Source organism: Pseudoalteromonas sp. SCSIO 43101, assembly GCF_023650775.1.
Lineage (GTDB): Bacteria > Pseudomonadota > Gammaproteobacteria > Enterobacterales > Alteromonadaceae > Pseudoalteromonas > Pseudoalteromonas apostichopi.
In genome coordinates, this window is the sequence record NZ_CP072673.1 from 945,346 (window position 1) to 1,003,016 (window position 57,671).

At 41.6% G+C, this 57,671-nt stretch carries 58 protein-coding genes (2 of these 58 only partly in view); 36 read left to right on the forward strand and 22 right to left on the reverse strand.

Annotated features, from left to right (window positions below; genetic code table 11):
- Together J8Z25_RS04455 and J8Z25_RS04460 are read right to left on the reverse strand one after the other, a co-directional pair.
- A protein-coding gene (locus J8Z25_RS04455; protein WP_250661730.1) for a YajG family lipoprotein crosses the window boundary here: on the reverse strand, positions 1–385 show its 5' portion. 167 nt of this gene lie to the left of the window's left edge; only the first 385 of its 552 coding nucleotides appear in the window; it begins with the start codon at positions 383–385; its stop codon lies off the left edge, out of view.
- A gap of 13 nt (positions 386–398) precedes the next feature.
- The gene (locus J8Z25_RS04460; protein WP_250662013.1) at positions 399–1,532 is read right to left on the reverse strand and encodes a methyltransferase; all 1,134 of its coding nucleotides are present in this window, start codon (positions 1,530–1,532) and stop codon (positions 399–401) included.
- 41 nt (positions 1,533–1,573) lie between these two features.
- On the opposite strand from J8Z25_RS04460, the gene J8Z25_RS04465 reads away from it, so the two are divergent.
- The 12 genes from J8Z25_RS04465 to J8Z25_RS04520 all read left to right on the forward strand — a co-directional run bounded on the left by J8Z25_RS04465 (position 1,574) and on the right by J8Z25_RS04520 (position 12,887).
- Entirely contained in the window at positions 1,574–2,161 is a 588-nt protein-coding gene (locus J8Z25_RS04465) for an alpha-ketoglutarate-dependent dioxygenase AlkB family protein (RefSeq protein ID WP_250661731.1), read from the forward strand.
- A gap of 73 nt (positions 2,162–2,234) precedes the next feature.
- Positions 2,235–2,546, forward strand: a complete 312-nt coding sequence (locus tag J8Z25_RS04470) for a BolA family protein (protein ID WP_130052187.1) — start codon at positions 2,235–2,237, stop codon at positions 2,544–2,546.
- 179 nt (positions 2,547–2,725) lie between these two features.
- Positions 2,726–3,919 (forward strand): enoyl-ACP reductase FabV, encoded by a 1,194-nt coding sequence (gene fabV, locus J8Z25_RS04475; RefSeq protein ID WP_130052186.1) that lies wholly within the window; start codon positions 2,726–2,728, stop codon positions 3,917–3,919.
- Between the two features lie 347 nt (positions 3,920–4,266).
- The gene (locus J8Z25_RS04480; RefSeq protein WP_130052185.1) at positions 4,267–5,610 is read left to right on the forward strand and encodes a Na(+)-translocating NADH-quinone reductase subunit A; all 1,344 of its coding nucleotides are present in this window, start codon (positions 4,267–4,269) and stop codon (positions 5,608–5,610) included.
- Positions 5,611–5,614: 4 nt separating this feature from the next.
- Positions 5,615–6,817, forward strand: coding sequence for an NADH:ubiquinone reductase (Na(+)-transporting) subunit B (locus J8Z25_RS04485; protein WP_130052184.1), 1,203 nt, complete (start codon positions 5,615–5,617; stop codon positions 6,815–6,817).
- Entirely contained in the window at positions 6,810–7,562 is a 753-nt protein-coding gene (locus J8Z25_RS04490; protein ID WP_054562304.1) for a Na(+)-translocating NADH-quinone reductase subunit C, read from the forward strand. The genes J8Z25_RS04485 and J8Z25_RS04490 overlap by 8 nt, the downstream gene beginning before the upstream one ends.
- Positions 7,562–8,194, forward strand: a complete 633-nt coding sequence (locus J8Z25_RS04495) for an NADH:ubiquinone reductase (Na(+)-transporting) subunit D (RefSeq protein WP_054554281.1) — start codon at positions 7,562–7,564, stop codon at positions 8,192–8,194. Before J8Z25_RS04490 ends, J8Z25_RS04495 begins: the two co-directional genes overlap by 1 nt.
- Before the next feature lie 10 nt (positions 8,195–8,204).
- Positions 8,205–8,813, forward strand: coding sequence for an NADH:ubiquinone reductase (Na(+)-transporting) subunit E (gene nqrE, locus J8Z25_RS04500; protein WP_016708692.1), 609 nt, complete (start codon positions 8,205–8,207; stop codon positions 8,811–8,813).
- A gap of 19 nt (positions 8,814–8,832) precedes the next feature.
- Positions 8,833–10,059 (forward strand): NADH:ubiquinone reductase (Na(+)-transporting) subunit F, encoded by a 1,227-nt coding sequence (nqrF, locus tag J8Z25_RS04505; protein WP_130052183.1) that lies wholly within the window; start codon positions 8,833–8,835, stop codon positions 10,057–10,059.
- 112 nt (positions 10,060–10,171) lie between these two features.
- Positions 10,172–11,203, forward strand: coding sequence for an FAD:protein FMN transferase (locus J8Z25_RS04510; RefSeq protein WP_167659144.1), 1,032 nt, complete (start codon positions 10,172–10,174; stop codon positions 11,201–11,203).
- 341 nt (positions 11,204–11,544) lie between these two features.
- On the forward strand, positions 11,545–11,757 hold the full coding sequence (gene nqrM, locus J8Z25_RS04515) for a (Na+)-NQR maturation NqrM (protein ID WP_036966498.1): 213 nt from the start codon (positions 11,545–11,547) through the stop codon (positions 11,755–11,757).
- A 152-nt stretch (positions 11,758–11,909) separates the two neighbouring features.
- The gene (locus tag J8Z25_RS04520) at positions 11,910–12,887 is read left to right on the forward strand and encodes a transposase (protein WP_250661732.1); all 978 of its coding nucleotides are present in this window, start codon (positions 11,910–11,912) and stop codon (positions 12,885–12,887) included.
- A gap of 242 nt (positions 12,888–13,129) precedes the next feature.
- Here J8Z25_RS04520 and J8Z25_RS04525 read toward each other — a convergent pair whose 3' ends face one another.
- On the reverse strand, positions 13,130–14,488 hold the full coding sequence (locus tag J8Z25_RS04525; protein ID WP_250661733.1) for a M14 family zinc carboxypeptidase: 1,359 nt from the start codon (positions 14,486–14,488) through the stop codon (positions 13,130–13,132).
- 433 nt (positions 14,489–14,921) lie between these two features.
- Here J8Z25_RS04525 and J8Z25_RS04530 point away from each other — a divergent pair, with 433 nt between their 5' ends.
- From J8Z25_RS04530 to cyoE, 6 genes are all read left to right on the forward strand, one after another.
- The gene (locus J8Z25_RS04530; protein WP_130052179.1) at positions 14,922–15,341 is read left to right on the forward strand and encodes a hypothetical protein; all 420 of its coding nucleotides are present in this window, start codon (positions 14,922–14,924) and stop codon (positions 15,339–15,341) included.
- A 237-nt stretch (positions 15,342–15,578) separates the two neighbouring features.
- Complete coding sequence (cyoA, locus tag J8Z25_RS04535; RefSeq protein ID WP_130052178.1) at positions 15,579–16,493, forward strand: ubiquinol oxidase subunit II; 915 nt, start codon at positions 15,579–15,581, stop codon at positions 16,491–16,493.
- Between the two features lie 2 nt (positions 16,494–16,495).
- Entirely contained in the window at positions 16,496–18,484 is a 1,989-nt protein-coding gene (gene cyoB, locus J8Z25_RS04540; protein WP_250661734.1) for a cytochrome o ubiquinol oxidase subunit I, read from the forward strand.
- Positions 18,481–19,116 (forward strand): cytochrome o ubiquinol oxidase subunit III, encoded by a 636-nt coding sequence (cyoC, locus tag J8Z25_RS04545; RefSeq protein WP_167657873.1) that lies wholly within the window; start codon positions 18,481–18,483, stop codon positions 19,114–19,116. Before cyoB ends, cyoC begins: the two co-directional genes overlap by 4 nt.
- The gene (gene cyoD, locus J8Z25_RS04550) at positions 19,116–19,475 is read left to right on the forward strand and encodes a cytochrome o ubiquinol oxidase subunit IV (RefSeq protein WP_130052176.1); all 360 of its coding nucleotides are present in this window, start codon (positions 19,116–19,118) and stop codon (positions 19,473–19,475) included. Before cyoC ends, cyoD begins: the two co-directional genes overlap by 1 nt.
- Before the next feature lie 142 nt (positions 19,476–19,617).
- Positions 19,618–20,502 (forward strand): heme o synthase, encoded by an 885-nt coding sequence (gene cyoE / locus J8Z25_RS04555; RefSeq protein WP_054554292.1) that lies wholly within the window; start codon positions 19,618–19,620, stop codon positions 20,500–20,502.
- 82 nt (positions 20,503–20,584) lie between these two features.
- Here cyoE and J8Z25_RS04560 read toward each other — a convergent pair whose 3' ends face one another.
- From J8Z25_RS04560 to ettA, 3 genes are all read right to left on the reverse strand, one after another.
- Positions 20,585–21,493, reverse strand: coding sequence for a histone deacetylase family protein (locus J8Z25_RS04560; RefSeq protein WP_250661735.1), 909 nt, complete (start codon positions 21,491–21,493; stop codon positions 20,585–20,587).
- 53 nt (positions 21,494–21,546) lie between these two features.
- A complete protein-coding gene (locus tag J8Z25_RS04565; protein ID WP_130052174.1) occupies positions 21,547–21,912 on the reverse strand; it encodes a PilZ domain-containing protein in 366 nt (121 codons plus the stop codon).
- Positions 21,913–22,027: 115 nt separating this feature from the next.
- A complete protein-coding gene (gene ettA / locus J8Z25_RS04570) occupies positions 22,028–23,701 on the reverse strand; it encodes an energy-dependent translational throttle protein EttA (protein ID WP_130052173.1) in 1,674 nt (557 codons plus the stop codon).
- Positions 23,702–23,947: 246 nt separating this feature from the next.
- Between ettA and J8Z25_RS04575 the strand changes: the two genes are divergently transcribed.
- From J8Z25_RS04575 to J8Z25_RS04590, 4 genes are all read left to right on the forward strand, one after another.
- Positions 23,948–24,895 carry a homoserine O-succinyltransferase gene (locus tag J8Z25_RS04575; RefSeq protein ID WP_130052172.1) on the forward strand — a complete coding sequence of 316 codons (948 nt, stop codon included), beginning with the start codon at positions 23,948–23,950 and terminating at the stop codon, positions 24,893–24,895.
- Positions 24,885–25,952 (forward strand): homocysteine S-methyltransferase family protein, encoded by a 1,068-nt coding sequence (locus J8Z25_RS04580; protein WP_250661736.1) that lies wholly within the window; start codon positions 24,885–24,887, stop codon positions 25,950–25,952. Before J8Z25_RS04575 ends, J8Z25_RS04580 begins: the two co-directional genes overlap by 11 nt.
- Positions 25,953–25,961: 9 nt before the next feature.
- The gene (metH, locus tag J8Z25_RS04585; RefSeq protein ID WP_167657876.1) at positions 25,962–28,592 is read left to right on the forward strand and encodes a methionine synthase; all 2,631 of its coding nucleotides are present in this window, start codon (positions 25,962–25,964) and stop codon (positions 28,590–28,592) included.
- Between the two features lie 209 nt (positions 28,593–28,801).
- A complete protein-coding gene (locus tag J8Z25_RS04590; protein WP_239977537.1) occupies positions 28,802–29,842 on the forward strand; it encodes a GGDEF domain-containing protein in 1,041 nt (346 codons plus the stop codon).
- Between the two features lie 40 nt (positions 29,843–29,882).
- Here the strand turns inward: J8Z25_RS04590 and J8Z25_RS04595 are convergent, their stop codons facing one another.
- Positions 29,883–30,080: a CsbD family protein gene (locus J8Z25_RS04595; RefSeq protein WP_130052324.1), complete on the reverse strand. Its 198-nt coding sequence runs from the start codon at positions 30,078–30,080 to the stop codon at positions 29,883–29,885.
- 197 nt (positions 30,081–30,277) lie between these two features.
- The gene (locus tag J8Z25_RS04600; RefSeq protein WP_250661737.1) at positions 30,278–31,045 is read right to left on the reverse strand and encodes a substrate-binding periplasmic protein; all 768 of its coding nucleotides are present in this window, start codon (positions 31,043–31,045) and stop codon (positions 30,278–30,280) included.
- Positions 31,046–31,214: 169 nt separating this feature from the next.
- Between J8Z25_RS04600 and hrpB the strand changes: the two genes are divergently transcribed.
- Together hrpB and J8Z25_RS04610 are read left to right on the forward strand one after the other, a co-directional pair.
- The gene (hrpB, locus tag J8Z25_RS04605; RefSeq protein ID WP_250661738.1) at positions 31,215–33,635 is read left to right on the forward strand and encodes an ATP-dependent helicase HrpB; all 2,421 of its coding nucleotides are present in this window, start codon (positions 31,215–31,217) and stop codon (positions 33,633–33,635) included.
- A gap of 150 nt (positions 33,636–33,785) precedes the next feature.
- A complete protein-coding gene (locus J8Z25_RS04610) occupies positions 33,786–34,223 on the forward strand; it encodes a membrane-bound O-acyltransferase family protein (protein ID WP_250661739.1) in 438 nt (145 codons plus the stop codon).
- Positions 34,224–34,230: 7 nt separating this feature from the next.
- Here the strand turns inward: J8Z25_RS04610 and J8Z25_RS04615 are convergent, their stop codons facing one another.
- Together J8Z25_RS04615 and J8Z25_RS04620 are read right to left on the reverse strand one after the other, a co-directional pair.
- Positions 34,231–35,319, reverse strand: a complete 1,089-nt coding sequence (locus J8Z25_RS04615) for an alkene reductase (protein ID WP_250661740.1) — start codon at positions 35,317–35,319, stop codon at positions 34,231–34,233.
- 98 nt (positions 35,320–35,417) lie between these two features.
- Positions 35,418–36,305, reverse strand: coding sequence for a LysR substrate-binding domain-containing protein (locus tag J8Z25_RS04620; protein ID WP_130052165.1), 888 nt, complete (start codon positions 36,303–36,305; stop codon positions 35,418–35,420).
- Positions 36,306–36,415: 110 nt separating this feature from the next.
- Between J8Z25_RS04620 and J8Z25_RS04625 the strand changes: the two genes are divergently transcribed.
- The 3 genes from J8Z25_RS04625 to J8Z25_RS04635 all read left to right on the forward strand — a co-directional run bounded on the left by J8Z25_RS04625 (position 36,416) and on the right by J8Z25_RS04635 (position 39,087).
- Positions 36,416–37,597: an MFS transporter gene (locus J8Z25_RS04625; RefSeq protein ID WP_250661741.1), complete on the forward strand. Its 1,182-nt coding sequence runs from the start codon at positions 36,416–36,418 to the stop codon at positions 37,595–37,597.
- Positions 37,598–37,686: 89 nt separating this feature from the next.
- Positions 37,687–38,154 (forward strand): nuclear transport factor 2 family protein, encoded by a 468-nt coding sequence (locus J8Z25_RS04630; protein ID WP_130052163.1) that lies wholly within the window; start codon positions 37,687–37,689, stop codon positions 38,152–38,154.
- 225 nt (positions 38,155–38,379) lie between these two features.
- Positions 38,380–39,087 (forward strand): TorF family putative porin, encoded by a 708-nt coding sequence (locus J8Z25_RS04635; RefSeq protein WP_250661742.1) that lies wholly within the window; start codon positions 38,380–38,382, stop codon positions 39,085–39,087.
- A 75-nt stretch (positions 39,088–39,162) separates the two neighbouring features.
- On the opposite strand, the gene J8Z25_RS04640 is transcribed toward J8Z25_RS04635, so the two are convergent.
- The 3 genes from J8Z25_RS04640 to J8Z25_RS04650 are packed head-to-tail and all read right to left on the reverse strand — an operon-like array spanning position 39,163 to position 41,517.
- On the reverse strand, positions 39,163–39,378 hold the full coding sequence (locus J8Z25_RS04640; RefSeq protein ID WP_130052161.1) for a hypothetical protein: 216 nt from the start codon (positions 39,376–39,378) through the stop codon (positions 39,163–39,165).
- A 48-nt stretch (positions 39,379–39,426) separates the two neighbouring features.
- Positions 39,427–40,317: a dienelactone hydrolase family protein gene (locus J8Z25_RS04645; protein ID WP_250661743.1), complete on the reverse strand. Its 891-nt coding sequence runs from the start codon at positions 40,315–40,317 to the stop codon at positions 39,427–39,429.
- Between the two features lie 48 nt (positions 40,318–40,365).
- Positions 40,366–41,517 carry a hypothetical protein gene (locus J8Z25_RS04650; protein WP_167657883.1) on the reverse strand — a complete coding sequence of 384 codons (1,152 nt, stop codon included), beginning with the start codon at positions 41,515–41,517 and terminating at the stop codon, positions 40,366–40,368.
- Positions 41,518–41,645: 128 nt separating this feature from the next.
- Here J8Z25_RS04650 and J8Z25_RS04655 point away from each other — a divergent pair, with 128 nt between their 5' ends.
- Positions 41,646–42,110 (forward strand): MarR family winged helix-turn-helix transcriptional regulator, encoded by a 465-nt coding sequence (locus tag J8Z25_RS04655; RefSeq protein ID WP_130052158.1) that lies wholly within the window; start codon positions 41,646–41,648, stop codon positions 42,108–42,110.
- An 86-nt stretch (positions 42,111–42,196) separates the two neighbouring features.
- Entirely contained in the window at positions 42,197–42,946 is a 750-nt protein-coding gene (locus J8Z25_RS04660; protein ID WP_250661744.1) for an RIO1 family regulatory kinase/ATPase domain-containing protein, read from the forward strand.
- Positions 42,947–42,978: 32 nt separating this feature from the next.
- On the opposite strand, the gene J8Z25_RS04665 is transcribed toward J8Z25_RS04660, so the two are convergent.
- The 7 genes from J8Z25_RS04665 to J8Z25_RS04695 form a co-directional block, all read right to left on the reverse strand.
- Positions 42,979–44,391, reverse strand: coding sequence for a family 43 glycosylhydrolase (locus tag J8Z25_RS04665; RefSeq protein WP_250661745.1), 1,413 nt, complete (start codon positions 44,389–44,391; stop codon positions 42,979–42,981).
- A gap of 249 nt (positions 44,392–44,640) precedes the next feature.
- Positions 44,641–45,111, reverse strand: coding sequence for a PA2404 family protein (locus tag J8Z25_RS04670; protein WP_130052155.1), 471 nt, complete (start codon positions 45,109–45,111; stop codon positions 44,641–44,643).
- Complete coding sequence (locus J8Z25_RS04675; RefSeq protein WP_250662014.1) at positions 45,111–46,262, reverse strand: PepSY-associated TM helix domain-containing protein; 1,152 nt, start codon at positions 46,260–46,262, stop codon at positions 45,111–45,113. The genes J8Z25_RS04670 and J8Z25_RS04675 overlap by 1 nt, the downstream gene beginning before the upstream one ends.
- 99 nt (positions 46,263–46,361) lie before the next feature.
- A complete protein-coding gene (locus tag J8Z25_RS04680; protein ID WP_130052153.1) occupies positions 46,362–47,201 on the reverse strand; it encodes a mechanosensitive ion channel family protein in 840 nt (279 codons plus the stop codon).
- Between the two features lie 33 nt (positions 47,202–47,234).
- A complete protein-coding gene (locus J8Z25_RS04685) occupies positions 47,235–47,945 on the reverse strand; it encodes an LrgB family protein (RefSeq protein WP_167657887.1) in 711 nt (236 codons plus the stop codon).
- Positions 47,935–48,288: a CidA/LrgA family protein gene (locus tag J8Z25_RS04690; protein ID WP_130052151.1), complete on the reverse strand. Its 354-nt coding sequence runs from the start codon at positions 48,286–48,288 to the stop codon at positions 47,935–47,937. The genes J8Z25_RS04685 and J8Z25_RS04690 overlap by 11 nt, the downstream gene beginning before the upstream one ends.
- A gap of 69 nt (positions 48,289–48,357) precedes the next feature.
- Positions 48,358–49,149, reverse strand: coding sequence for a crotonase/enoyl-CoA hydratase family protein (locus J8Z25_RS04695; RefSeq protein ID WP_130052150.1), 792 nt, complete (start codon positions 49,147–49,149; stop codon positions 48,358–48,360).
- A gap of 258 nt (positions 49,150–49,407) precedes the next feature.
- Here J8Z25_RS04695 and J8Z25_RS04700 point away from each other — a divergent pair, with 258 nt between their 5' ends.
- The 5 genes from J8Z25_RS04700 (at position 49,408) to J8Z25_RS04720 (ending at position 55,510) form a co-directional block, all read left to right on the forward strand.
- Positions 49,408–50,610 carry an efflux RND transporter periplasmic adaptor subunit gene (locus J8Z25_RS04700; RefSeq protein WP_239977317.1) on the forward strand — a complete coding sequence of 401 codons (1,203 nt, stop codon included), beginning with the start codon at positions 49,408–49,410 and terminating at the stop codon, positions 50,608–50,610.
- Between the two features lie 9 nt (positions 50,611–50,619).
- Entirely contained in the window at positions 50,620–53,733 is a 3,114-nt protein-coding gene (locus J8Z25_RS04705; protein WP_130052149.1) for an efflux RND transporter permease subunit, read from the forward strand.
- 117 nt (positions 53,734–53,850) lie between these two features.
- Positions 53,851–54,171, forward strand: coding sequence for an HI1450 family dsDNA-mimic protein (locus tag J8Z25_RS04710; RefSeq protein ID WP_130052148.1), 321 nt, complete (start codon positions 53,851–53,853; stop codon positions 54,169–54,171).
- Between the two features lie 59 nt (positions 54,172–54,230).
- Positions 54,231–55,025, forward strand: coding sequence for a DUF481 domain-containing protein (locus J8Z25_RS04715; protein WP_372799659.1), 795 nt, complete (start codon positions 54,231–54,233; stop codon positions 55,023–55,025).
- Between the two features lie 14 nt (positions 55,026–55,039).
- Positions 55,040–55,510: a hypothetical protein gene (locus tag J8Z25_RS04720; RefSeq protein ID WP_250661746.1), complete on the forward strand. Its 471-nt coding sequence runs from the start codon at positions 55,040–55,042 to the stop codon at positions 55,508–55,510.
- A 71-nt stretch (positions 55,511–55,581) separates the two neighbouring features.
- Here the strand turns inward: J8Z25_RS04720 and J8Z25_RS04725 are convergent, their stop codons facing one another.
- Positions 55,582–56,067, reverse strand: coding sequence for an FKBP-type peptidyl-prolyl cis-trans isomerase (locus J8Z25_RS04725; protein WP_130052146.1), 486 nt, complete (start codon positions 56,065–56,067; stop codon positions 55,582–55,584).
- Positions 56,068–56,079: 12 nt separating this feature from the next.
- Positions 56,080–56,991 carry a tRNA-modifying protein YgfZ gene (ygfZ, locus tag J8Z25_RS04730; RefSeq protein ID WP_250661747.1) on the reverse strand — a complete coding sequence of 304 codons (912 nt, stop codon included), beginning with the start codon at positions 56,989–56,991 and terminating at the stop codon, positions 56,080–56,082.
- Positions 56,992–57,111: 120 nt separating this feature from the next.
- On the opposite strand from ygfZ, the gene J8Z25_RS04735 reads away from it, so the two are divergent.
- Together J8Z25_RS04735 and J8Z25_RS20875 are read left to right on the forward strand one after the other, a co-directional pair.
- Entirely contained in the window at positions 57,112–57,363 is a 252-nt protein-coding gene (locus J8Z25_RS04735) for an FAD assembly factor SdhE (RefSeq protein WP_054562257.1), read from the forward strand.
- 247 nt (positions 57,364–57,610) lie between these two features.
- On the forward strand, positions 57,611–57,671 hold the beginning of the coding sequence (locus J8Z25_RS20875; RefSeq protein ID WP_250661748.1) for a hypothetical protein. The gene runs 92 nt beyond the window's last position; 61 of the gene's 153 nt are visible here — the first part of the coding sequence; the start codon lies at positions 57,611–57,613; the stop codon falls past the right edge of the window.

Here is a 57,671-nt window from a genome sequence, read left to right on the forward strand (position 1 = left end):
CCACTCGTACCCCAAATTCTATTGTTGCATTGCTGCTATGGGACATCATTTTTTCTGTAACAACCGCTTGTAGCTTGTGAATATCTAATTCAAAACGCGTTGTTGATAAGTTTGAAATGTTTGCACCATTTCGGCTTAAAGCACTGTCTAAGGTGCTTTTTACAGAATCAGTAATTCCTGGGCTTGCAAGAGTTTTAATCTTGTCAGATTCAATTATTTTTAGGGTTACGTTGTCGCCACGTAAGTCAATCACGCTAGTACTAACATTGGCACTAATATTTGAAATTTTCCCGCCTTGATATACTGGGTTAAAAATTAATTGATTAGGCTGGTTGCTACACGCAGTAAGTGCGGCTAACAAATATAAAGGAAGTAATCTTTTCATGAAGTAAGCTCCATTAATTATTTTTTGTAGCACTCAGTACTACAAACTTCTTGTTTGACCCAAGTAACTTACAATTGCCGAACATGCGTTTTAATTTTTCATGGTAGTCAAGGTGACGATTACCAATTATTCTTAATTCACCGCCTTGTTTTAATGTTTGTTTTGCCTGTTTAAACATTTGCCAAGCAATGTGATCCGTGACGGCTTGTGCTTGGTGGAATGGTGGGTTACATAATACAATGTCAGCACTATTCGGCTTAAAATCGGTTAAACAGTCGTTTTGGGCAAATTCACACTGCGCTAATTGCTCTGGTAAATTGTGAGTGACGTTTAATTTAGCTGATTCAACGGCCATATACGACTCATCTACGAACGTTATATAGGCGTTAGGGCAACGATTTAAGGTCATCAAGCCAACAACACCGTTACCACAGCCTAAATCAATGATACTGCGTGATTTGCTTGTTTGCGGTAAATAGTTAAAGAAAAAACGCGCGCCAATATCTAATGAATCTCGTGAAAAAACATTTGCATGGTTTTGTATTTCAAATTCACTACCTTCTAGAGGCCAGTTAACAGGGTAGGGAGCTACTTTATTAAGACCACTGGTTTTACTGATGACTAAACGAGATTTTTTTACCGCTAAACTCGTCGATGTTTCACCAATATACTGGCTAAAGGCTTTGATGGTTGAATTATGGATATCTTTCGTTTTACCAGCAGCAATAACATCGATGTCACTAGGCAAAGCAGCACTAATTGCAGCAAGTTGATGCTGAAGATAGCCTAAATTGCGTGGCACTTTTAAAATCACTAAATCAACCTGATTAGGTAACGCTGCTAATGAGTCCAATTGTGTTAAAGATTCTGTTGATAGCTCATTGGCTTGTAAATTATAACGAGTAGCTTGGTGGGCAATATACGAGTCGTTAACTGAATGAACTGTTAATGTATTTAAAGCACAGGCTAACGCGCCAAAGCTGTCATTGAGTATTAGGATTGAATTTGCATGCGGATAGTGCTCTTGTACATAATTGACAAGGTACTCATCGCCTGAGTCCCAGGCTTGAAGACTGCGATTTTTTTGATCTAACGGAAAGCGTTCTAGGGTATAGGTGTTATCACCGAGCTGTGCTTGGGTGGTCATCATGATTTTACGAATGTATTAATGTATAGGTAAATTCTAACATGCAACAGCCAAACGCCAACCCTAATCATTTGCCTGAGGGGTTTTATTATCAAGCTAATTCATTAAGTGCACAAAAAAGCCTCGAGTTATTTTACTATCTACAGCAGCACCTAAATTGGCAGCAACCAACGATAAAGGTATATGGAAAAAGCCATGTGATCCCGCGTTTGCAATGCTTTATTGCTGATCCGAATGTTAACTATGGCTATTCAGGGTCACAGCTAATTGTTGAACCGTGGCCAGAGGTGCTTGATGCTATGCGTGCGCGTTTATCTAAAGCAATGCATATTCCATTTAATGCATTATTGGTAAATTTATACCGTGATGGGCAAGATTGTATGGGCTGGCATAGTGATGATGAGAAAGAACTTGGTGAGCAACCAACAATCGCTTCTGTATCACTAGGGGCCGAACGGATATTTAAAATAAAACATAAACACAATAATGAACAACATAGTGTTGTGCTGCAAAGTGGTAGTTGTTTAATTATGAATGGATTTAGCCAGCGAGATTACCAACATAGTTTACCAAAGCAGCAAAAACTTAAACACCCTCGAATTAACCTTACCTTTCGTTCAATCGTATAAAATCATTGGCAAAATGAGTCATGCCCTTGATATAGTAGCTAACAATTATTTTGCTATTAAAGGTCTATGACACATGTCAATGCAACAACAAATTGAGGAAAAGCTCGCGGCAGGTATCGAATGTAAACACCTAAATGTTGTCAACGAAAGTCATATGCATAGCCGTGGAACCGAATCGCACTTTAAAGTGGTTGTTGTGAGTGAAGAGTTTGCTGGTAAACGTTTGCTTGCCCGTCATCGTCAAATAAATGAGCTATTAAAAGATGAATTAGCAAACCATATTCATGCATTAGCAATTCACACTTTTACTCCAGAAGAGTTCAGTGAACAACATGGACAGGCACCTGAGTCACCGAAATGCTTAGGTGGCTCAAAGTTCGATTAAATTAGCAGGACAGTCACCTAAAATTAGATGGACAGTCACTGTAACTAGCTTGTTACTTGGGTATTTTAAGCTCGAAAGATTTAAGTGGGTCTGAAAAGTTTTTACTGATCAGACCTGTATTTTAACTATTAGCCTTTAAACTAGCGCTAATTTTTATTGTGATAGATATAGGATGATCAATGGTCATTAAGCCGAAAATTCGTGGATTTATCTGCACTAACGCGCATCCAGTAGGGTGTGCTGAGCACGTACAAGAACAAATTAATTATGTGAAAGCGCAAGGACCACTAAGCAATGCACCTAAAAATGTATTAGTGATTGGTGCGTCTACAGGTTACGGCCTAGCATCACGTATCACAGCTGCATTTGGTGGCGGTGCTAAAACGCTAGGTATTTTCTTTGAAAAAGAAGGTAGCGAACGCAAAACAGGTTCTGCAGGTTGGTACAACACTGCGGCATTCCAAGCAGCTGCTGAAGAAGCCGGTTTATGGTCTAAGAATATCAATGGTGATGCGTTTTCTAACGAAATTAAGCAAAAAGCAATTGATACAATCAAAGCTGATTTAGGTAAAATTGATTTAGTTATCTACAGCCTTGCGTCACCTCGTCGTACTGATCCAAATACAGGTGAAACTTACTCATCAACACTTAAGCCAATCGGCTCTGATATCACAACGAAGAACTTAAATACTTCAAAGCGCGTGATTGATGAAGTAACCGTTGAAGCGGCAAGCCAAGAAGACATCGACAATACAATTAAAGTAATGGGCGGTGAAGATTGGGAAATGTGGATTGACGCGCTTAAAGAAGCAGATGTTCTTGCTGATAATTTTAAAACAACAGCTTACACTTATATCGGTAAAGAGTTAACATGGCCAATTTACGGTCATGCGACAATTGGTAAAGCGAAAGAAGATCTTGACCGTGCAACACAAGCAATCAAAGAGTCTACAAAAGACTTAAATGGCGAAGCGTATGTTTCTTCATTAAATGCGGTTGTGACACAAGCAAGCTCAGCAATTCCAATTATGCCTTTATATATCTCTGCTTTATTCAAAGTAATGAAAGCAGACGGCACATACGAAGGTACCATTGAGCAAATTCATTCGCTATTTACTGAGAACCTTTACGGTGAAACGCCACGTTTTGACGAAGGTGGTCATTTATTCCAAAACTACAAAGAGTTAGAAGATGATGTTCAAGCTCGTGTACAACATGTTTGGGATACAGTAGATACAGATACAATCGACGAATTAACGGATTACGTGGGTTACCACAATGAGTTTTTACGTTTATTCGGTTTTGGTATCGACAGTGTAGATTACGAGCAAGATGTGAATCCTGATGTTGCGATTTCACAACTAATCGATTAATTGCTAAACAAACTGATTTTGAAAAGTCGCTTTTTTAAGCGACTTTTTTGTTTCTGGGTGAAAATAAAACACCATCAATAGCACTTTGGTCTATATTGAATTTTATTCAAATGGTTTTTGTAGTCTAAATAACCGTATCTGTCGTATAAATTTCATATTTGCTCTCGCATAGTCACCCTGATTGATGTTAAAATTCGGGCAATATATGTGAGGAGTTTACTGCGTTGCTTGTTTGGGGTGTTAAACAGGCTATTCTTTGATATTTAGAGTTTAACTTGAGCATATCAAATGGCGACGTGGTTGGTACGATTTTTCAGTTTCTTTCCGTTAATGTAATGCAAGTGCGTATGATCAACATAAAAAAAGGTCTGGATTTACCGATAGAGGGCGCACCTCAGCAAGTTATTCATGATGGTTCTGCCGTCAAACGTGTAGCTGTGCTAGGTGAAGAATATATTGGTATGCGTCCAACCATGCATGTTCGCGTGGATGACCAAGTCAAAAAAGGCCAGGTACTTTTTGAAGACAAAAAGAACCCAGGCGTCTTATTTACTGCACCAGCTTCTGGGGTAGTAAAAGAAATTAATCGTGGTGCTAAACGTGTGCTGCAATCTGTTGTTATTGAAGTTAATGGCAGTGAGCAAATCACCTTTGACTCTTTCAAGGCCGACGAGCTTTCGAGCTTAGACCGTGAAAAAGTTAAAGAAGTACTAGTTCAGTCAGGTCAATGGACAGCACTTCGTGCTCGCCCATTTAGCAGAGTAGCTGCTTTGGATGCAAATCCTAGCTCTATCTTTGTTACGGCTATCGACACTAACCCGCTAGCTGCAGATCCTGCAGTAATCATTGCTGAGAATACTCAAGCATTTGAAGCTGGTTTAGCTGTGGTATCTCGTTTAACTGACGGTAAAGTATTTGTTTGTAAACAAGCTGGTAGCCAAGTGCCTAGTTCATCAATCCCTCAAGTAGAAGTACATGAGTTTGGTGGCAAGCATCCGGCTGGTCTTGTTGGTACACACATTCATAACTTAGACCCAGTTTCTGCAAGCAAGCAGGTTTGGCACTTAGGTTACCAAGACGTAATTGCGTTTGGTAATTTATTCCTAACAGGTGAAATTTTCACAGACCGTGTAGTTTCTCTTGCAGGTCCTCGTGTTAAAAACCCACGCTTAGTGAAAACTCAGTTAGGTGCATCTTTAGATGATTTAGTTGCTGGCGAATTAGAAGACGGTGATAACCGTGTAATTTCTGGTTCTGTATTATCTGGCGCTATTTCTCAAGGTCCACACGCGTTCTTAGGTCGTTACCATGTTCAAGTATCTGTATTACTTGAAGGTCGCGAAAAAGAGCTGTTCGGTTGGATTGCACCAGGTGCTAACAAGTTCTCAGTAACACGTACCTTCTTATCTCACCTTGCTCCTAGCCGTCTATTTAACATGACGACTTCAACAGGTGGTTCGAAGCGTGCCATGGTTCCAATTGGTAGCTATGAGCGTGTTATGCCTTTAGACATCCTACCTACACTATTATTACGTGATCTAATCGCACGTGATCTTGATGGTGCAATTTCGTTAGGTGCGCTAGAGCTTGATGAAGAAGATTTAGCATTATGTACCTTCGTTTGTCCAGGTAAATACGAGTACGGTTCAATCCTACGCGATTGCTTGACTACGATCGAGAAGGAAGGCTAGAGAGATGGGTTTAAAGAAATTTCTAGAAGATATTGAGCCGCATTTTGAACCGGGTGGTAAACACGAAAAATGGTATGCGCTTTACGAAGCAGCTGCGACTATTTTCTACACGCCAGGTTACGTAAATAAAGGCAAAACACACGTTCGTGATAACATCGACCTAAAACGTATGATGATTTTAGTGTGGATGGCGACGTTCCCTGCAATGTTTTTTGGTATGTTCAACATCGGCCATCAGGCTGCAGGTGCTTTAGCGCAAGGTTTTGAACTAGCAAACACATGGCAAGTTGGTCTGTTCCAATTATTCGGTGGTGAATTAACTGCTGACTCTGGTTGGGGCGCGAAAATGTTTTACGGTGCCTGCTTCTTCCTACCTATCTACGCAGTAACGTTTGCTGTAGGTGGTTTCTGGGAAGTACTATTTGCTTCAGTGCGTAAGCACGAAGTAAATGAAGGTTTCTTCGTAACATCTGTACTGTTCGCACTAATCCTGCCTGCAACGATTCCTTTATGGCAAGTTGCACTAGGTATTACGTTTGGTGTTGTAATCGCTAAAGAAATCTTTGGTGGTACAGGTCGTAACTTCCTTAACCCTGCTCTTGCCGGTCGTGCGTTCTTATTCTTCGCATACCCAGCGCAAATTTCAGGTGACACAGTATGGACAGCCGTAGATTCATTCTCTGGTGCGACTATGCTAGGTCAAGCAGTGGTTGGTTCACTTGATTACAGCAACATGGAACTATGGTGGAATGCGTTCTACGGTTTCATTCAAGGTTCTGTAGGTGAAACGTCAACACTAGCACTATTAATCGGTGGTTTATTCCTAATTTATGTGCGTATCGCTTCTTGGCGTATCGTTCTAGGTGTATTCCTAGGTATGGTTGCAACGGCATTCTTACTAAATACAGTTGGTTCTGAAACTAACGCAGTATTTGCTATGCCTTGGCACTGGCACTTAGTTCTTGGTGGTTTTGCATTTGGTATGTTCTTCATGGCAACAGACCCAGTATCTGCATCATTCACAGACAAAGGTAAGTTCGCTTACGGTGCGTTAATCGGCTTTATGGTTGTAATGATCCGTGTTGTTAACCCGGCATTCCCTGAAGGTATGATGCTAGCAATCTTATTTGCTAACTTATTTGCACCATTATTCGATCACTTTGTAGTGCAAGCTAATATCAAGCGGAGGTTGGCACGTAATGTCTAGTAATAACGAATCAATCGGCAAAACGCTAACCGTTGTTGTTGCACTATGTTTAGTGTGTGCAATCATCGTATCGTTTGCTTCAGTTCAGCTTCGTCCTTTACAGCAAGCTAACAAAACACAAGATATTCAACGTAATATCTTAGCGGCTGCAGGCATTGAAGTATCAGGTACTGTGTCAGATACCTTTAACTCAAAAATTGAAGCTCGTGTTGTAGACATGAACACAGGTGAGTTTGTTGAAGGTGCTGATCCTAACTCATTTGACTTCGAGAAAACAAAATTCGACCAAGCTCGTAGCTTTGCGTTGAAAGCAGAAGGAATTAAAGACATCGCTGGTATTCAGCGTATGACAAAAAATTCACCTGTTTATATTTCGAAGAAACCTGATGGTTCTACAGATGCAATCATTCTACCAATCCAAGGTTATGGCCTTTGGGGTGTAATGTACGGCTTCTTAGCGCTTGAAAGCGATGGTGAAACAGTTAAAAACATCAACTTCTTCAAGCACAACGAAACGCCAGGTCTAGGTGGTGAAATCCAAAATCCACAATGGACTGCTAAATGGCAAGGTAAAGAGTTACCAATCAATATCATGAAGAGCGGTGCAAAGAATGAACATCAAATCGATGGTCTTTCTGGTGCAACATTAACTTCAAACGGTGTTGATCATACAGTTGACTTCTGGACTGGCGAGCATGGCTTTGGTCCATTCCTTGCGAAAGTACGTGAAGGAGCGTTGAAATAATGGCTGATACTAAAGAAATGAAGTCGGTCCTATTTGGCCCGGTATTCGCAAATAACCCGATCGCATTACAAGTACTAGGTATTTGTTCTGCGCTAGCGGTAACATCAAGCTTAAAAAATGCACTAATCATGTCAATCGCATTGACACTAGTAACAGCGTTTTCTAGCTTGTTTATTTCGTCAATTCGTAATCACATCCCATCATCTGTACGTATCATCGTGCAAATGACGATCATCGCATCACTTGTAATCGTTGTTGACCAAGTACTGCAAGCGTTCTCTTATGCAACAGCTAAAGAGCTTTCAGTATTCGTTGGTCTAATCATTACAAACTGTATCGTAATGGGTCGTGCTGAAGCATACGCAATGAAGTCACCACCGTTAATGTCTTTCCTAGACGGTATCGGTAACGGTTTAGGCTACTCAGTAGTACTATTAACTGTTGGTTTCATCCGTGAGTTATTCGGTAAAGGTTCACTATTCGGTGTTGATATTATTCCACTTGTACAAAATGGTGGCTGGTATCAACCAATGGGTCTATTGATTTTACCACCGAGTGCATTCTTCATTATTGGTTTATTCATCTGGGTACTTCGTACCTTTAAGAAAGACCAAGTAGAAGCAAAAGCGTAAGGGGCGAGCAGTGGAACATTATATTAGTTTATTTGTAAAAGCGGTTTTCATTGAAAACTTAGCTTTAGCCTTCTTCCTAGGTATGTGTACTTTCCTTGCAGTATCGAAGAAAGTAACAACATCAATCGGCCTAGGTGTGGCAGTTATCGTGGTACTAGGTATCTCAGTACCTGTAAATAACTTGGTTTATCATGCTGTTCTTGCACCAGGTGCATTAGAGTGGCTTGGCTACCCAGAGGCAGACCTTAGCTTCTTACGTTTCTTGACTTTCATCGGTGTTATTGCAGCACTTGTACAAATTCTTGAAATGGCATTAGATAAGTTCTTCCCTGCACTTTATAACGCGTTAGGTATCTTCCTACCATTGATCACAGTTAACTGTGCGATCTTCGGTGCGGTATCTTTCATGGTTGAGCGTAACTATAACTTCGGCGAGTCTGTTGTTTATGGTATCGGTTCAGGTGTGGGCTGGGCACTAGCAATTACTTTACTTGCTGGTATCCGTGAAAAAATGAAGTACTCAGACGTTCCTGATGGCTTACGTGGTTTAGGTATTACTTTCATCACAGTTGGTCTGATGGGTCTTGGCTTTATGTCATTCTCTGGTATTTCACTTTAATAGGTAGCGAGGATAAATCATGAATGAGATTTTCTTAGGCGTTGGTGTTTTCATCGCTATCGTTGTTATTTTAGTTTTAGTTATCATTGGTGCTAAATCTAAATTAGTAGCAAGCGGCGATATCATCATCGGAATTAATGGCGACCCAGAAAAAGCTATTAAAACATCTGCAGGTAGCAAGCTATTAGGTGCGCTAGCTGATTCAGGTATCTTCGTTTCATCTGCATGTGGTGGCGGTGGCTCTTGTGGTCAGTGTCGTGTTCACATCAAAGAAGGTGGCGGCGATATCCTACCAACAGAACTTGATCACATCTCTAAAGGTGAAGCTCGTGAAGGCTGCCGTTTAGCGTGTCAGGTAAATGTTAAGAACGACATGGAAATTGAGCTTGAAGAGTCAATTTTCGGTGTTAAAAAGTGGGACTGTACGGTTATCTCTAACGATAACAAAGCAACTTTCATCAAGGAGCTTAAGTTACAAATTCCTGATGGCGAGTCAGTACCGTTCCGTGCCGGTGGTTATATTCAAATTGAAGCGCCAGCACACCACGTTAAATACGCTGACTTCGATATTCCAGAAGAGTATCGTGGCGACTGGAACCACTTCGGTTTCTTCGATCTGGAGTCTAAAGTAGACGACGAAACAATTCGTGCATACTCAATGGCTAACTACCCAGAAGAAGAAGGCATCATCATGCTTAACGTGCGTATCGCTACGCCGCCGCCAAGAGACCTAAGCCTTCCATGTGGTAAAATGTCTTCGTACATTTGGTCACTAAAAGAAGGTGATAAAGTGACTATTTCTGGCCCATTCGGTGAGTTCTTCGCGAAAGACACTGATGCAGAAATGGTATTCGTAGGTGGTGGTGCAGGTATGGCACCAATGCGTTCACATATCTTTGACCAACTTAAGCGTTTACAATCTAAGCGTAAGATGAGCTTCTGGTATGGTGCGCGTTCTAAGCGTGAAATGTTCTACGTAGAAGATTTCGACGGCTTAGCTGCAGAAAACGATAACTTTGTATGGCACACAGCACTGTCTGATCCACAACCAGAAGATAACTGGGAAGGTTATACAGGCTTCATCCATAACGTACTTTATGAAAACTACTTGAAAGATCATGAAGCGCCGGAAGATTGTGAGTTCTACATGTGTGGTCCTCCAATGATGAACGCGGCTGTTATCAACATGCTTAAAGATCTTGGTGTAGAAGACGAAAACATCTTATTAGATGACTTCGGTGGCTAACACCATACACAAAACAATAAGTTTTGGTTAGAATACAGGCCTCGTAGCACATAGTGTTACGAGGCTTTTTTATTTCTATACCTAACCCTGTGGTATCTAAAAGGTGAATGCTATGAATAGAGTGTTTTATCGCCAAGGCTTGATGGCCTTTTTTCTATTAACTATGACTTTACTCATGGCTGGCTGCAGCCAAGCAGATAAGGCAGAAGAGCTTTATTTTGAAGGTAAGACAATGGGCACCACATATCACATTAAGGTGTTTGCAGAGTCTTCAAAGGTTGCAGGTGTTGATTTACATCCTGAAATTAAGCAAGTGCTTAAAGACGTAAATCAGTCAATGTCGACATACATTCCAGATTCAGAAATTAATCAGTTTAACAATTTACCTGCGGGGCAGGTGATGCCAATTAGCGCTGATTTCAGAAACGTAGTAGCTGAATCAATCCGCCTTGGTGAATCAACGAAAACCTTAGATGTCACTATGGGACCACTTATTGATTTATGGGGCTTTGGCCCAGATAAAAAGCCGACTAAACGCCCAAGCGATGAAGCTTTGGCAGCAATGGTTGCAAAGATAGGAGTTGATAAGCTTAAACTTACTGATGCGGGTTTAATGAAAACAATTGATGGTTTAGAACTCTCGTTTTCTGCAACCGCAAAAGGCTATGGTATCGATAGAGTCGCACAAGTGATAGAAAGTCATGGCTTGAAAAATTATATGGTAGAAATTGGTGGCGAGTTGCGTGTATCGGGTATTAAGCCAGACAACATCACTTGGAAAATCGCTATTGAGCAGCCTGATGCTGAGCCTGGCGTTCGTAAAGTGCATAAAGTGATTGAGCCTGGTACCAATGGTATTGCAACATCAGGTGATTACCGCATTTTTTACGAAATGGATGGTGTTACGTATAGTCATCTAATTGACCCAGAAACAGGTATGCCTAGTCGCCATGATTTGGTATCTGTTACAGTTTTGCACCCATCAGCGATGACTGCTGATGGCTTAGCGACAGCGCTTACTGTGATGGGCATGGAACGTGCGCAGCAATACGCTGAGCAGCATGATCTTCCAGTTTATTTAATTGGTAAGTCAGACAATGGCTTAGTAACTTATTCAAGCCCTGCTTTCAAACCTTATTTGTAGCAGGGCAAGAAGCAGTGCATACCCAAGCCACCTCAATATGCAGAATTCAGCGTTTCACAGGTGCTTAATATCAAGGCGTTACTTTGCAACAATGGCAGTCCCTTTTAAGAAGTAACAACGATGAGAGTAAGCGCCTGTGAAGCGCCCAAAGGGTTGGTTTAAAAGCGATTTATACTGCGTTATTGATTTTAACAATAGAACCACTATTGCTTGCAATCAATGCCTTGCCTAAATCGCTTTTAATTCCAACTGAAACTCGCACCTTGAGGTGGTTTGGGTATATAATACACGCAGCCTAATAAATTAGGCTCGATTTAATTGCTGACGATAGGGGCAAAGCAATGTCACTTTTTCTTCTTACATTTGGTCTACTTATTTTAATTGTGGCAGCGATGGCTGTCGGCATGATTGTGCAAAAGAAATCAATGGCCAGTAGTTGCGGTGGCTTAGGCGCTGTTGGTATAGACAAAGCCTGCGACTGTGACGACCCATGTGACAAGCGTAAAAAGCGCATGGCAAAAGAACAAGCCTGGAAAGAGAATCAAATTCTCTAATCAGAAAAAAGCGCCCAAAGGCGCTTTTTTAATACCTACCTTTATGTAGACAGTCACTGTAATTTCTTATCACAATCTTGCGGCAGAATATATCTTGTCTAAACTTTAGTTACAGCCCATGCATTTTAAATTATCAGTTCAAGGAGTGGACGATGGCTTTAGCAAGGAAGCGGCAAATCTGTTTGTCGAATACTAAATACTATCACTGTGTATCCCGATGCGTTAGACGCGCCTACCTTTGCGGAGAAGATACTCTCACAGGTAAATCATATGAACACCGCCGAGGGTGGGTTGAAGATCGTCTGCTTGTTCTTGCGAAGGTATTTTGTATTGATGTGTGTGCTTATGCCGTGATGAGTAATCATACTCATATTGTGCTTTATGTAGATGATAAAAAAGCAAATAGGTTAAGCGACAAGGCCGTTCTTCTACGCTGGAAGAAGCTCAGTAAAATGACGCCTTTAGGTCAAAACTTCCTCCGTGGTGAGCACTTGAGTGACGTTCAACAGGCCTTTTTAAATAAAGAGGTTGTAGAATACAGAGCGCGCCTTTCTAGTATTAGTTGGTTCATGCGAATGCTTAATGAGTATATTGCCAGGCGTGCAAATAAAGAAGACGAATGTACCGGGCATTTTTGGGAAGGGCGCTTCAAGAGCCAAGCACTACTTGATGAATCTGCTCTTTTAGCGTGCATGGCCTATGTTGATTTAAACCCTGTTCGTGCAGAGGTTGCGAGGACCCCAGAGCAATCTAACTATACAAGTTTTAAAAAGCGAAGCCAAAGTGCGAAGAATTCAAAACAACCTAAGCTACTAGCTCGTTTTGTTGGTGGTATGAACAAGAATAAATCAAAGGGGATACCTTTTGAGTTAAAGTCATACCTGTCACTTGTAGAGCAAACAGGCCGCTGTATTAGCACGGATAAACGCGGATATATAGATCATCATTTACCTCCTATCCTTGAGAGGCTTAATCTCGAGCCAGCAAATTGGCTAACATTAACAACACAGTTTGAACATTTATTTCACGGTGCTGTAGGACGAATACAAGCTATTGAAAACTACTGTAGTAAAACTGCTCGAAAGCGGCGAAGGAATATAACAAGTTGTAAGTTATTACTTGCTAGCTAATCTTAAATTTCTCTCAACTTTTATTTTTTGCAAAACATTGCAGCTAACTCGTACTTTCAATTCTCAGAAAGCTAAATCTTTTATCTTGGTTTTTACTAGTGGATTAAGCTAATAGGGTAGGTTGCCTACAAAACGAGTATTTTAGGTTAAAAAATCTAAAGTATTTGAAGATTTAGTAGGCACTTTTAAGAGTGCCTGTCTTTCAAAGCGTGTTTTTAATTATGGGTGACTGTCTTTTGTTATTAACTTTCTAGATTAATTAACTCAGTCCCCAAAATAGCATACTTATTTATGCCGTCGGCTTGTAAGAAAAAAGCAGCAGGGGCGTGAAGAGATGGTATTGATGTAAATATACTTTTGCACGCGTAAACTGGCCATTTTGAGGTGTTTTTTAATTTGTTCATATCACCCGAAAAACAGCTATAGCCTTGTTTTAAAATATTTTTATAGCTACTTTCTGTAAGCGTTAACGATTTATTTAAAACAAAGCTGTTACCTGCCTTAAAGCTTAGGCTGCTTGCATCTAAACTCGTATAACCTTGGCGGATACTACTTATATCACCTAGCTCTTTAATTACAGGTGACTGTCCTTTATTGTTAATTGCAATATCTATCTGGTAATCACCTAGCTCACTATTTACGATTATGTCGTCTATTAGTAAGTCGACCCAATTGTCTTTAGCGTTAAATGGAATAGCGTGATATTGCGATATCCTCGCGTCTTTCCACTCCCCCGAAGTTAACGAATCAATCGTCTTTTTGTATAAAACACGGTTAACCTTGCGTGCTATTTGTCGGTTTGGATCATTAGGGTACGCTCCTGATTCAATTAATATTGTTCTAATACCCTTTTCCGAAAAAGTATCCCCAAAGCTACGGTATGAGTAACTGTCGTTGTACTTTCCTAAGTGGCCTGGGATTATTGTTTCAACCGTTTTAGCTAAGTGGGCTATAAACTGCATAGCCTCGCCGCGACTTTTATTTACTTCTCTCGCTTCGTTATAGGCTGGCGCTAGCACTGAAATGGTGGCTTGTTTACCTTTTTTTCCTGCTCCGTAATATGCGTTCTGATCATGTAAATTAAAGCCAAAGTCAGGTTTAAACTGATTTGCGGCAGCCATTAGTATTTGCCCTTCTTTTGTGCGAAGAGCTTTAGCATCGCGATTTAAATCAATTCCTTGAGCATTATAACGGGTTTGTACGGCCGCGCCGTCAGGGTTCACCATAGGGATTATGAGAAGGGATATTTTCTGTCGCCAGCTTTTTAGCCATTGTGCGTTTTCATCAGCTGTTATGAAGCTTAAAAAGTCCATAAGTGCGGCAGTTGCAGTGTTTTCGTCGCCGTGCATTTGGCTCCACATCATCACTTTGATTGGGCCTGTGCCAATTTTAAGAGAATTGAGTGCCTGTCCTTGAAATGAGGTACCAATTTGTTCTAGTTTGACGCTAGGATGCTTTGCTACGGTTTTTAAGTGTGGCTCGATATCGGTGTAATAAATCGCGGGTTTATTTAAGCCATTCACTACGGTGTCTTCAATCGTATTTGCGAGTGCGCTGTTACTTAATGCTAAAATGGCAGCAGCGAGTGCATATTGACGCATAACTATCTCTTTTATTCTTTATTTTTGGTTTTGTTAGAATATTATATTTTAATGGGTTTGGCTAATCCTTGCTCAGTATTTAATCTTCAGTTAGTACTGACTTAGTATGCTTAAAACGGTATTTATGCTTTAAAACGTTATTAATATGCTATTTTCATTTTCTTCATTGCTTTTAGCTATATAAAATAAAGTATTAATTTTAAATACTTAGCTTTAATTAAATCGGTTTTTTACACATTGATAGCGTGTGGTTAAACAATACTTAACTTTGTGCTGCCAAATTCTACTTGTACCGTCTGTTGACTTTGTTATACTCCACACCGAAATTTCAGTAATTACTGAAACTTTATTGATGAAGATCATATTACCGCATTTGAAAATAGGGTAAGCCACTTACCTAAAATGCAGTAAAAGCAATAAAAAGGCGTGGGTTTTGCGAGCAATTAATCAGTCACAAGGTGCCAAACAGTCTAGCTTAGCTAGGTTGCAACTGGCTGCGCGTGCATTTTTTGCTGGTAAAGAACTAATGTCAGTTTTAGCCTTGTTGCTGATTAACTCAGCCATGCTAATCAACGGTACATTAGAAGATGCTCAAGGGCTAAGAAGCTTATTAAGTGAAGGTGCTTTATACGAAATCCCACTACTTAATGTGTTGAGTTTTTTAGCTTACCCTGTGGTGTCTTGCCAATTACTTATTGGTTTATGCTGGTTGGTCTTCCATTTCTTTCCTGCGCGTCGTGCAGGTGTCATTTTACGTAAAGCGGCCTTCGCTGCGCGTGAAACGATAAAGTCTTTAGTAGTACACAGTGCTCATGGCTGTCGTGCTCCTCCTCGTGTAAGTGGTTGTCTGTAAATAAGCTTTGTTGCTTAAGTTCAGCCATTTTAGTCGTTTTCTAAGTTGTCTTTACTAAAGCACCTAGTGGGTTTTTTACGCCCAAATTTCAGTCAGCCAACCTAAATTCCCTTACTTTTTAGCGTGTCGATTTGTCGTGCTCGTTATTCAGCCGAGGGATATCTGTAGCATCTGTTGCAGAAAAGCGTCGTGTACTTATTTCGACAAGTGTTAACTTTTAGGTTGTAGGATATTCCTTTGTCAATTCGAAACCTTTGTAATATTGCTCTAGCGTCTTTAGTGCTGGCTTTGTCTGGCTGTAAAGGCGGGGTACTCGATCCAAAAGGTCAAATTGGTGTCGACGAGAAGTATTTAATTATCGTAGCTACGGTATTAATGCTGATTGTTGTAATTCCAGTTATTGCCATGACAATTTATTTTGCATGGAAATACCGTGATGGACGAGATCAAGAAATTTACGCTCCAAAATGGGCGCACTCAAACAAGATTGAAGCTGTAGTTTGGACCATTCCTATCATTATCGTTGCGATTTTAGGTGTGATCACATGGCAGTCAACGCAACAACTTGACCCATATAAACCACTTGAAGGTAAAGGTGAGCACCTTACTGTTGAAGTTGTTTCTTTGAACTGGAAATGGTTATTCATTTATCCAGAGCAAGGCATCGCTACAGTGAATGAGCTTGTTTTTCCTGCCAATGTGCCTGTGCAGTACAAGATCACCTCAGAAAGCACCATGAATTCGTTTTTCATTCCACAGCTTGGTAGCCAAATTTATTCAATGGCAGGTATGGAAACAAAGCTTCACTTAATAGCTGATGAACCGGGTACTTTTAAAGGCTTCTCTGCTAACTACAGTGGTGCAGGTTTCACCGGTATGAAGTTCGATGCCATTGCAACAGCCACTGAAGCTGATTTCGATGAATGGGTAAACAAAGTAAAAAATACCGGTTCTGCACTGACTAAGCAAAGCTATGTTGAACTAGCAAAACCAAGTGAATACGACCCAGTTAAATACTATGCCAGCGTAGATAAAGATATGTTCCATTCAATCGTAATGAAATATATGCAAGCGCATGGCTCTCACGGTGCAATGCAACACGCTATGCCAGAGCACTCAGCTCATAAGAAGCACAGCGAGGACGAGGAATAATCATGTCGTTGTTAGGTAAATTAACATTAGACGCAATCCCGTTTCATGAACCAATTATCATGGTTACCATGACGGTTGTTGCTGTCTTAGGTCTGTTAGTGGCAGGCTTAGTAACAAAATATAAAAAGTGGGGCGTGATTTGGCACGACTGGATCACCTCAATTGACCATAAGCGTTTAGGTGTTATGTACATCATTCTTGCGCTTATCATGCTTTTCCGTGGTTTCGCGGATGCCATTATGATGCGACTGCAATTAGCAATGGCTACCGGCGGTGCAAGTGGTTACTTACCACCAGAGCACTATGACCAAATCTTTACGGCGCACGGGGTGATCATGATCATCTTTATGGCGATGCCGTTTATGATTGGTTTAATGAACATCATTTTACCTTTGCAAATTGGTGCCCGTGATGTTGCATTCCCATTCTTAAATAACCTTAGCTTTTGGTTAACTGCTGGCGGTGCAATCCTGATTAATATCTCACTATTCTTTGGTGAGTTTGCGAAAACAGGTTGGGTTGCATATCCACCGCTGTCTGAGCTGTCATTTAGTCCAGGTGTCGGGGTCGACTATTATATATGGGCCTTGCAGATATCCGGCTTGGGTACCTTATTAACATCGGTAAACTTCTTAGCGACTGTATTTAAAATGCGTGCACCAGGCATGACATTAATGAAAATGCCTATTTTTACTTGGGCATGTACGTGGGCGAATATCTTAATTGCCGCATCGTTCCCAATTTTAACTGCGGTACTGGCAATGCTAACGCTTGACCGTTATCTCGATTTCCACTTTTTCACCAATGAATTAGGTGGTAACGCGATGATGTACATCAACTTATTTTGGGCATGGGGTCACCCTGAAGTTTACATTCTGATCTTACCTGCGTTTGGTATTTTCTCAGAAGTTATCTCAACTTTTGCTGGTAAACGCCTGTTTGGTTATAAGTCGATGGTTTATGCAAGCGGTGCGATTTCTATTTTAGGTTTTATCGTTTGGCTTCATCATTTCTTTACTATGGGCTCAAGCGCTAACGTTAATGCCTTCTTTGGTGTTATGACCATGGTTATTGCGGTACCGACCGGGGTTAAGTTGTTTAACTGGTTATTCACTATGTACCGTGGTCGTTTACGTATTACTGTGCCTGTCCTTTGGACTTTAGGTTTCATGGTGACTTTCACTATCGGTGGTATGACCGGTGTGTTACTTGCTATTCCTGGTGCTGACTACGTATTACATAACAGCTTATTCTTAATTGCTCACTTCCATAACACCATTATTGGTGGTGCGGTATTTGGTTATTTAGCTGGTTTTGCGTTTTGGTTCCCTAAAGCAATGGGCTTCAAACTTGACGAGAGCTGGGGCAGAAGATCTTTCTGGTGTTGGTTAATAGGTTTCTTCGTTGCATTCATGCCGTTATATGTACTTGGTTTCTTAGGTATGACACGTCGCTTAAATCACACTAACAACCCTGATTGGAACATTTGGTTATACATTGCAGCTGGCGGTGCGGTAATCATTATGTTCGGTATCTTGTTCCAAGTTGTGCAACTTGTAGTGAGCTTCAAAAATCGCGAGCAACTTGATGATACAACGGGCGACCCGTGGAATGGTCATACCCTTGAGTGGGCATCTGCTTCACCTCCGCAGTACTACAACTTTGCGAAAATCCCACATATTGATGACATTGATGCGTGGACAGATATGAAAGAAAAAGGCTTAGCTTACAAACAAGAAGCCTCTTATAGCCCAATTCATATGCCAAAAAATACATCAGCAGGTGTATTAATGAGCGCAGCTTTAACAACCTTCTGTTTTGCCATGATCTGGCACATTTGGTGGCTTGCAGCCTTTGGTTTACTGGGTGCTATCGTGGTGTTCATCAAACGTTGTTACACCAGCGATGTTGATTACTACGTGCAACCAGATGAAATTATTGAACTAGAAACGTCTCACAATATTGCCGCTACGAAGGAGGTGAATGCATGAGTACCATTTCTGCAGGACTCGACACCTTAAACAGCGCACACGGTCATGTCGATGCACATGACCATGAGCACCACGATACAGGTGGTAACACCGTATTTGGTTTCTGGCTTTACCTAATGACTGACTGCCTGTTGTTTGCATCATTCTTTGCAACCTATGCAGTATTGTTCATGAATACTGCTGGCGGTGTGTCCGGTAAAGACATTTTTGAACTTGATTTTGTTGCGGTTGAAACCGCAGCACTACTACTCAGTAGTATCACTTTTGGTTTTGCGATGATCTCTGCTCACGGGCAGAAAAAGGCGGCTACTTTAACTTGGTTGCTGGTTACCTTTGCCTTTGGTGCTGTGTTTATTGGTATGGAAGTATATGAATTCCATCACCTAATTGCGCATGGCAATGGCCCTCAGCAAAGTGCCTTTTTAACATCGTTCTTCTCTTTAGTGGGCTTACACGGTCTTCACGTTACAGCAGGTCTTATTTGGATGACTGTCCTGATGATTGAAGTTGTGCGCCGTGGTTTAAACCCACAAACAGTGACACGCCTAAGTTGTTTAAGCTTATTCTGGCACTTCTTAGATGTGGTGTGGATCTGTGTATTTACCGTTGTTTATTTAATGGGAGCAATGTAATGAGTCACAGTGAATCACATGTAATTAATAACTTAGAAGTTCATGCACATAATGATCAATCACATGGCAGCGTTAAAGACTATTTAATTGGTTTTGTATTGTCAGTGGTTTTAACGGCTATTCCATTTTGGGCTGTGATGAGTGGCTCGTTTTCTAAAACGACCACTGCATGGTGCATCGTGAGCATGGCGATTGTGCAAATTTGGGTGCATTTGAAATATTTCTTACACCTAAACTTCAAAACAGAAGACGGCAAAGCAAGTTCATTGTCGTTTATCTTTAGTGCTTTAATCATCGTGATGGTGGTTGGTTTGTCGGTGTGGATCATCTACGAATCGAACGCCATGATGATGTACTAATAACAATTACTTTGTAATTGGTAAAAAGATTTACGAAAGGAGCTGGTTAGTCTGAGGTTGTGTCTCCAGTTCTTACAGTCTGTTACTAACTAGTTTCTTTCGTAATATTGCGTTTGTGCTGAAAATTAGAGGAGTCGAGGAAGTGTTTCGACGTTATTTAAATGTCACTAAACCTGGCATTATCATGGGCAATTTGATCTCTGTCGCGGGGGGATTCTTGCTAGCCTCTCGCGGTGATATTGACCCATGGTTAATGATCGCAACCTTACTAGGGTTATCTTTAGTAGTGGCATCAGGATGCGCGATCAATAACGTAATTGATCGTGATATTGATGTTGCTATGGCGCGCACTCGCAAACGCGTCACAGTAACTGGCGAAATGTCAGCAAAGGCAGCTATGGCACATGGCATCGTGCTTGGTGTTATTGGTTTCGGCTTATTAGCTGTGTATACCAACGTAGTGGCACTCTTATTTGCTACTTTTGGTTACGTCATCTACGTAGGTGTGTACAGCTTATATATGAAACGTCGTTCTGTGTACGGCACCTTTGTAGGAAGTTTATCTGGCGCAGTACCGCCTGTAGTGGGGTATTGTGCCGTGACTGGGCAGTTTGATGCTGGTGCTGTGATTTTATTGGTTATGTTTAGTCTATGGCAAATGCCTCATTCATATGCAATTGCAATCTTTCGTTATAACGACTACCAAGCGGCCAGAATTCCTGTGTTACCTGTAGCGCAGGGGATCGAGAAGGCAAAGCATCACATTGTTTTATATATCGCCGTGTATGCGTTGGTTGTGATGTTATTAACCATTAGTGGTTATACAGGTTTAGCCTTTATGGCTGTAGCTTGTACAACGAGTTTTTGGTGGTTGCTAATGGCGCTTCGTGGCTATCGTCGCAATATTGATGTAAGCGGCTGGGCGCGCCAAGTGTTTGCTTTTTCAATTGTAAACATCACGGTTTTGAGCATAGCTATGGCTTTAGATTACCATTCGGTAGCTCCACAGCTACTTGTTTTAACTTAGAAAAAAGTTGCTAACATATCCCAATGTTACAGTAGCAAAGGCCCGGTTTTTTTCTCCACCGGGCCTTTTTTCTTTGTCGTTATTAAAAGCGAGCCGCTTGTTCAACTACAATGCCGTGACGAGCCGCTAAACGGCGATGATCTTTATCATAACCCCCACCAATTACGGTTGCGACAGGTACATTGCGCTCAAGGCAGCGCTTGAAGACTAAATGGTCGCGTTGCTCTATCCCTTGCCAGCTTATATCAAGTTTACCTAAACCATCTTGCTGCCATACATCAACACCTGCATCATAAAGTACTAAATCTGGGTTTAGGGTGTTTAATAAATAACTCAGAGTATCGTCAACAACGCCTAGGTATTCACTGTCAGCGACATTCGGTGCTAAACCTATGTCTAAGTCGCTGGATGATTTTCGAAACGGAAAATTCTTTTCACAGTGAATAGAGCAGGTATAGGCGTAGGGCTGATGTTCCAGCATTGCTGCGGTACCATCACCTTGATGAACATCTAAATCAAAAATAAGTATATTGGTCACTTCGCCACTTTTTATCAGGGTTTCGCTGGTGAAAGCTAAGTCGTTTACCATGCAATAGCCTGAGCCAAAGTCAGTATGAGCATGGTGAGTGCCACCGGCTAAGTGACAAGCGATGCCATGTTTAAGTGCTAAGCGTGCTGCTTGTAGGGTGCCAAGTGGGGCGGTAAAAGTACGTGCCATCAGCTCTTTTGACCAAGGTAAGCCAATGCGGCGCATCGCCTTTTCATCTAATCTATTATGCCAAAGGTCGTTGATGTAATTTTCACAGTGCACTAATTCAAGGGGCTCTGGGGTGCCAAGCACCGGCTGTGTTAGGTTGTCATTTATTAATCCAAGGCTTTGTACATGCTCATATAAATAAGCAAACTTACTCATCACAAAGCGATGGTTAGGATCGAAACTAAACGAGTAATTTGGGTGATACACCAAGGGTAAGTGGGGATTTAACTGCATAGCTCATTGGATAGCTGAATTTGCTACAGCATAACGAATCTACTGGCAAATGTTTACTCTGGTGCGTGAATTAAATGGCCTAACTCGCGATGTAATAATGCTTCATCACCCAAGTTTAGCTCAATCAGTCGTTTTAAGTGAGTAATACTATCAATATCTATATGTTCACAGCGAAGGCCTGCATGTTGATGCTCAATATGGCACAGCTCCACTTGCATTTTTATCTCGATATTTGACTCTGGCAGGGTAAAGATTAAGTCTGCCTTACTATGAATAGGCACTAAAAATGAATCACTTTTAGTAATAAGCGCACCTTGCAAAGATAGATCAAGTAACTGACAGTGGTAGTCGTTATCTTCGATGCGAAGGATCGCAGGGCAAGAAAATAATACCCGCGAAAACTCTCTGCGTTCATTCATAACTTTATCTCCACCTATATTAACTTAATGAGTATAGATCATTATGAAATTAGTGAGAGAAATGATTATAGCAACAAAAAAGCCCCTAAATCGGGGCTTTTTGAGTATCAGCTAATTAGCCAATTTTTTTGTATTTAATACGCTTAGGTTGTGCCGCTTCTGCGCCTAAGGTTTTCTTCAGCCACTCTTCGTATTCTGTGTAGTTACCATCGAAGAAGTTAATTTGGCCTTCGTCACGGTAATCAAGAATATGTGTAGCAATACGGTCAAGGAACCAACGGTCATGCGAGATACACATTACACAGCCTGGGAACTCTAAAATAGCGTTCTCAAGTGCACGTAATGTTTCAACGTCTAGGTCATTGGTAGGCTCATCCAGTAGTAACACGTTACCACCTGCTTTTAATAACTTAGCTAGATGTAAACGGTTGCGCTCACCACCTGATAAGTCTTTAACGAATTTTTGTTGGTCGTTACCTTTGAAGTTAAAGCGGCCAACATAGGCACGGCTTGGGAATTCAAAGTTACCAATTTTTAATACGTCTTGGCCGTTTGAGATTTCTTGGAAAACGGTGTTGCTTTCGTCCATGTCACCACGGAACTGATCAACGGTTGCAAGCTCAACAGTATCACCAACAAGGATCTCACCGCTATCTGGCGTTTCTTCACCACTTAGCATTTTGAACAGGGTTGATTTACCCGCACCATTAGCACCGATAATACCTACGATAGCGCCTTTCGGCATTGCAAAGTTTAAGTCATCGATTAATACACGGTCGCCAAAGCTCTTCTTTAGGCCTTTGACTTCGATAACTTGGTCACCTAAGCGTGGACCCGGTGGAATGAATAGTTCATTCGTTTCGTTACGCTTTTGGTAATCGTTTTGCTGTAGCTCAGAAAACTGTGCCATACGTGCTTTAGACTTAGCTTGACGGCCTTTAGGGTTTGAACGAACCCATTCAAGTTCTTGCGCGATTGATTTTTGACGTGCTTTTTCAGATTTCTGCTCTTGTTGTAAACGTAAATCTTTTTGTTCAAGCCATGATGAGTAATTACCTTCCCAAGGAATACCTTCACCACGGTCAAGCTCTAAAATCCAACCTGCTACGTTATCTAAGAAGTAACGGTCGTGGGTTACAGCTACCACGGTACCTTCGTAGTCGTGTAAGAAGCGCTCTAACCAAGCAACAGACTCAGCATCTAAGTGGTTGGTTGGTTCATCAAGAATTAGCATATCTGGTTTTTCAAGTAGTAAACGACAGATCGCAACACGGCGTCGCTCACCACCCGAAAGGTGTTCAATTTTTGCATCCCAAGGTGGTAAACGTAATGCATCAGCTGCACGTTCTAACACGTTGTCGATATTGTGACCATCGTGTGCTTGGATGATAGCTTCAAGTTCACCTTGTTCTTTGGCAAGTGCATCGAAGTCAGCACCGTCCATTGCATACTCGTTGTATACTTCATCTAAGCGATTCAGTGCATTTTTAACTTCGCTTACTGCTTCTTCTACTGTTTCGCGAACAGTTTTGCTTTCGTCTAAAACAGGCTCTTGCGGTAAGTAACCGATTTTAGTGCCTGGTTGAGGGCGTGCTTCACCTTCAAAGTCTTGGTCAACACCAGCCATAATGCGAAGTAATGTTGATTTACCTGCACCGTTTAGACCTAGCACACCAATTTTTGCGCCTGGGAAAAAGTGTAAAGAAATATCTTTTAGGATAGTGCGCTTAGGTGGCACAACCTTAGAAACTCGACTCATCGAGAATATAAACTTATCTGGTAACACCATGAAAGAAGCCTTCAATTTATAAGAAAAATTAACAGCAAGTATTGTATACCCAAACTACCTCAAAATACAGAATTCAGCGTTTATGATAGGCTTAATATCAAGGTGTTATTTACTCAAAAAGTCATATATTTTAATTAATGACCACTCAGAAATATCACTTCATTTGGACATCTAAACATCTAGAGGTTGAAATTTCTAACTATCCGTTCATAATTAGCAGTCAGATAAGTGTGCTCGGAGCCAGCTATGCCCATTACAGTAAAAGATGAATTGCCAGCCATTGCAAAATTACGTCAAGAGAACGTGTTTGTAATGCCAAAAAGTCGTGCTAAAACGCAAGAGATTCGTCCAATGCGTTTGGCTATCTTAAACTTAATGCCAAACAAAGTTGAAACCGAAGTGCAATTTATTCGATTATTAGCTAACTCACCGTTACAAGTTAATGTTGAGTTGTTGAGGTTGGATACTCATCGCACGAGTAGTAACTCTGAGCAGCACATGGATACTTTCTATCGTTATTTTTCAGAAGTGAAAGATAATAACTACGATGCCATGATCATAACAGGCGCGCCGCTTGCTCATTTAGAGTATGACGAAGTTGCTTACTGGGATGAACTAAAAGTTATTTTAGATTGGGCAGAGCAGCATGTTACGTCTACGTTGTTTTCGTGTTGGGCGGCACATGCTGGGCTTTATCATCACTATGGTCTGAAGCGTGATCTGAAACCAAATAAACTCAGTGGCGTATTTACCCATAAAAGTTATTTTGATCATGCGGCACTTACCCGAGGCTTTGATGACACCTTTTTAGTGCCACATTCTCGCTATGGTCATATTGATATCGAGAAGATCAATGCCTGCGATGAGCTGGTTGTGTTAGCAGGCTCTGAGCGAGTAGGTGCCTATTTAATTAAAAATAAATCAGGTAGCCAAGTATATATTACGGGCCATCCAGAGTACGATGCCCATACCCTAAAAGGGGAGTATTTGCGTGACCAAGAAAAATCAGCTGATGCGCCTAAGCCAGAAAACTACTTCCCTGACGATAACCCAGATAACGAACCGTCGAAAACGTGGCAAAGCCATGCCTTTTTATTGTTTTCGAATTGGTTAAACTATTATGTGTACCAAACTACACCGTATGATATTAACTTAGTTAGCCAAGATGTAAGGACTAACAACTATGCCGAGTAATGCAGTGAATAAACGCGAACAATTAACCGAGGCGCTAAAACAGCGAATTTTTATCCTCGATGGCGCGATGGGCACCATGATCCAAGAACATAAATTAGAAGAACAGGATTATCGCGGTGAGCGCTTTAAAGACTGGCATGTACTTATTAAAGGCAATAACGACTTATTAAGCCTGACTCAGCCAAAAATCATTGCTGATATTCACCGTGCTTACTTAGAAGCCGGTGCCGATATCATCGAAACCAATACTTTTAATGCCACGACTATTTCGATGGAAGATTACGACATGGCTAGCCTTAGCCGCGAAATCAACCTAGAGTCAGCTAAGCTTGCACGCAGCGTATGTGATGAGTTTGAAGCAAAAGATCCAAGCAAGCCTCGTTATGTTGCAGGCGTACTTGGACCAACATCAAAAACCTGTTCTATTTCGCCAGATGTAAACGATCCAGGTTATCGAAATATCAACTTTGATAAGCTGGTGGCCGCGTATGTTGAGTCAACACTTGCACTTATGGAGGGCGGTGCAGACCTCATTTTGATTGAAACTATCTTTGATACGCTTAATGCAAAAGCTGCTTCGTTCGCTGTGGAAGAAGCATTCGAACAGGCTGGTCGTAGTTTACCTGTGATGATCTCAGGCACCATTACCGATGCCTCAGGCCGTACTTTATCAGGCCAAACAACAGAAGCTTTTTATAACTCAATTCGCCATATTAAGCCGCTATCAATCGGTCTTAACTGCGCCCTTGGCCCTGACTTACTGCGCCAGTATGTTGAAGAGTTATCCCGTGTTTGTGAAACCTTTACCTCGGTGCATCCAAATGCAGGTTTACCGAACGAGTTTGGCGAATATGATTTAGAAGCCCCTGAAATGGCAACAGAAATTATTGATTGGGGCAAGTCTGGCTTTATCAACATTGTAGGTGGTTGTTGCGGCACCACACCGGCTCATATAAAGGCGTTTGCGAAAGGCCTTGAAGGTGTTAAACCTCGCCAATTACCTGAGCTTGAAGTGCGTATGCGCTTATCGGGCCTTGAAGCGTGTAACTTAAACTAGGAAACCGACATGACTGACCAAATTGCTGTATTTACTAACGTCGGTGAGCGTACCAATGTAACAGGCTCGGCTAAGTTTAAACGCTTAATCATGGAAGAAGATTACGAGACTGCCCTCGATGTTGCCCGTGAACAAGTAGAAAATGGTGCGCAAGTGATTGATATCAATATGGATGAAGCCATGTTGGATTCGAAAGCTGCGATGGTAAAGTTTTTAAATTTAATTGCATCAGAGCCTGATATCTCAAAAGTACCTATCATGGTCGACTCATCGAAATGGGACGTTATTGAAGCAGGCTTAAAATGTATTCAAGGTAAAGCCATTGTTAATTCAATTTCACTTAAAGAAGGTGAAGAACCGTTCATACGGCAAGCCAAAATAATAAAACGTTTTGGTGCCGCTGCGGTTGTTATGGCGTTTGATGAAGCCGGTCAAGCTGAAACCGCTGATCGTAAGTTCGAGATTTGTCAGCGTAGCTACAAAATACTTGTTGATGATATTGGCTTCCCGCCAGAAGATATTATTTTTGATCCAAATATTTTTGCTGTAGCAACGGGCATTGAAGAGCACGATAATTACGCTGTTGAATTTATTGAAGGTACGCGTCGAATCAAGCAAGGCTTACCGCATTGTAAAGTGTCGGGCGGTGTATCGAATGTATCGTTTTCGTTCCGTGGTAACAACCCGGTACGCGAAGCTATCCACTCAGTGTTTTTATACCATGCGATTAAAGCGGGTATGGATATGGGTATTGTAAATGCTGGCCAATTAGCGGTTTACGACGATATCCCCGAAGAGCTGCGTAAAGCAGTGGAAGATGTGATCCTCAATACCGACCCCGGTGCAGGTGAGCGACTTGTTGAACTTGCACCAAAATACTCAGGTATGGCCCAAGCAGAAAAAGTTGAAGATTTAGAATGGCGTACATGGCCTGTTGAAAAGCGCCTTGAGCACGCGCTAGTAAAAGGCATTACTGAGTATATCGACGAAGATACTGAAGAGTGCCGTAAGAGCAAAGCTAAGCCAATTGAAGTTATCGAAGGCCCGCTTATGGATGGCATGAACGTAGTAGGTGACTTATTCGGTGCGGGTAAAATGTTCTTACCTCAGGTTGTTAAATCTGCCCGTGTGATGAAGCGTGCCGTTGCCTATCTTGACCCTTTCATTGAAGCTGAAAAAGAAGAAGGCGCAACGAACGGTAAAGTGGTTATGGCAACCGTTAAGGGCGACGTGCACGATATTGGTAAGAATATCGTAGGCGTAGTACTGCAATGTAATAACTACGAGGTCATTGATCTTGGTGTGATGGTGCCGGCAGAGAAAATTTTGCAAACTGCTATTGACGAGAAAGCCGATATTATTGGTTTATCAGGGCTTATTACCCCTTCGCTAGATGAAATGGTGCATGTTGCTAAAGAAATGACTCGCCGTGGTTTTGAATTACCGCTACTGATTGGTGGTGCAACAACCTCTAAAGCGCATACCGCGGTTAAAATTGAGCCGCAGTATGATAAAGGTGTGGTTTACGTAAATAATGCTAGCCGTGCTGTGGGTGTGGTCTCTAATTTATTGTCTAAAGAATTAAAGCCAGCTTTTTTAGAGAAAACTAAAACTGAGTATGAAAAAGTACGTGAACAACAAGCACGTAAAAAGCCGCGCTCAAAACCAGTTACTTTACAGCGTGCTCGCGACAACGCAGCTAAACTCGATTGGGACAACTACACGCCACCTGTACCGAAAAAGCTGGGTGTGACTGAGTTTAAAAATGTTTCGATTGCGACGTTAAGACAGTACATCGACTGGACACCTTATTTCATGACGTGGTCAATCGCTGGTAAGTACCCACGTATTCTTGAAGATGAAATTGTTGGTGAACAAGCTAAAAGCTTATTCGCTGATGCCAACGCAATGCTTGATGAGCTTGAGCAGTCAGGTGCGCTACAACCTCTAGGTGTCATTGGGTTATTCCCTGCAAACCGAGTAGGGGATGACATTGAGATTTATACCGATGAGTCACGTACAACGCTTTTAACTACATCGTGTCATTTGCGTCAGCAAACGGAAAAAACCGACTTTGCTAACTACTGCTTAGCTGATTATATTGCGCCAAAAGGCACCCCCGATTACTTCGGGGCCTTTGCGGTAACTGGTGGTCTTGAAGAAGATGACCTTGCCGATGCCTTCGATGCTAAGCAAGATGATTACAATAAGATCATGGTTAAAGCAGTTGCAGACCGTTTAGCAGAAGCCTTTGCTGAGTATTTGCATGAGCAAGTGCGTAAAGAGTATTGGGGCTATGCGGTAGATGAGAATCTATCGAATGACGAACTTATCCGTGAAAACTACCAAGGTATTCGCCCAGCGCCAGGTTACCCTGCCTGTCCTGAGCATACAGAGAAGAAGAAAATTTGGCAGTTACTCGATACCGAGCAGCGTATTGGTATGAAGCTAACCAGTTCATACGCAATGTGGCCGGGAGCTGCTGTATCTGGCTGGTATTTTTCTCATCCTGAAGCTAAGTACTATGCTGTGGCGCAAATTCAAAAGGATCAGGTTGAAGATTATGCCAAGCGGACCAACATGACACTTGCAGAAGCTGAGCGTTGGTTGTCGCCTAATTTAGGCTATGAACCTGAATAGTAGTTAGTTATTAGCTTTAAATTTTAAATGAAACGAGCCAAATCTGGCTCGTTTTTTTACTGCTATATTGCCATTATTTTGTGCCCATTTTTTGATCATACTTTTTTATCTTTAATGCATTTTCATAGCTTAATTATTGGTAATTTCCTTCTAATTTAAATATTTGTGTTAAAGTTATTGAGGTTGAGCAAGGAGTCTAAGGTGGAATTGTGATTGATACTGTGAATGCAAGCGAGAGAGATAAAGCGCGATTCTTACGCGTATTTGCATTTATTGGTGCAGTGACCTCTTTGTTGATGTCGGTCACAAGTTATCAAGATGGCTACATCGCGTTAAGTTATTTATTAATTGTTGGCGTTGTAATTTTTGCTTTGCCTTTTTTAATAAAGGGGCGTGATCAATTTATCTCAGTACTCATGCTATACGCACTTTATGCAATGATGTGCTTCTTAACTGTCTCGGGTGGCAGCAATGGCACAGGGCCGTTATGGCTATTTATTGTATCTCCCGTGACCTTTTTTATTCGTGGCTTAAAGCGCGGTGCCTTTGATCTTATATTACTCGCCATTATTATCTCGGTGCTTTTCTACTTTACCGATCAATTAGGTTATTACAGTTATCCGAGCTACTACTTTCCTACACGGGTCATGCTGTGTTTCTCGATTTTATGTATTTTGGCCGGCTTCTACGAATATTACCGTAATAAATACAGTTTGCAGTTAATGGAGCAACTTAAGCTTAATCAAAAGCTTGCTCGCACAGACGCGATGACAGAACTCGCTAATCGTCGCTATGCAACAGAATGTTTGCAAGATGAGCGCTTTGGTGAAGGGTCAGTGTTTTTACTGATGGATGTAGATAACTTTAAGCAGATAAACGATACCTACGGACATCAAGTGGGCGATGAGGTGCTGATATTTTTTGCTGATGTATTTAAAAAAGTGTGCGCAGAAGGAGATGTTATTTCCCGTTGGGGGGGCGAAGAGTTTTTAATTGTGATCCCGACAGGCTATGAACTTAGGGCCAGAAAAGTAGCTGAAAAAATACATAAAAAACTCGCTGAAAAGCCATTTAAGAGTGGCCAGCATCGTTTTCATGTCACCTTAAGTATTGGCTTGTACGTGCGCGTTGCTGGTGAGAGCATGGATCATTGTTTAAACATTGCCGACAAACGGCTATACCGTGCTAAATCACAAGGTAAAAATCAAACGGTCGCTGAAGTAGATTTAGCAAAGCATGAGCCAGCTTAAAATATAAAGCCGCAATAAGCGGCTTTATTGATTGCTCAAATTAATGGCCTTTTTCAAAGTCGCTGACTTCACGCTCAGCTTCTTCTTTCGATTTACCGTATTTTTGCTGAAGCTTACCAACCAGCTCTTTACGGCTACCTTCAATTTTATCTAAATCATCATTGGTAAGGTCACCCCATTTACGTTGTGCTTTACCTTTAAGCTCTTTCCAATTGCCTTCTAAACGATCGCTGTTCATCATAATCTCCTTACTTTGTTAAACATTCACTTTAATAAAAGCAATCGCTGTACCATATGTTTTATTTGGTTAACTTGTTGATTAGTAGTTGTTTTATTTTTTATGATAGTAAGAAGGGAGGATAGAAAGTTGCAATTACTACGTAGTTTTTAAAGAAAGTCTGTAAAATTTTCTGTTCCGGTAGTTCTTTATGCTGCTCAGTGACTTTTAGATGTATAGCGATTTATTATACGTATATATTCTTCAGTTGATTTGAGCTTACGTAAGCTCTCGTTAAATAGGTCTCTTAAGGCTTCGTCACGAAATAAAAAGCCGTTCGAATTCTTGCCAAATAATGCAAATCGTTGCACTGGTTCAGAGACATCAATTTCCCCCTTGATGTTAATTAATGCTCGGTAATAGTCAAAAATTTTACCGTCCATCTGGATCACCTCATAGCGCTTTCGATACAAAAGTTGAACTTGTGCTAATTGATCATAAGTTTCTGCGTATTGTGGATTTTCTCTGGCCATTACTTGATATTCTGGCGAGAGTAATTCTTTAGCACCTTGCCATGAAAGAACACTAAAGTGTTTTAATTGGCCAATAGAATTAAGCTGAAGGTTTTGCTTGGTTAGGCTAAAAGCAAAGTTCTCATAGCTGTAAGCAATATCTGAAAAGTAGCCGCTCATTCTATGAGTATCGATAACTTTTTCATTTATATCATAAACAACATCAACTAAGTTTTCATTGTATAAAGTGATCCGTCTTGCATAGGGGACGTAGACGAATTGTATTTGATAACCATGTGCACCGAGTGTCGCGCGAAGCAAGTCCGGAATAATGCCGGAGTTGTCTTCAACCATTACCCAAGGCGGCATGGTATTTCCAAGTGCTACCGTAATTTTTTGCTGACTAAACGCATTTTGAAACGGCAAAACCAAAAGTAGCAAGGTGCTTAAAATGTGAAAGTAAATCCTGAACAAGTTAATTCCTTATCCTGATTTTTGTTTGGTTGCTTAATCAAGAATAAGCCTAAACAGGCAGAATGCAATGTTTTCACTTGTAAAGCTCGATACAGAAAATAAGCCTCTATTCATCGCAACTTTTGATTTTTTGATACAATGCGCGAAAAGAAAGTAAGAGATACCTAACGTGCTGCCAGTTCAAGATATTTATCAATCACTGTTAACCACATTACAGAGTAACCCTATGGCCTTATTGCAAGCGCCACCGGGAGCGGGTAAATCAACATGGCTGCCTCTTACCTTGATGCGCGAAGGGCACTTTAAACGCATTGTAATGTTAGAGCCAAGACGACTCGCCGCTCGCAATATTGCTCAGTACTTGGCAAGTCAGCAAAATGAAAAAGTCGGCGGAAGTGTCGGCTTACGTATTCGTGGCGAATCAAAAGTAAGCGCTGCAACAAAGCTCGAAATAGTCACCGAAGGCATGCTGACGCGTATGTTACAAAATGACCCAGAGCTAAGTGATGTTGATTTACTTATATTTGATGAATTTCACGAGCGCTCAATTGCTGCTGATACAGCTTTGGCATTTGCCCTCGAAACACAGGCGGCACTTCGCGATGATTTAAAAATTTTACTGATGTCGGCAACCTTAGACGGCGATCGTTACAGTGACTTTTTTAGCTGCCCTATTATCTCATCTCAAGGGCGAAGCTACCCCATTGATGAAGTGTATATTCCACTTAAAGACGAAAGCCGCTGGCTTGATGATATACCCGCCGTGATAAAACAGGCGCTTAGTGAGCAAACGGGTAGTGCTTTAGTATTCTTACCAGGACAGCGTGAAATCATACGCGTTCAGCAATCCCTAAACGATTTAGCTGATAGTGTCGAAGTATTTAGCTTGTATGGTGAGCAAAATAAAAACGAGCAACAAGCTGCTATAGCGCCAGCTAAAAATGGCAAACGCAAAGTGGTATTAACCACCAATGTGGCTGAAACCAGTTTGACCATTGAAGGAATACGCATTGTGGTTGATAGCGGCAAACGCCGTGCTGCTAATTTCAATTTAAAAACCGGTGTCACTGAACTTGTTACTCAAAGTATCTCTCGTTCTTCAGCTATACAGCGCGGTGGTCGTGCTGGACGTATTGAGCCGGGGGTTGTGTATCGATTAGGCTCTAAGCAAACCTTTGAGCGCCGTAACAGCCATGATGCGCCAGAAATTCTTACCAGTGATATTAGTCAGTTGTTATTAGAGACAAAACAGTGGGGGGCATCACTTGCTGAGCTAAGCTTACTCGACCCACCAAGTAGCCAGCAAATTAAGCAGGCAACGGCACTTTTGAAAATGCTCGAAGCTATTGATGAAAATGAAAAACTGACCTCGCTTGGCAGCCAAATGCTGAGCTATGGAGCCGATATTCGCCTCTCGCACATGCTTATTAAAGCAAAGCAACTAGAGCAGCGTATGCCTGGTATTTATATATTAGCGGGGTATTTAACTGCACTGCTTGAAAGCCGCATTAGTATGCCTGCTGATCTTAATTTGGCATTACATAGTCAGCACAGCAAACCGCACCCAGTATTTAAGCAGCAATTAACTTATTGGCTATCACGCTTGCAGCTCAAGCCGGTTGATGAGCTTAAAACAGAGTATTTAGCGGTGCTGGTGGCGCTTGCTTTTCCTGACCGCCTAGCAAAAAAGCGCGGTAATGGTTATTTACTTGCCAATGGTGCGGGCGCAGACTTAAGTGAGGAGTTTTGGCATAACGATGATTATATTGCCATTGCTCACATGGGCGGTCATAAGGGAAACCGTGTTTTCGCTGCTGTTGCCTTTATGCCAAGTGAGCTTGAAGATGAGCTTTCGCATTTATTTACTGAGCAAACTCGCTGCGAATACGATGAGAAAGCAGGGCGCTTTATCCATCAAGATGAGCTCAAGCTCGGTGCTATAACCATAGCGAGTCAGCCAAGTAAACAGCCCCTAGATAAGAGCGAGCGCACTAAAGCGTGGTTAAACTTATTTAGTAAGCAGGGCTTTTCGTTATTTAATGAACAGCCCGACAGTGAGCAGTTACTGATTCGAATGAGCTTAGCAAGTAAGCTATTACCCGAATCATTCCCACTTTTTAATCGTGATGAATTAATCGTTGATAACCAATGGCTTGCACCTTATTTTGATGATATTAAAAACCTTGAGCAGTTAAAAAAGTTTAACTACAGCGAAGCGATTAAAAGCTGTTTTGATTGGCAGCAGCAAAGCTTATTAAATGAATTACTGCCCTTACGATTAATCGTGCCAAGTGGTTCAAATGTAAAAGTGACTTATCAGCTTGATGGCCCTGCAAAGCTAAGTGTTCGTATGCAAGAAGTGTATGGCATGACCAGTACGCCTTTACTTGCGCAAGGTAAGTTGCCGTTATTAATGGAGTTATTATCGCCAGCTCGGCGACCGCTGCAGCTAACCCAAGACTTAGCTAACTTTTGGCAAACAAGTTACCGCGACGTGCAAAAAGAAATGAAAGGGCGTTACCCAAAACATTTTTGGCCAGACAACCCTGCCATCAGTCAAGCGACCAACAAAGTGAAAAGTAAAATGTGACTGTAATGAAGTGAGCGCTTAGCTCAGCTTTATTGCCTACCTTAGAGCTGTTCACTTCATAAACCGTTACAATTTCTAGCCTTGTTTTGGTTTCTCTTTTACTGGTTGTTTAGTAGTCTGAATTAGTCATTAGTAAAAAAGAGAAAGTCGGTGTCTGCTGCTATAACCCTTACTCAATACGTTAAAAAACGCACAGGTGTGCCCATTGGCCATAAAGATTCGCTGCGCAATATGCTGGCACGTTCGCTGGGGGCGAGTTCGTTTTATCTATTTTGGCGATATTGGAACCCGGTGTGGAGCTATTATTTGTCTCGTTATGTGATGAAGCCTTGCAATGACATTATGCCGGTTTGGTGTGCCGTTGTGGTGACCTTTGCCGTAAGCGGAGCGCTGCACGATTTAGCAGTGAGTTTAGTGAAGTTAAAGCCAATATTCTTTTTTACTCCTTGGTTTACTGTGATGGGCGCTATGGTATTGGTAAGCAAGTACAGCCAACTTCAGTTTAGCTCTGCTCCTTGGTGGTTAAGAGCGCTCGCCAACATCAGCTTTATTGTGCTGGGCTATTGGTTGACGAGCTTACTTTTTTAGCGTTTTATTACGTTGCTAAAGGGTAGTCGGTGTAGCCTTTAGCACCGCCTCCAAATAAGGTATCTGGATCATGCTGAGCAAGCTCAATACCTTGTTCAATACGAGCTGGCAGATCTGGGTTGGCAACAAACGGACGACCAAAGCCAATTAAATCAGCCCAACCTGCGGCTAATGCTTGCTCTGCTTTATCGCCAGTGTAATTGCCTGCATAAATCATTAATCCGGCATAGTTTTCACGTAGTGCTTGCTTAAAGCTTTGCTCCATTAGTGGCGCGTCATCCCAATCAGCTTCGGCAATGTGCAAGTAAGCAACGTTTAGGTCATTGAGTACTTTTGCTGCGCCAATATAGGTTTCAAAGGGGTTATCATCAACCGTACCATTGAGTGTTGTGAGTGGTGCAAGGCGCACGCCTACACGCTCAGCGCCAATTTCATCACAAACCGCTTGTGTCACTTGTTGTAAAAAACGTAAGCGGTTTTCTAAACTGCCGCCGTATTCATCAGTGCGTTGGTTCGACTCTGAATCAATAAATTGATTAATTAAATAACCATTAGCAGCATGTAGTTCAATACCATCAAACCCTGCATCAACTGCATTACGGGCAGCTTGGCGGTATTCGTTTATAACCTGTTTGATGTCGTCATGGCTCATTGCGAGTGGCAGTGATGTGGCAACAAAGTCGGGTTTGTCATCTTCATCAATAAAAACTTTTACGTCCTTGGCTGCAATAGCTGATGGCGCAATGGGTTGCTCGCCACCCGTGTTACTTGGGTGAGACACTCGGCCAACATGCCAAAGCTGAGCGAACATAATGCCACCAGCTTGATGAACTTTGTCGGTTACTTTCTTCCAACCGACAATTTGCTCGGGAGTATAAATACCCGGCGTCCAAGCATAGCCCTTACCTAGCGCTGATATTTGTGTACCTTCGCTAATGATTAAGCCTGCGCTGGCACGTTGGGCATAGTAGTCGGCCATTAACTCATTGGCGATATCACCCGGTTGTGATGAGCGAGAGCGAGTCATTGGTGGCATAACAATGCGGTTTTTTAATGTATGACCGGCAAGTTGTACGGTTTCGAATAATTTGTTCATTACGGCTCCTTAAAAGCGAATATGCTTTCAGCATAACGAAAGTTATTTATGAAATTAATGCCAGTAATCACAAAACACTTTTGCTAAAAATGAAAAAACTATAGCGTTAACCTTGGTGCTATAAAGTCTAAAAATGCTAATACTCGTGATGACACACCGCTGTTTTGATAATACACCGCATGCACTTTTTCGCGGCGATTAGGGCTCAGCACTTCGCCTTCGAGCACTTTTACTAAACGGCCTGCTTTTAAATCTTCATTGATCATAAATTCCGACAACAAGGTAATGCCGTGACCTTGAATACAAAGCTGGCGAACAGTTTCACCACTTGAAGCACTGATTGAAAATTTAAGCTCTAAAGGTGTGGTTAGCGGCCAGTGGTTTAAATGCGGTGCATCGGTAAAACCAATAAGTTGTTGTGAGGCTAAATCGGTTAGCTCATTTAATGGTGGTGCAGCTTGTAAATAATCAGGGCTTGCTACTAGCTGTAGTTTGCTTATGCCCAAAGTGCGCGCATGCAAGTTTGAGTCAGCAAGTTCGCCAATACGAATGGCAATATCGGTTTTATGTTCAAGCAAATCGATAATGTTGTCGTGGCTGGTGATCTCGAGCTTTATATCAGGATAAGCGTGATTAAAGGCTTTTAAATGTGGCGCTAATTGGTGAAACACAAAGGGGCTCGCGGCATCGACTCTTAACTTTCCTGATGGGGCACTGTGTAGGAGTTTCAAGGCTTCTTCGCCTTGTGCAAGCTGACTCAGTGCTTCTCTAGCATAGCCTAAAAATAACTCGCCTTCTTCGGTCAGCTCAATGCGCCTTGTGGTGCGATTGAATAAAGTAACGTTTAAGGATTTTTCGAGCCGAGTCACCGCCCGTGATATTTTTGCTACTTGCTCATCTAAGGCATTGGCTGCACTTGAGAACCCGCCGGTATCAACCACGCTAATAAATGCTTCTAAATCTTGGGTATTGGAGACAACACTCATGGCTTTACCTTTTCATTTTTGACAAAAGTATTTTGTCACTATCGCTATTTTTTGCAAATTTAATTTTAGCCACAATAGTCGCACTTTCAAAAATTAATAGAGGATATGTGATGCCAATAGCATTACTTGCGTTAACTCTCAGTGCGTTTGCCATAGGCACCACTGAGTTTGTGATTGTCGGCTTAGTACCAACTATCGCTGATGATTTGATGGTTTCGTTACCGAGTGCTGGGTTACTTGTTAGCTTGTATGCATTAGGGGTTGCGGTGGGGGCGCCAGTACTAACTGCGCTTACTGGGCGCTGGAATCGAAAACATGTATTACTTAGTTTAATGAGTCTTTTTGTTATCGGTAACTTACTGGCTTGGCAAGCACCTAGTTATGGTAGTTTGATCACCGCAAGGGTTCTAACAGGCCTTGCTCATGGGGTATTTTTCTCGATTGGTTCAACCATCGCTACCGGGCTTGTCAGTAAAGATAAAGAAGCCAGTGCTATCGCGATTATGTTTACTGGTTTAACGGTTGCATTAGTAACTGGTGTGCCATTAGGGACTTGGATTGGTCAACATTTTGGCTGGCGAGCGACCTTTTTAGTGGTGTCTTTGTTGGGTTTAATAGCACTTATTGGCAGTGCATTTTTAATTCCAAGCAACTTAAAGCAAAGTAAAGCAGCCACGTTGGGTGAGCAATTAAAGGTAATGGTGCAACCTAGGCTTTTACTGGTGTATTTGATGACCATACTTGGTTATGGTGGGACATTTACTGCCTTCACTTATTTAGCGCCTATTTTAGAGCAGCAAACTGGTTTTGCATCTGCCACCATTAGCTTAATCATGCTGGTTTACGGGGTATCGGTTGCTGTTGGGAATATATACGGTGGTAAGTTAGCCGATAAAAAGGGCCCGATTAGTGCGCTTACTATTATCTTTAGTGCTTTAAGTATTGTGCTATTAGTACTGACCTTTACCATGCAATCTAAAGTAGCAGCGGTACTAACCATACTCGTATGGGGTGCATTTGCATTTGGTAATGTTCCTGGGCTGCAAGTTTATGTGGATAAACTTGCTGAAAAATTCACACCCAATGCCGTTGATGTGGCCTCTGGGTTAAACATTGCAGCGTTTAATATCGGTATTGCGCTAGGTTCAGTGTTAGGAGGCGTTGTCGTTGAAAACTACTCATTACAAGACACTGCTTGGATTGGCGCTATTATTAGTTTAGCGGCGTTAATTACAACAAGATACAGCGGTTATTTAGATAAACGAGCGCTTATAAAGCCACAAACAGCTTAAAAATAAACTATTGATAGTTAGGGGGTTTGTCGTTATTTTAGGTTCGTAATTTGATTCTTAGTCAATAACTAAAACCACAAGGAATAACGATGAAGCACCTTTATTTTCTGGCTATTTGTTTGCTAAGCGCATTTAGCAGCCATGCAAAGCAAGCTAACCCAGAGCTGACAGCATTAGCACAGCAGTACTTCAATACCATGGTTGCAACACAAGCACCTAATGCCACCAAAAAAGAGTTAGAAGCCTTTTTAGCTTTATTAACTGACGACGTAGCAAACCAGCACTTACCTTATCAAACTGATGATTCAAGAGAACCAGATGGTAAAGCCATGATGCGCAAAGGCATGACTTTTTACCTTGGGGCGCACACTGAATATCAAGCAAACTTACTCGATACCTTTATTTTTAATGATTCGGCCATTGCCTTACGTTATACCCATCACGCTAAAGGTATACACCCACAAAACCAGCAAGAAATTGAATACACGCAAACCATTATGGATGTGCTCGAAATAGAAGATGGCAAGATAGCGGTTATTCGTAAATACCACGAATGAATCCATCAATTTTGAATTAGGCTACTTTTCTACGATCCTTTTTCATATAAATAACCTAAACTTAATGATGATAAATTTAGTTCGTATCAATGACATTGGCTTAAATTTAGACTGAGTAAAATTTTATTTGTGCGGTGATGTAATTTAAGTGCATCCCAAAAATGATGTTTTATCTGTAATTGAGAATGATGCTAAACATAACTGCATTAAGTTTAGGAAACCAACATGACAACAAGACAAACAGTATTAGCGGCAGCGTTGCCATTGGCATTACTATCGACATCAGCGATGGCTGACTTATCGGCTACGGTTACATTGGCGTCAGATTACACCTTTAACGGTGTGAGCCAAACCATGAATGATCCAGCGATTCAAGGCAGCTTAGATTATGCCTTTGCGGATTCAGGTATGTATGTGGGGACTTGGGCTTCAAATGTAGATTTTGGCGATGGTACTGACATTGAGTGGGATGCGTATTTCGGTAATTATGTTGAGATAAACGACGCCCTTAGTGTTGATTATGGTATTGCTTACTATTCATACCATGGTGAAGATTACTCAAGCGACGGTAACTATTTTGAGACTTATGCAAAGTTTGGCTATACCAATAGCCTAGGTTTCACAGAACTTAACTTTTGGTACGCTTGGGATTACTTTGGTACCGATGCAGGGCATGTGATTTCTATGGTTGCCCATACCTTTGAAATTGCATCAAATCATGCAATTCGTGCCAGCTTTGATATTTCTAATTCTCTCGATGGTAATAAGTTTGCCTGGGATGGCAACGATAAATCATACAATCATTATCGTTTAGCTTATCAAACAAGCTTTGCAGGTTTTGATTTCGAGCTTGCTGGCGAAAACACCAGCCTTGACTGGGATACCGCAGATGAGCGAATTGTAGCGTCTATTTCACGCAGCTTTGATTTATAAGCTCTGCTTTAATAAACGAAACGGCTAACCTTGGTTAGCCGTTTTTTATGCTTAGAGTATCTTAATGGATGAGGATTAAATCTCTTCGCCTTCGTGCTGCATCGCTAAATCATCAAGCTCAGCAAGGGTGTAATCAAAGTCACTCGTATCGACTTCGTAACGTATTTTCACGCCATAACCACCTTGGCAAAGTGTCGCAGTGACTTTAGCCACTGACCAATGTTTAAGCTTGTTTAAAAACCGATTGGCGGTTTGCTGTGAGTCAAAGCGATAACTGACTTGCGATTCCATCTTTTTTCTAGCCTAAAATTTTTTCGAGAGTGTATGAAATTGCTCTGTTTAAATCAATTGCTCATTGAAAAACGCCAATGTGCGTTGCCATGAAAGCTCTGCCTGCTTTTCATCATAACGCGATGTGGAGTCGTTATGAAAACCATGATTTGCTTGTTCATACATATGCATAGTGTAAGGCACTTGATGGGCTTTTAAGTCGCTCTCGTATTCTGGCCATGTTGCATTAACGCGGTTATCAAACTCAGCTAAATGCACTAGTAGAGGGGCTTTGATGTTTTGTCTGAGCTCTTTGACTGCGGGGGTGCCGTAATAGGGTACGCCTGCATTAATTAGTTTGCTATCAACTGCTGCTAGGTAGTTGACCATATAACCACCAAAGCAAAAGCCTACCGCACCGAGTTTGCCATTACTATTTGGGTGTCTTTTTATATATTCAGCTGCGGCGATAAAATCTTGTTGGATTTTTTGTTTATCCATAGAGCGCTGCATTGTACGCCCTTCATCATCGTTGCCAGGGTAGCCACCAAGAGGGTGTAATGCATCTGGCGCAAAGGCAATAAAACCGGCTTTGGCAAGGCGACGAGCAACATCTTTAATATAAGGGTTTAAGCCTCTGTTTTCGTGGATCACTAAGACTAATGGGTGCTTACCGGTTAAATTAGCGGGTTCGACTAAATAACCTTTTCCTTCGCCATGACCTTTAAACGAATCAAAGGTTTTATAGCTGGCTTTAATATCAGGGTCATTAAAGGATACTTGCTCAGCTAATGCGTAGTTTGGCAGTAAAGCGCTACTTAGCATTGCCATTGAATAACCAAGGGCTGCTAAGCCACCAAGCTTTTTCATAAAGGTGCGGCGATCCATTAAGCCATGGGCGTATTCATCGTACCAATCGAAAGCTTCTTGGGGAATGTGGTTATGGCGTTGCTCAGTCATACTTATATCCTTTAAAAACGAGTTAGGTTTATAACTTTAGCTGAAATATCAGCGATTAACAGCCAATTGCTTTGTTTGCATTAGTACATCCATAAAGCGGCGCTGCCAAATAGCCTTAAAGGCTTTGTTAAATAGGAATAAAAATATTAGCGGCATTAGCAACAGCTTTAAAATCAGCAGTGACAAGATATTCAAAAAGTCGATAAATAAGTCTTCGACGGCAGCCACCATGTTGCTAATGCCAGAGGTAACGGTATCAATAATTTTACTCACCTGTGACGATTGGTTTTGATTGAGTGATGCGTTAAGGTTTTCTAATTGTTCGTTTAAGGCGTCTTTGTCTAGGTTAAGCGCTCTTTGTTGCGCGAGTACAGCATTAAATTGCTTTGTTAATTGCTGCTTTTTATCAAGTAGTGGCTTGGCTTGTTCAAGCTCAGTAAAAGTGAGTCTTTCAGACAAGCTGCGGGTTGCTTGAATCGCTTCTATTTGTGTTTCGATCTCTGCCAAATCACCTTTGAGCTCAGTGGCTCGCTGGTGGTTTTTAATTTGCTGCTCATTTAATAGCGATAACTTGTCGAAGATAGTTTGTTTTTCACTATCGACCTCAGCTTTTAGCTTAGCCGATAGGGCAGAGGCATTATTTGCACTGCTATTAACAGTCTCTACTTTTTCGCTCACAATTTCACTTTGCTGGTTTATTTGCTCATCTAAGAATATCTGGCTAACGAGGCCTGTTGTAAGCACCACCGCAGGTACTAAAAAGCGAATTAAAATCAAGCTTGCCATAATCTTATGACGTACGTTAGGCAAATAATTACGCCATTCACAAATAAAGTAAGCGACAACTGAAACTGTAAATACACCGCTAAAAATAACTCCAGAAGAAATGGTGTATAAAATGCGCTGTAAGAATAACGAGCCTATTGCAAGGCGCATGGCATCCGACATGTATTCTGCTAAGTCATTTACTGGGTCAAGAAGCTGTGCAGGTTGAATACTGGCAATACCAATGCCCACTTCGGCTGATTGCAACAGCGATATAGCAGCATTGACTGTTCGAGATGAAGCATAGACAAGTGTTGATTGCACAAGGGCGCTGTCGATAAAGCGCATGATGAAATGGTTATAATGCTCTAGCCAACAAAAAAGTAGCAGTATTGAAAGAGATAAATACTTGATAAGATGTTGCTTAGTTAGCATAACGCCCCCCGACAGTTTTTACGCTTACTCACGCTACACTATTCATAGTCGTAGAAGCAATCTAATAGGATTGAATTATTTTGCCGCTTAACTGTCTATGAATTGCTATTAATCGTTTTAGAGGAAATATGAAAGAACCTGCATCAATTGGTCAGTGCTGTATTGAAGATTTAGATCCCGTGCAAGACTTAGGTCGCTTAGTCTCTTATTTACGTTCAAACCTCGTTACTCACCTTGATGATGCTTTAGAGGATAAAGAGCTAACGTCGGCCCAATATATTGTGGTTGTGCTACTTGCGCGTGGTAAGGTAAATACCTTGGCTGAGCTTTGTGAGCACATGATGTATGACCGTGGCGCTATGAGTCGGTTACTTTCTCGTTTAGAAGACAAGGGCTTGGTTGCTAAAAAGCAGTCAGTTGAAGATCGCCGTTCAACTCTTTTATGCCTCACGAAAAAGGGCCAACAACTCTATCCTGAAATTTTACCAACCGTAAATGATATCTATCGCAAAGCACTTACAGGCTTCTCTGATGATGAGCAAAAGCAACTCGCAAGCTTGCTGTTTAGAGCAATTCATAATTTAAAAGCATAAATTTCTCTAAGCGGTACATTGTCGCTGTTAGAGCATTTTGATAATATAGTTGCCTAGGCATTTAATTTTAACAAGTCCGGGTTGTTATGTTTGAATCATCTTTGCTCGTGCAGCTTCACGCGCAATTTCCAGCTCATCAATTTAGCCCAGAAGGTTTGTCGGTTGTTCATACAGGCCGCTTTGCTAATGCCATTGTTTATCGTTACAAAGATGCGAAATTTGATTTAATTATTAAAGACTTTCAGCACAGCCCATGGTGGGTGAGAAAAACTATCGCGCCGCTTTTTATTAATCAGGAGTACAAGGGGCTGGCACGCCTGCAAGACTTAGACGGAGTGGTCGATAACTTTTGTCGTTTGTCATCTATTGCTATTGTTTACGATTTTATAGAAGGCACGCCACTTCGCCAGCTTGCCTTGCAACAGCAGCATTTACCGAGTGATTTCTTTAAAGAGTTTGAGCGTTTAGTTGCAAAAATGCACCGCCGCGGCGTGGTGCATCTGGATTTACGTAATTTGGGAAATGTGATTTGTTCAAAAGACGGTAAGCCTTACATTATTGATTTTCAGTCAGCGATTCGCTTTGCACGCTTTCCGCGTTGGTTACAGCGTTTTATGCGTGGTGCTGATATGAGTGGGGTTTATAAAGCGTGGCAGAAGTTAGCCAATGATTCATTACCACAAACGAAGGCTGATTATTTACACGACTTTAATCATGTTCGTAAGCGTTGGATTTTTAAAGGTTATCCCATACAACGCGCCTACTTATGGTGTAGTGGGGCAGTAACTCAGATACTCAACTCTGACTTTATTCGCAGTATATTAGATAGATTATAAAAAGCGCGCTTGCACGCGCTTAATGGGGAGAACTAGTATTTAGGCCAGCCATTAGCATCCCAATTAATGGTGCTTATGAGCAATTTTGGCGTGCCATTATCACCTGCATCATAGGCATGACGAACAATCACATCGGTATTTAAAATGTCTTGTCCTCCTGGGCCTACCCATTGGCTATTACCCGCATCAAGAATGCTGCCGCCGCTGGCTAACATGTTGATGCCATTTTTATCTAGATATGGACCACGAATGTCAGTAGAGCGACCGTAAGCAATGCGGTATGTACTATTGGTACCATCACAGCATTTGCCAACCGAAACAAACAAATAGTAGTAGCCCTGGCGATACACTATGGTAGGTGCTTCGATCCCACCTGAGCGACTAGCTAACGAATAGATTTGGCCAAATGGTTTCATGGTCATCGGGTTAATACGTGTGAGTTTAATGCCCGAATTCCATGAGCCAAAGGCAAGCCAAGGTGCACCATCTTTTGCCACTACAAGATCTGGGTCGATGGCGTTGTAATTATTGCTATTGGTGGTATTGATTACTAAACCATCATCACGCCAATCACCTGTTGCCACACTACTTGCAGAAGTAAGGCCAATAGCACTAACACGTGAACCAAAGGTCGAAATAGAATAATAAAGCCAGCTGCGGCCATTGTAGCTTTTTAATTCAGGCGCCCAGACATCAATTCCATCATGATCTGGCACGTAGTTACTCCACCAGCTTAAACCATTTGAGAAAATCGGTTGCGCATCATTCCAATCTACACCGTTGCTTGAATACTTACCGTAGATACCTGGGCCCGTTTGAAAAACCCACCAGGTGCCATTTTCATAGCCAAGGGTTGGATCGTGGGTGACTAAATTACCTGTAAGTGGCCAGTGATCTGCAGTGCCATTTGTCGTTGATGGATCAAATGGTGTTGATTCAACATTAGCAAGCTTGGTTAGTTGCCATTGCTGCGCATCGCTGCCGTTGTAGCTCCACTGGCTAATATTCGCTCCATCGTTGCCATCAAAAGCATATAAGTCGAGTGCTTTACCACTGTGATCATTTATGAAGCTGTAGTAGCCGCTACCTTCATCATTAATTTGCCAATGTTGACTGGCAAGATTAGCGTATTCATATTGCACAACATTGCCACCATCGGCAGTTGAGAAGTCAAACACTTCGAGGGCTTTACCACTATTTAGATTAATAACCGAATAGTTGCTGCCACCTATGTTGGTAATTAACCAGCGCTGAGTATCGTGATTAGTGTTAGCCCATTGACTGACATTCGCACCATCATTGGTTTGTGCGCTGGCAACTTCAACAAACTTAGCACTGTACTTTGATTTAATCGTGTATACGCCATTATCAATCGCATAGGCACAGGGAAGTATCAGTGTTGATGCAAAGCTAAGCGCAGCGAGCGCTTTTTTTGAAAGTATCATTGTGTCTCCAAATCATTGTTATTGAGCTTTCCTTGTGTGTTCTGCTCCTTGGATGAGTTTTGATCAACACCAATCAATTAATAGCAGTGGTGCAGATTAAAACTGTTTATAATACTTTATTATATTATTACCTTTGTAAAGGTTTTGGTGGGAATAATTAACAAAAAATTTACTTTCAACTGTTTTAGAGGGGGCGAAAGTGTTTTAAAGAGATACAAAAAAACCACTCAGTGAGTGGCTTTTCGGATGTTATTGAGTAATAAACTGACTGGGAATATCCCATTTCAGGGTATGTAGTTGACCTTGCCAAGTTTGAATGGTGATCCACAGTTTATCGTCTGCTGAGATGGTTTTTGGGGCAATAGCATGGGCATGCTGACCATGATTTGTACCATGCATTATGCCTTCTTCATCTTTGGCAAACTCAGTCAGTGACAAAGGCGCTTTACCAATATTTAGGTAAGCCTGACGGATATTGCTGATGTCACCTTGATTAAAAGCAATAAAAAAATCTTTTACGTATTCATTGTGGTGTGAGTAAGGAGCATCTTCATTGAGCGGCATCGGCGCGATTTTAAATTCACCCGCTTGTTGCTCTTGCCAAAGAGCAGGAAACTGGGGATTTAATGATTGATAAATAAACCATACAGGCAAAGCTAGTATTACAGCATGCAAAATGTACTTTTTACGTTGCCACCAAGTTGCTTGTAAACGAGCCATTAGTTTGCCTCCTGAACATTATTTACTGGCGCAGCTTGGCGCGCTTTTACCGGTTTGCTATTAACTAATTTAGCGGCATACATCATAAAACCTGTGATTGACATTCCACTTAAAATTAAACCAAAAATAAACCAAATAACTTTTGTCCAAAGACCGCCAATATTACCGTAATGCAGTGGATCAGCGATATGCGACAGGGTTTGTAAAGCGTTCATCGTCTCAGGGCTTTTGCTTACTGCAATTTCACCAGTCCATGGATTGACTGATGTTGAGTAGGCGTAGTTATCATAGAAAATAGTATCGCCACTTCCCATGATGTTAAACATGCCACGGTTATGCTCAGGGAGCATCACATAGCTTGCTTTGAAATCTGGGTATTTCTCTTTGGTAATCGCTAATGCCGCTTTTAAGTCTGTAGGCGGTGTTTGTTTATCTGCAGGTAAGACTGACACAGCCACTAGCGGTGCGTGCTCTTCTATGTCTATTTCGTTATGCCACATGATGGCTTGTACTAAATACCACAGGCCAGTCAAAGCCATCACAGCCATAAACCAAATTGACCAAACGCCACTTAGGGTATGTAAATCTTTTAGAAAGGTTTTTTTACCTTGGTTAAAACGTAGTTTTGGCTGACTAAATGCGCGCCAAAAGTTTTTATAAATCACTAAGCCTGTTACTAGCGCACCTAAAATGACAAAAGCCATGGCGCTGACTAGGTAGTAACCTACGCTGTAACCTTCTTGCCAAGGGAAGAATAGCCAGCCGTGTAGGGTACGCATAAATTCAATAAAAGAGATCGTGTCATTAACAGCTTGTACTTCGCCTGTATATTGATTGACGTAGGCCACAGCATAAGGTTTGTCAGTATCGGTGAAAATAACAGCATTCACCAGATAAGGCTCATAAGTGAGAACACTCATCACATCAGCTGTAGGGTAGGCTTTTTCAACGCTACTAATAACTTGATCAACACCTAGTGCTGGTAAGTCATTTGGGTTGTTTGCACGTGCTTCACTGTTAGTGAGCCAAGTAAGCTCATGGCTTATCACAGACACAGTACCTGTGATACAGATAAAGCAAAATAGCACCCACAAAGGGAGCGAAAACCAACCATGTAGTTGGAACCAAAGACGTTTACTCATGGTAAAAATAGCTCGACGTTAATTGATGATAGTAATTGTTATCATTTAAATTGTACTACAATGTTTTAAACAAACACAATCACTGTCGTCGAACTAGTAAAAAGGCTATTAAGCGCCTTTTTCGGAATTTTGATTCAGGGTAACAATCCGTTGTGGGAAAGGAATTTCGATATCCGCCCCCTGAATTGCTTTAAATACATTGCGGTTAACCGCTAATTTAGTCTCTATAATTTTGGTGGTTGGCACCCAAAAGCGATAGCTCAAGGTAACACCGCTTTGTGCAAAGCGCTCAATACCTACTTGTGCGTGAGGAGAGTCACTAACTAGCTCATGATCGTTTAAGACTTTTTCGATAAGCTCAATAGCTAGGTCAGCATTTGCATCATAAGCTATGTCTATTTCGCCTTTGACTAGTGAATAGCTAAACGAGTTATGTAAAATCTCGCCAACAATATGTTTGTTAGGAATGGTGATTTCGACTTTTTCTTCGTTAATAAGAATCGTGTGGCCAAGCTCAATGGTTTTAACTTGTCCGCTTACTCCTTTCACTTCGATAGTATCGCCAACGACAAATGGCCTTGTTGCAATGATCGCAAGACCAGCGCCGTAGTTTGAGAGCATGCCTTGCATTGCTAAACCTGCACCTAATGATGCGGCACCAATCGCTGCCACAAAAGGCGTGACGCTAATGCCTATTTTACCAAGGGCAATAACTAAGAACATGATGATCAGCAATACTTTTATGACATTACTGACAAAGTTGGTGAGGGTGATATCGATATTATGACGCTGCATGAGGCCAGCCACCATATTCGATACTTTTTGCGCAATCCATAAGCCAAAAAATAGAATTAAGATGGCACCTACAATTTGCATGCTATAGGTGACTAAATATTCCATTATCAGATTGTAGTATTTTTCGACTTGTTGTATTTCTGAGTCAATCATGTGTTTTCCTAACAAGGTTACTGCGAGCGTTGACTATACCAGAATATGCTGAATAACAGGATAGAGTATTGGCACTATAATAGCGCTTAGTAGTGCGCTTAATGCCATAGCTACAGAGGCAAAGGCGCCAGCTTTTGGCTGATCAGCAATCAATGACGCTGTACCAATGGCGTGACATGCAGTGCCAATGGCAACGCCTTTTGCTTGAGCGTTGCGAATATTTATCAGCGAGAAAATCAAATTACCAAAAATAGCCCCTAATACGCCAATAAAGATCACCATTGCTGCGGCCAAAGAGGGAATGCCCCCCAGTGATTCTGTCACTAATAAAGTGATCGGTGTCGTTACTGACAAGCTGGCAAGTGATGCACTTAACTGCGTGGGTGCGTCAAAAATATAGCATATTAGCGATGCTACCAGCGTCGCATTGAATACCCCTAAACTACAACTTATAAGAATTAATAGTAGGTTCTTTTTTACATGTATAAATTGCTGATAAAGCGGTAAAGCTAAAGCCACAATCGCAGGCTCAAGTAACCAACTTAAAATTTTACTGTGTTCGGCAAAAGGTGCATAAGGGAGTTTAAATATCACTAACAGCGCCGCAATTAAGACAATTGCCCAGCACACAGGGTTGCTAAGTGCTTTGGGAATGGCATGGTGTGCTTTAGAGTTCAAAAAGCGTAACACTAAGAAAAGAGCAATAATAAAAGGAACGCTTAGCCACCATAAACTAACTGTCATTTTCACGTCCTTTAAAGTAAGCAATAACAGAGCCTATTAGTAAAACACTGGTCAGTGGCACTACAAAAAAAATAGTCAGTAATAAAGGCCAATTCTGTGTAATTAAACCTAGGTGCTCAATAATGCCAACCCCAGCTGGGATGAAAAATAACGGCATATAATTAAGTAAAGGGCTGGCTGTCGGTTTTAAGTGTTGTTCTTTCACTAGGCCCGTTAACAGTAATACAAGCAGTAACACCATACCTAGCAATGGGGCAGGGAAAGAGCTTTCAAGCAAAGCCGTCAAATATTTAGCAACGGCTAAACAGCCAAGAATAATGATACTACTGATGAGGTATTTCATGAGTCAGGATGATTGCGAATAAAGTACAACTACATCATACCCTTGTCAGTTGTACTATGCGACTTTAGCTTACCATGATTTTGCATTATTAAATTTGATGTCTTCAGCGCCTTTCGCCTTCGCAATAGCCTTTTTGGTATTAGGGTTCATCAGTAAACGAATTTGACTCCATGTTTCTTTAGCGAGAATTTTGCGCTGCTGTGAGCGATAGCTTTGCTGAGTAATTCGTTTAATTGCAGCAAGGGTATCCGGCGAGCGGGCCATCAGTGTTTCGAGTACAGCGTCTGTTTGTTTATCAATGTCATCAGTTAGTTGCGTAACTAAGCCATATTCTTTTGCGTCTTCAGCCGAGATAGGGCCTGCATGACTTGCCAACCAAAGAGCTTGGTCGCGTTTCATCAAGCCAGCAAGTACCACGTTAGCCCCCATATCTGGGCAAAGGCCCCAACGCGCTTCCATGATGGCTAATTTGGCATTTTTATCGACGATGCGGTAATCAGCACCGAGTGCGATTTGCATGCCGCCACCAAAGCAATGTCCGTTAATTTTAGCAATCACTGGAATACTTAAATCTTGCCAACCTAACACGACTTTCTGCGCTAGGTTTTGGTTTCCTGGTAACCATTTGAATAAGAGTTTGACGATATTACTCGGCTTTTTCATCACCGCAGCAACATCTAGCCCAGAGCAAAAGTGTCCACCTTCGCCAGATATAACGACAGCGCGTAAATTGCGATCGCGTTTAATTTTTTTTATTACGTTTGAAAGCTCAACAAACATAGCAAAACTTAGTGCATTTTGTTTCTCGGGACGAACAAGGCTAACCCATGCGACTTGTTGTTTTATTTCTAGTTTTATCATGGTAACTCCTCTGACCTGTTTGCTAGAGCTTACGAGTTAATTACAACTAAGTAAAGAATTGCTGATGTGTCGCAAGGAATCACTATATTTTCCAAAAATGGGTAACCTTGTCATATATTTAGTTACAAATTGATGTATATTTTTAAAACAAAGATGCTAGTTCATAGCTAGTTTGGTTTTGTGAATAGTTAGATACTTTCACAAAATCCCATGACACGACTAGACTTAGCTTTAAGTCGCGCTACAAGGAGTAAAAATATGCTGATGCGCAACACAGCTCGCATAACTAAACAATCATCTCGTTCTTTGGCTTTTGCTGCTTTTTCAGTAGCTTTAACAACCACAATGGTTGGCTGTTCAGATGATAAAGCACAACAACAAGCTACGCCGCCACCGGCCGTATCAGTATTTAATGTCGTCACACAAGAAGTTGGTAATTACCGAGAATTTGTTGCGCGTACTGAAGCATTCCAAGAGGTCGCAATTAGAGCCCGAGTTGAGGGGGAATTAATAGAACGTCACTTTAATGAAGGCTCGTCTGTTGAAAAAGATCAGCTTTTACTAAGGATTGACCCATCTGAATATCGCTCAACGGTCGCAGAAGTTGAAGCTGACCTGAAAAGTAAAATTGCTGCAGCGGATGCTGCTGAACGTGATTTAAAGCGCGGAAGAGATGTGGCCGCACAAGGTTTTATTTCACAATCAGACCTCGATAAACTCACTACTAACTTTGAGCAAACGGCTGCAGCTGTAAAAGCGGCTGAGGCAGAGCTTGAAAAAGCAAAGCTTAATTTAAGTTATACAGATATTCGTGCACCGTTTGCAGGGCGTATTGGTAAAGTAAATTATGATGTTGGCAATATTGTTGGTCCATCATCAAATGAACTCGCAGAGCTTACCGATGTTGACCCAATTTACGTGAGCTTTCAGGTTGAAGAAGCAGATTACATCTCTTATCGCCAGCAACATCAAGCACCTTCAGATAAAGACCCTCGTGATGTGCCCATTGACTTAACTTTGCGTTTACCGAATAACTCGACATTTCCTGACAAAGGTGTACTGGATTTCGCAGATACTAAAATTAATCGAAACACAGGTACGGTTGAGCTTAGAGCTGAATTTGATAACCCTGATGGCATAGTTATGCCTGGCTTATTTGTTACCTTAATCGTTGAAAGTACCAATAAACAGGAGCTGGCATTAATTCCACAAGTAGCGGTACAAGAAAACCAGCAAGGTAAGTTTGTACTTGTTGTTGATGATGAAAATAAAGTTGCTATGCGTATCGTCAAACTTGGTCGTCGCATTAATGCTATGTGGGTGGTTGAGTCAGGCTTAGAAGCTGGTGAAAAAGTCATAATCGAAGGTTTACAAAAAGTTCGCCAAGGTGCTGAAGTGAAAGCGGTTGAAAAAAACGTCGATGAGACAACTGGCACTATTTCTAGCAAAGCTAACTCTTAGGATTGAGATATGATCAGTAAAACTTTTATATCTCGCCCAAAGTTTGCCTTGGTAATATCGATTGTTATTACTATTGCGGGTTTAATTTCAATGGCATTGTTGCCAGTGAATATGTACCCGCAAATTACACCTCCGCAAGTTCAAATTAGTGCCAGTTACCCAGGTGCAAGTGCACAAATAGTTGAAGAGTCGGTGATCAGGCCCATAGAAGAGCAGGTTAATGGTGTTGAAGATATGATGTATATCGAATCAACATCTTCTAATAACGGTACGGCTAATATAACCGTGTACTTTAAGGTCGGAACAGACACAGATATAGCCCAAGTTAACGTACAAAACCGTGTCGCACTCGCTGAAGCAGGCTTACCTGAAGAGGTGAAACGCCAAGGTGTGTCGGTTAAGAAAAAATCGAGCTCGATGCTACTGGGTATTAACTTATATTCGAACCAAGAAAATATCGACGCAATTTTCTTGAGTAATTATGCGACAAACTATTTAACAGAGCCATTAGGGCGTATTAATGGAGTTGCATCTGCTGAAGTAATGGGCGAGCAAACTTATTCTATGCGCTTGTGGTTACGCCCTGATCGGATGGCATCACTTGGATTAACGGTGTCAGAGGTTCGAGCTGCGTTGCAAGAGCAAAATACCATAGTCGCTGCGGGTAAGCTTGGTGCTGCGCCTTCTGAACCGAGTCAGCAGTTTGAATATTCAATTCAAGCTAAAGGGCGCTTAAAAACCCCTGAAGAATTTGGTCAAACCATTATTCGCTCAAGCAAAGATGGCAACTTTGTACGCTTAAACGATATTGCACGTATTGAATTAGGTGCAGCAAGTTACAGTACAACAGCAAAGCTAAACCAGCAAGACACTGCGTTTATTGTTATTTATCAGCTGACAGAAGCGAATGCTACTCAAGTTGCTGCTGATGTAAAAGCACGTATGGCAGAGCTTGCTAAACAGCTACCGGATGGTGTTGAGTACTCAATCCCTTACGACACAACAGAGTTCATCAATCGTTCTATTGACGAAGTGGTTATTACTCTTGTTCAAGCGGTCGGCTTGGTTATTTTAGTCGTGTTTTTATTCTTACAAAATTGGCGCGCTACGCTTATTCCAACGGTTGCTATTCCAGTATCGTTAGTGGGGACTTTCGCGTTTATGATGATGATGGATTACTCCATCAACTTGATCACTTTATTCGGTTTAGTCCTTGCAATAGGTATTGTTGTGGATGATGCCATTATTGTAATTGAAAACGTTGAGCGAATACTTAAAGAAGAAAAATTGCCAATTAAAGAAGCGGTCACAAAAGCGATGGAGCAGGTATCGGGGCCGATAGTGGCAACGACCTTAGTATTGCTTGCGGTGTTTGTGCCTGTTGGCTTTATGCCCGGAATAACAGGGGAGCTTTATAAACAGTTCTCGGTGACTATTTCGTTTGCGGTACTCATTTCTTCTTTAAACGCACTGACATTAAGCCCAGCTTTGTGTGCTTTATTGTTAAATGAAAAAGCCATGAAGCCGATTAAATGGTTAGCGCCTTTCGAAAATATTATTACTCGCTCGACCAGTGGCTACAGTAAGGTTATTCAATTTATCTTAAAACGCACAGCAAGAATGGCGCTGTTTGCAGTGGTTATTTTTGCTGCGGCAGGGTGGTTGGTGAAAACAGTTCCTACGGGCTTTGTTCCAGCAGAAGACCAAGGATTTCTTTTTGTTGATGTGCAATTACCTGATGCCGCAGCAAGCGGTCGTACTAAAGAAGTGATGCACAAACTGGGTGATATAGTGAAAAATGAACCTGCCGCAACCGATTTTATTGCGGTATCTGGCTTTTCATTACTAGGTGGTGCAGGTTCTAATAATGCTTTGGGTATCGTCGTGCTCAAAGATTGGGAAGAGCGTACAAGTCCGGAGCTTGGATTACGCGCGGTACTAACGCGTTTAATGGGTCAGTTTTGGGCTATGCCAGATGCGCAAATCATGGCATTTAATCCCCCTTCAATACCGGGTCTTGGCACGAGTGCTGGCTTTGAGTTTAGATTACAAGACAGCGAAGGGCGTGAACCTGCTGAGCTTGCACAAGTGTTAAATGGCCTGATTTATGAAGCCAACCAGCGTCCAGAGCTTTCTAATGTTTACAGTACATTTAGAGCGAACGTTCCACAGTATTTTCTTGAAATTGACCGTAATAAGGCAAAAGCTCAAGGGGTAGCGCTTAGTGATATTTTCTTAACTTTACAGGCGCAATTAGGGTCGTTATACATTAATGACTTTAACCAATTTAGCCGTACTTACCGCGTTATCATGCAGGCGGAAAGCCGTTTTCGTCAAAACCCTGCAGACTTGCAGTACTACTATGTACGAAATGATGAGGGGGCAATGGTGCCGCTCACCACTTTAGCTAAACTTGAGCCAATTCTTGGCCCAACAAGTTTGACCCATTTTAATTTATATCGCAGCGCCAGTATTAGCGGACAGCCAGCAGCGGGTTATGCCAGTGGTGATGCTATTAAAGCAATGCAAGAGTTGGCTGAGCAGCTACCAACGGGCTATGTCTATGAGTGGGCTGGGCAATCGAAACAAGAGATTGAAGCCGGAAATATGGCGCCCATCTTGTTTGGCTTAGCGGTGGTGTTTGTTTATCTATTCTTAGTAGCGCAATACGAAAGTTGGACAATTCCGTTCTCGGTAATTGCAGCGGTACCGCTGGCGTTATTTGGCGCCATGCTTGCGCTATATGTGATTGGTATGGAAAACAACATCTATGCGCAGGTTGGTTTAGTGCTCCTGATTGGTCTATCCACCAAGACCGCTATTTTAATTGTTGAATTTGCTATGGAAGAGCGCGCGGCAGGTAAAAGTATTTTTGAAGCGGCTCTTAACGCTGCAAGATTACGCTTTAGGGCTGTATTAATGACGGCACTCTCGTTTGTGCTTGGTGTATTACCGCTGGTGTTTGCAAGTGGCGCAGGGGCAGGTAGTCGTATATCGCTCGGTATTACCGTGTTATTTGGGATGCTAGCTGCAACCATCTTTGGCACCTTGTTAGTTCCGCTATTTTATACATTAGTGCAATCAATGCGTGAAAAAATAAAAGGCACAGCGAGTTCAGAGTAAAAATTCTTAAAATTACAAAAAAGTCAGGGTAACCTGGCTTTTTTTTTGGTAAAACTCAAAAGAGGTTTGTTATCATAGCCGAATTCAAAGCGATACACATGTGCAGAGGTTTAAGGAATGGCTGGTCCACGCTTATACAGTGAAGAAGAAGTAACTCATCAGGCTTATGATATCTTTTTAGAGTTAGCGCCTGATAACTTAAGCGAGCAAGATATTGCTTATTTTAACGAGCACAGAGAAGAGCTTGGCTTTATTGAAGAAGGTGAGCCTGACGAGCAGTGGCAAGATTTTGTTGCACTAGAAATTGAACCTGAGCTGTTTGTGCAAGTCTTAGTAGGGCTTGAATTCGACAATCAAGATATTTTATTTGCGAAAATATTAATTAGCCGAGACAAAGATGCACCGTTTTGCCACATCCTATGGAAAGATAGCGAATAACTCTCCAGCCGATGTTTGACTCTACTTTTAGTTGTTTTAATTCAATAAAACGAATTATTTTGCCCGCCCTGCTCGTATGCAGTTGGCAGGCTTTTGCTGTTGATCCGTTTGAAGACTTTCATGAATACGGACAATTATCAGAAGAAGAAATTCATAAAATTCATAAAGGCGAGTTGCTGTATGGAGATATGGAGTTTGGCTTTATGGTAAGTCGTGGCAATACCAACTCAACTAGTTTCAAACTCAAAGGTAATCTCTACCAAGATTTTGAAAAATGGCGCAACCAATTTAAGCTCGATACTTTATACAAACGTGACCGCAATGAAGAAACCGGTGATGAAGAAGTCTCAGCTGATCGAATATTTGTATCAGGCCAAGGCAACTATAAGTTAAATGTGAAAAATGAGTCGTTTTTCATTTATGGTGACTACGAGCGAGATAAATTTAGTGGTCTTGAGTTTAAGAGCACAGTAGCGACTGGTTACGGTAATCGCATTTATCAAGGCAGTAAGAATAAAGTCGATATCGATGTTGGCCCTGGTTTATATCGTTCGGTGGCTGATCAAGATACGGCTACAGAAGAAGATCAAACAAAAACGGGTTATCTACTTCGTTTAGCGCTGCAGTGGGAGCGTACGGTCTCTGCGCGAACTCGCTTTAATCAAGACGTTAGTTATGAGCAATCGTTGTCAGGGTTAAACTCGCGTTTAAAATCAGAAACCTCATTGATCAGCAAAATCATGGGTGATGTTTCACTCAAATTTACCTATATGTATCGCTATAACTCAAAACCAGAGGAAGATAAGCTTAAGTACGATTCTGAGCTGAGTGCGACCTTTGTTTATAGCTTTTAAGAGAATACCTCACTATGTATCAACATAAGCAGTACGCTATTTTTATTTTTGTTATATTAGGCTGGATTGGCGGCTTCATCGCCTTAGCTTGGAATTTAATTGGTGCAGATATTCCGCTCATGGTGTTTAGCGCTATTTTGGTGCTGGTGGCCTTTTTATTCCATGGTTTAACCATCAAGGTCAACGATAAAACCGTAAGCTGGGCATTTGGACCTGGTGTATTTGGTAAAACAGTAGCTTTTGATGAGATTGAGTCTGTTCGAGCGGTAAGTAACTCATTTCGACATGGCATAGGCCTTCGTATTACTCATGATGGTTGGGTTTATAGTGTATCAGGATTCAGTGCTGTAGAACTGGCAATGAAAGACGGTACTTACTATCGCTTAGGAACCAACGACCAAGATGGTTTACTTGCTGCACTTAAATTGCATATTACTGAAGCTTTACCAGAAATTAGCAAAGAGGCTACGTCAGAAGCAGAGTAAATGATCAGCTATTTGACAGCAGTATATAGACATAAAAAAAGCGCCATAGGCGCTTTTTTTATGTCTATATTTTAATGGCTGTGACCACAACCACCTTCACCGTGCACATGACCATGTGCTAACTCTTCTTCAGTTGCATCGCGTACTTCAAGTACTTCAACATCAAAATGTAGCGTAATACCTGAAAGAGGGTGGTTACCATCTACAATGACGTCTTCGTCTTGAATTTCGATGATCATCACTGATTGGTCGCCAGCATCTGTCGTAGCGCGGAACTGCATACCAACTTCAATTTCCATACCTTCAAACATTGATTTTGGTACTGCTTGCATTAGGTCATCGTGACGCTCACCATAGCCTTGCTCTGGTTCAACGGTTACGCTGAATGTGTCGCCTGCTTCTTTACCTAATAGCGCATTTTCGAGGCCTGGAATTAAGTAACCTGTGCCAACGATGAACACTAGTGGCTCACCATCGAAAGAGTTGTCGATGGTGTTTTTGTTATTATCCAATACTGAATAATGCATTTTTACCACTTTGTTTGCTGCTACGATCATAGTCATTCCTATTTATTCATCTTCGAGAGAGTAAGGCAGAGCTTGAATTGATAACTCTACCTGAGGGAGGTGTTTTGCCCGCAAAATTTGGCCTGCTTCATTATCGTTAGGAAGCACAACCAGACCCATTAAGGTTTGCGTTTGTTGATTATAACTTTGGCTGATAAGCTTGCCGGCACGGCGCCAGTTTTCGCCCATTTGTGTTTCAAGCTCAAGCTCATCAAGTAAGCCTTCAGCTTTGCCTGACACGATATACATAGCACGTTTATTTTTGCCTAGGTATTTCATACGGGCTACGGTTTCTTGCCCTGTGTAGCAGCCTTTTCTGAAACTGATACCACCGAGCGCTTGCAAGTTAACCATTTGCGGTACGTATTCACCAATAGCATCGCTATTTAATGATGGCTCACCAGCAGCAATAGCTGCTTGTTGCCATGGAGCGTCATCTTCAAGCGCTATTACGTTATCAGGTAAGCTAAACTCATCATTGACCATAAGTAATACGCGGTTATTTGCAAGCTTGAGGGCTTTACCGTCAGCAAAATCTACTGCGCTATGCTCATCATCAAAAGTAATTGCTAAGGTTTCTAAAGCCGCTGTTAGGTCATCACCTAATAAGCCAATTAGCTGTTTTTCAGATTGCTGAATTTCTACTTGCGAAAATACAGCATATTTTTTTAACTCGACTAGAGATTGTTCTACCTCAGGCTTTGAAGCTGCCAGGTAATAGCTGTCAAGGTGAGAAAACAACCTAAACACACCCCAAAGCTTGCCTTTTGCATTACAGTGGCCAGCCCAAAGGAAGTTATCATTGCTTAACTTGTTGATATCTTGCGTGATTTGTCCGTGAAGGTAAGATAACTTATCTTTGCCTGTCAGGCTGATAAGTGAATAAGATAAAGGACATGCGTAAACAGTCGACATAAAAACCTTCTTTACGATATGAATGAGCGCTAATGATAACTTAGTTAGGGTAGCAATTTAAATAGCTGTTTATTCGATAGCAATTTGGTAAACTGCAGACAAATAAGTACGAGGTTTAAAATGACTGAAATTCACAGTAAAGAACGTATTCGTTGGGCATGCCGTCGCGGTATGTTAGAACTAGATGTTTTATTTATGCCATTCGTTGAAGAAGCGTTTGACTCACTATCAAAAGAACAGCAAGCTGTTTTTCAACGCTTACTTGAGTGCGATGATCCTGATTTATTCGCATGGTTTATGGGTCACGAAGAGTGTAAGGACCCAGAGCTAAACGGTATGGTCGCGTTAATTTTAGACCGAGTTCGTGTATAGATTTACCGTTACAAATAACACCACAGACCACAAACCCTTTGTGGTCTTTTTTTGCTTGATAGCCATCATATTATGCTTTGCTTACCAGCATGTTTTCGCTCAGCTTTTGGCGTGTTTAGCTTGTCTTTTTCTAGCCATTCTGTGTTTTAAAAAAGCCCAACATGCACAGCCTGAAAATGGCGTTATTATTTTAGAGCAAACAGAGCTTAGGTTCGTGAACGACAATCTTAAAATTCAAGGCCAGATAATGGCTAAAAGTTATGTGTTTGCTAATTTTGTAGTGATAAGGCTGGCGGGGTTTTATAAAT

Bases quoted from the DNA above. Each gene is read 5' to 3' on its own strand.
- J8Z25_RS04460 (WP_250662013.1), bottom strand. From the start codon at position 1,532: ATGACCACCCAAGCACAGCTCGGTGATAACACCTATACCCTAGAACGC.
- J8Z25_RS04465 (WP_250661731.1), top strand. From the start codon at position 1,574: ATGCAACAGCCAAACGCCAACCCTAATCATTTGCCTGAGGGGTTTTAT.
- J8Z25_RS04470 (WP_130052187.1), top strand. From the start codon at position 2,235: ATGTCAATGCAACAACAAATTGAGGAAAAGCTCGCGGCAGGTATCGAA.
- fabV (WP_130052186.1), top strand. From the start codon at position 2,726: ATGGTCATTAAGCCGAAAATTCGTGGATTTATCTGCACTAACGCGCAT.
- J8Z25_RS04480 (WP_130052185.1), top strand. From the start codon at position 4,267: ATGATCAACATAAAAAAAGGTCTGGATTTACCGATAGAGGGCGCACCT.
- J8Z25_RS04485 (WP_130052184.1), top strand. From the start codon at position 5,615: ATGGGTTTAAAGAAATTTCTAGAAGATATTGAGCCGCATTTTGAACCG.
- J8Z25_RS04490 (WP_054562304.1), top strand. From the start codon at position 6,810: ATGTCTAGTAATAACGAATCAATCGGCAAAACGCTAACCGTTGTTGTT.
- J8Z25_RS04495 (WP_054554281.1), top strand. From the start codon at position 7,562: ATGGCTGATACTAAAGAAATGAAGTCGGTCCTATTTGGCCCGGTATTC.
- nqrF (WP_130052183.1), top strand. From the start codon at position 8,833: ATGAATGAGATTTTCTTAGGCGTTGGTGTTTTCATCGCTATCGTTGTT.
- J8Z25_RS04510 (WP_167659144.1), top strand. From the start codon at position 10,172: ATGAATAGAGTGTTTTATCGCCAAGGCTTGATGGCCTTTTTTCTATTA.
- nqrM (WP_036966498.1), top strand. From the start codon at position 11,545: ATGTCACTTTTTCTTCTTACATTTGGTCTACTTATTTTAATTGTGGCA.
- J8Z25_RS04520 (WP_250661732.1), top strand. From the start codon at position 11,910: ATGGCTTTAGCAAGGAAGCGGCAAATCTGTTTGTCGAATACTAAATAC.
- J8Z25_RS04525 (WP_250661733.1), bottom strand. From the start codon at position 14,488: ATGCGTCAATATGCACTCGCTGCTGCCATTTTAGCATTAAGTAACAGC.
- cyoB (WP_250661734.1), top strand. From the start codon at position 16,496: ATGTCGTTGTTAGGTAAATTAACATTAGACGCAATCCCGTTTCATGAA.
- cyoC (WP_167657873.1), top strand. From the start codon at position 18,481: ATGAGTACCATTTCTGCAGGACTCGACACCTTAAACAGCGCACACGGT.
- cyoD (WP_130052176.1), top strand. From the start codon at position 19,116: ATGAGTCACAGTGAATCACATGTAATTAATAACTTAGAAGTTCATGCA.
- J8Z25_RS04560 (WP_250661735.1), bottom strand. From the start codon at position 21,493: ATGCAGTTAAATCCCCACTTACCCTTGGTGTATCACCCAAATTACTCG.
- J8Z25_RS04565 (WP_130052174.1), bottom strand. From the start codon at position 21,912: ATGAATGAACGCAGAGAGTTTTCGCGGGTATTATTTTCTTGCCCTGCG.
- ettA (WP_130052173.1), bottom strand. From the start codon at position 23,701: ATGGTGTTACCAGATAAGTTTATATTCTCGATGAGTCGAGTTTCTAAG.
- J8Z25_RS04575 (WP_130052172.1), top strand. From the start codon at position 23,948: ATGCCCATTACAGTAAAAGATGAATTGCCAGCCATTGCAAAATTACGT.
- J8Z25_RS04580 (WP_250661736.1), top strand. From the start codon at position 24,885: ATGCCGAGTAATGCAGTGAATAAACGCGAACAATTAACCGAGGCGCTA.
- metH (WP_167657876.1), top strand. From the start codon at position 25,962: ATGACTGACCAAATTGCTGTATTTACTAACGTCGGTGAGCGTACCAAT.
- J8Z25_RS04595 (WP_130052324.1), bottom strand. From the start codon at position 30,080: ATGAACAGCGATCGTTTAGAAGGCAATTGGAAAGAGCTTAAAGGTAAA.
- J8Z25_RS04615 (WP_250661740.1), bottom strand. From the start codon at position 35,319: ATGAACAAATTATTCGAAACCGTACAACTTGCCGGTCATACATTAAAA.
- J8Z25_RS04620 (WP_130052165.1), bottom strand. From the start codon at position 36,305: ATGAGTGTTGTCTCCAATACCCAAGATTTAGAAGCATTTATTAGCGTG.
- J8Z25_RS04625 (WP_250661741.1), top strand. From the start codon at position 36,416: ATGCCAATAGCATTACTTGCGTTAACTCTCAGTGCGTTTGCCATAGGC.
- J8Z25_RS04630 (WP_130052163.1), top strand. From the start codon at position 37,687: ATGAAGCACCTTTATTTTCTGGCTATTTGTTTGCTAAGCGCATTTAGC.
- J8Z25_RS04635 (WP_250661742.1), top strand. From the start codon at position 38,380: ATGACAACAAGACAAACAGTATTAGCGGCAGCGTTGCCATTGGCATTA.
- J8Z25_RS04640 (WP_130052161.1), bottom strand. From the start codon at position 39,378: ATGGAATCGCAAGTCAGTTATCGCTTTGACTCACAGCAAACCGCCAAT.
- J8Z25_RS04645 (WP_250661743.1), bottom strand. From the start codon at position 40,317: ATGACTGAGCAACGCCATAACCACATTCCCCAAGAAGCTTTCGATTGG.
- J8Z25_RS04650 (WP_167657883.1), bottom strand. From the start codon at position 41,517: ATGCTAACTAAGCAACATCTTATCAAGTATTTATCTCTTTCAATACTG.
- J8Z25_RS04655 (WP_130052158.1), top strand. From the start codon at position 41,646: ATGAAAGAACCTGCATCAATTGGTCAGTGCTGTATTGAAGATTTAGAT.
- J8Z25_RS04660 (WP_250661744.1), top strand. From the start codon at position 42,197: ATGTTTGAATCATCTTTGCTCGTGCAGCTTCACGCGCAATTTCCAGCT.
- J8Z25_RS04665 (WP_250661745.1), bottom strand. From the start codon at position 44,391: ATGATACTTTCAAAAAAAGCGCTCGCTGCGCTTAGCTTTGCATCAACA.
- J8Z25_RS04670 (WP_130052155.1), bottom strand. From the start codon at position 45,111: ATGGCTCGTTTACAAGCAACTTGGTGGCAACGTAAAAAGTACATTTTG.
- J8Z25_RS04680 (WP_130052153.1), bottom strand. From the start codon at position 47,201: ATGATTGACTCAGAAATACAACAAGTCGAAAAATACTACAATCTGATA.
- J8Z25_RS04685 (WP_167657887.1), bottom strand. From the start codon at position 47,945: ATGACAGTTAGTTTATGGTGGCTAAGCGTTCCTTTTATTATTGCTCTT.
- J8Z25_RS04690 (WP_130052151.1), bottom strand. From the start codon at position 48,288: ATGAAATACCTCATCAGTAGTATCATTATTCTTGGCTGTTTAGCCGTT.
- J8Z25_RS04695 (WP_130052150.1), bottom strand. From the start codon at position 49,149: ATGATAAAACTAGAAATAAAACAACAAGTCGCATGGGTTAGCCTTGTT.
- J8Z25_RS04700 (WP_239977317.1), top strand. From the start codon at position 49,408: ATGCTGATGCGCAACACAGCTCGCATAACTAAACAATCATCTCGTTCT.
- J8Z25_RS04705 (WP_130052149.1), top strand. From the start codon at position 50,620: ATGATCAGTAAAACTTTTATATCTCGCCCAAAGTTTGCCTTGGTAATA.
- J8Z25_RS04710 (WP_130052148.1), top strand. From the start codon at position 53,851: ATGGCTGGTCCACGCTTATACAGTGAAGAAGAAGTAACTCATCAGGCT.
- J8Z25_RS04720 (WP_250661746.1), top strand. From the start codon at position 55,040: ATGTATCAACATAAGCAGTACGCTATTTTTATTTTTGTTATATTAGGC.
- J8Z25_RS04725 (WP_130052146.1), bottom strand. From the start codon at position 56,067: ATGATCGTAGCAGCAAACAAAGTGGTAAAAATGCATTATTCAGTATTG.
- ygfZ (WP_250661747.1), bottom strand. From the start codon at position 56,991: ATGTCGACTGTTTACGCATGTCCTTTATCTTATTCACTTATCAGCCTG.
- J8Z25_RS04735 (WP_054562257.1), top strand. From the start codon at position 57,112: ATGACTGAAATTCACAGTAAAGAACGTATTCGTTGGGCATGCCGTCGC.